Annotated in this window: 47 protein-coding genes, 4 pseudogenes and 1 riboswitch (2 of these 52 only partly in view); of the genes and pseudogenes, 16 read left to right on the top strand and 35 right to left on the bottom strand. The window is 73.0% G+C overall.

Features of this window, described 5'->3' with window-relative positions; translation table 11 throughout:
- Positions 1-488, top strand: partial view of a hypothetical protein gene (locus AC0VY3_RS16425; RefSeq protein WP_475549881.1) — the 3' portion only. 952 nt of this gene lie to the left of the window's left edge; only the last 488 of its 1,440 coding nucleotides appear in the window; its start codon lies beyond the left edge, outside the window; the stop codon is at positions 486-488.
- 47 nt (positions 489-535) lie between these two features.
- Here the strand turns inward: AC0VY3_RS16425 and AC0VY3_RS16420 are convergent, their stop codons facing one another.
- From AC0VY3_RS16420 to AC0VY3_RS16405, 4 genes are all read right to left on the bottom strand, one after another.
- Positions 536-748, bottom strand: a complete 213-nt coding sequence (locus AC0VY3_RS16420) for a hypothetical protein (RefSeq protein ID WP_475549880.1) — start codon at positions 746-748, stop codon at positions 536-538.
- Between the two features lie 106 nt (positions 749-854).
- Complete coding sequence (locus AC0VY3_RS16415) at positions 855-4,064, bottom strand: error-prone DNA polymerase (RefSeq protein WP_475549879.1); 3,210 nt, start codon at positions 4,062-4,064, stop codon at positions 855-857.
- Positions 4,057-5,607 carry a DNA polymerase Y family protein gene (locus AC0VY3_RS16410; RefSeq protein WP_475549878.1) on the bottom strand — a complete coding sequence of 517 codons (1,551 nt, stop codon included), beginning with the start codon at positions 5,605-5,607 and terminating at the stop codon, positions 4,057-4,059. The genes AC0VY3_RS16415 and AC0VY3_RS16410 overlap by 8 nt, the downstream gene beginning before the upstream one ends.
- Positions 5,604-6,272 carry a hypothetical protein gene (locus AC0VY3_RS16405; RefSeq protein ID WP_475549877.1) on the bottom strand — a complete coding sequence of 223 codons (669 nt, stop codon included), beginning with the start codon at positions 6,270-6,272 and terminating at the stop codon, positions 5,604-5,606. The genes AC0VY3_RS16410 and AC0VY3_RS16405 overlap by 4 nt, the downstream gene beginning before the upstream one ends.
- A gap of 124 nt (positions 6,273-6,396) precedes the next feature.
- Here AC0VY3_RS16405 and AC0VY3_RS16400 point away from each other — a divergent pair, with 124 nt between their 5' ends.
- Positions 6,397-6,735, top strand: coding sequence for a hypothetical protein (locus AC0VY3_RS16400; RefSeq protein WP_475549876.1), 339 nt, complete (start codon positions 6,397-6,399; stop codon positions 6,733-6,735).
- A gap of 34 nt (positions 6,736-6,769) precedes the next feature.
- Here the strand turns inward: AC0VY3_RS16400 and AC0VY3_RS16395 are convergent, their stop codons facing one another.
- The 4 genes from AC0VY3_RS16395 to AC0VY3_RS16380 form a co-directional block, all read right to left on the bottom strand.
- Positions 6,770-7,720: an arsenic resistance protein gene (locus AC0VY3_RS16395; RefSeq protein ID WP_103510348.1), complete on the bottom strand. Its 951-nt coding sequence runs from the start codon at positions 7,718-7,720 to the stop codon at positions 6,770-6,772.
- 172 nt (positions 7,721-7,892) lie between these two features.
- On the bottom strand, positions 7,893-8,375 hold the full coding sequence (locus tag AC0VY3_RS16390) for a DedA family protein (RefSeq protein ID WP_103510349.1): 483 nt from the start codon (positions 8,373-8,375) through the stop codon (positions 7,893-7,895).
- A gap of 315 nt (positions 8,376-8,690) precedes the next feature.
- Positions 8,691-11,609: an AfsR/SARP family transcriptional regulator gene (locus AC0VY3_RS16385; RefSeq protein ID WP_475549875.1), complete on the bottom strand. Its 2,919-nt coding sequence runs from the start codon at positions 11,607-11,609 to the stop codon at positions 8,691-8,693.
- Positions 11,610-12,183: 574 nt separating this feature from the next.
- Positions 12,184-13,065: an alpha/beta fold hydrolase gene (locus tag AC0VY3_RS16380; protein WP_103510350.1), complete on the bottom strand. Its 882-nt coding sequence runs from the start codon at positions 13,063-13,065 to the stop codon at positions 12,184-12,186.
- Between the two features lie 106 nt (positions 13,066-13,171).
- Between AC0VY3_RS16380 and AC0VY3_RS16375 the strand changes: the two genes are divergently transcribed.
- A complete protein-coding gene (locus AC0VY3_RS16375; protein WP_475549874.1) occupies positions 13,172-13,651 on the top strand; it encodes a CGNR zinc finger domain-containing protein in 480 nt (159 codons plus the stop codon).
- 297 nt (positions 13,652-13,948) lie between these two features.
- On the opposite strand, the gene AC0VY3_RS16370 is transcribed toward AC0VY3_RS16375, so the two are convergent.
- Positions 13,949-14,479 carry a DUF4396 domain-containing protein gene (locus AC0VY3_RS16370; RefSeq protein ID WP_103510352.1) on the bottom strand — a complete coding sequence of 177 codons (531 nt, stop codon included), beginning with the start codon at positions 14,477-14,479 and terminating at the stop codon, positions 13,949-13,951.
- 94 nt (positions 14,480-14,573) lie between these two features.
- Positions 14,574-14,699, bottom strand: a pseudogene (locus tag AC0VY3_RS16365) (TOBE domain-containing protein); the annotation flags it as partial.
- A 322-nt stretch (positions 14,700-15,021) separates the two neighbouring features.
- Here AC0VY3_RS16365 and dhaK point away from each other — a divergent pair.
- The 4 genes from dhaK to AC0VY3_RS16345 all read left to right on the top strand — a co-directional run bounded on the left by dhaK (position 15,022) and on the right by AC0VY3_RS16345 (position 17,694).
- Entirely contained in the window at positions 15,022-16,014 is a 993-nt protein-coding gene (gene dhaK / locus AC0VY3_RS16360) for a dihydroxyacetone kinase subunit DhaK (RefSeq protein WP_103510353.1), read from the top strand.
- 112 nt (positions 16,015-16,126) lie between these two features.
- Positions 16,127-16,738 (top strand): dihydroxyacetone kinase subunit DhaL, encoded by a 612-nt coding sequence (dhaL, locus tag AC0VY3_RS16355; RefSeq protein WP_103510354.1) that lies wholly within the window; start codon positions 16,127-16,129, stop codon positions 16,736-16,738.
- Entirely contained in the window at positions 16,735-17,145 is a 411-nt protein-coding gene (locus AC0VY3_RS16350; RefSeq protein WP_103510355.1) for a PTS-dependent dihydroxyacetone kinase phosphotransferase subunit DhaM, read from the top strand. The genes dhaL and AC0VY3_RS16350 overlap by 4 nt, the downstream gene beginning before the upstream one ends.
- Before the next feature lie 45 nt (positions 17,146-17,190).
- Positions 17,191-17,694, top strand: a complete 504-nt coding sequence (locus tag AC0VY3_RS16345) for an NUDIX hydrolase (protein WP_103510356.1) — start codon at positions 17,191-17,193, stop codon at positions 17,692-17,694.
- Here AC0VY3_RS16345 and abc-f read toward each other — a convergent pair.
- The 6 genes and pseudogenes from abc-f to AC0VY3_RS16315 form a co-directional block, all read right to left on the bottom strand.
- The gene (gene abc-f / locus AC0VY3_RS16340; RefSeq protein WP_103510357.1) at positions 17,658-19,406 is read right to left on the bottom strand and encodes a ribosomal protection-like ABC-F family protein; all 1,749 of its coding nucleotides are present in this window, start codon (positions 19,404-19,406) and stop codon (positions 17,658-17,660) included. The genes AC0VY3_RS16345 and abc-f overlap by 37 nt on opposite strands.
- A gap of 320 nt (positions 19,407-19,726) precedes the next feature.
- Entirely contained in the window at positions 19,727-20,767 is a 1,041-nt protein-coding gene (locus tag AC0VY3_RS16335) for an NAD(P)-dependent alcohol dehydrogenase (RefSeq protein ID WP_103510358.1), read from the bottom strand.
- Between the two features lie 120 nt (positions 20,768-20,887).
- Positions 20,888-21,700 carry an SDR family NAD(P)-dependent oxidoreductase gene (locus AC0VY3_RS16330; RefSeq protein WP_103510359.1) on the bottom strand — a complete coding sequence of 271 codons (813 nt, stop codon included), beginning with the start codon at positions 21,698-21,700 and terminating at the stop codon, positions 20,888-20,890.
- On the bottom strand, positions 21,697-22,404 hold the full coding sequence (locus tag AC0VY3_RS16325) for a TetR family transcriptional regulator (RefSeq protein WP_103510360.1): 708 nt from the start codon (positions 22,402-22,404) through the stop codon (positions 21,697-21,699). The genes AC0VY3_RS16330 and AC0VY3_RS16325 overlap by 4 nt, the downstream gene beginning before the upstream one ends.
- Positions 22,405-22,476: 72 nt before the next feature.
- Positions 22,477-23,700 carry a PP2C family protein-serine/threonine phosphatase gene (locus tag AC0VY3_RS16320; RefSeq protein WP_475549873.1) on the bottom strand — a complete coding sequence of 408 codons (1,224 nt, stop codon included), beginning with the start codon at positions 23,698-23,700 and terminating at the stop codon, positions 22,477-22,479.
- Between the two features lie 221 nt (positions 23,701-23,921).
- A pseudogene (locus tag AC0VY3_RS16315) lies at positions 23,922-24,575 on the bottom strand (GNAT family N-acetyltransferase); the annotation flags it as partial.
- 340 nt (positions 24,576-24,915) lie between these two features.
- On the opposite strand from AC0VY3_RS16315, the gene AC0VY3_RS16310 reads away from it, so the two are divergent.
- From AC0VY3_RS16310 to AC0VY3_RS16290, 5 genes are all read left to right on the top strand, one after another.
- On the top strand, positions 24,916-25,797 hold the full coding sequence (locus tag AC0VY3_RS16310) for an RNA polymerase sigma factor SigF (protein ID WP_475549872.1): 882 nt from the start codon (positions 24,916-24,918) through the stop codon (positions 25,795-25,797).
- A gap of 138 nt (positions 25,798-25,935) precedes the next feature.
- Positions 25,936-26,829 (top strand): TetR/AcrR family transcriptional regulator, encoded by an 894-nt coding sequence (locus AC0VY3_RS16305; protein WP_475549871.1) that lies wholly within the window; start codon positions 25,936-25,938, stop codon positions 26,827-26,829.
- Positions 26,830-26,900: 71 nt separating this feature from the next.
- Positions 26,901-27,794 carry a beta-keto acid cleavage family enzyme gene (locus AC0VY3_RS16300; RefSeq protein WP_030082469.1) on the top strand — a complete coding sequence of 298 codons (894 nt, stop codon included), beginning with the start codon at positions 26,901-26,903 and terminating at the stop codon, positions 27,792-27,794.
- A gap of 62 nt (positions 27,795-27,856) precedes the next feature.
- Complete coding sequence (locus AC0VY3_RS16295) at positions 27,857-28,864, top strand: 3-hydroxyacyl-CoA dehydrogenase NAD-binding domain-containing protein (RefSeq protein WP_103510365.1); 1,008 nt, start codon at positions 27,857-27,859, stop codon at positions 28,862-28,864.
- A complete protein-coding gene (locus tag AC0VY3_RS16290) occupies positions 28,861-29,424 on the top strand; it encodes a thioesterase family protein (protein ID WP_258047247.1) in 564 nt (187 codons plus the stop codon). The genes AC0VY3_RS16295 and AC0VY3_RS16290 overlap by 4 nt, the downstream gene beginning before the upstream one ends.
- Before the next feature lie 342 nt (positions 29,425-29,766).
- Here the strand turns inward: AC0VY3_RS16290 and AC0VY3_RS16285 are convergent.
- Positions 29,767-30,497 (bottom strand): annotated as a pseudogene (locus tag AC0VY3_RS16285) (adenosylcobinamide amidohydrolase).
- A gap of 228 nt (positions 30,498-30,725) precedes the next feature.
- Here AC0VY3_RS16285 and AC0VY3_RS16280 point away from each other — a divergent pair.
- A pseudogene (locus AC0VY3_RS16280) lies at positions 30,726-31,649 on the top strand (PRC and DUF2382 domain-containing protein); the annotation flags it as partial.
- 267 nt (positions 31,650-31,916) lie between these two features.
- Here AC0VY3_RS16280 and AC0VY3_RS16275 read toward each other — a convergent pair.
- The 12 genes from AC0VY3_RS16275 to AC0VY3_RS16220 all read right to left on the bottom strand — a co-directional run bounded on the left by AC0VY3_RS16275 (position 31,917) and on the right by AC0VY3_RS16220 (position 45,208).
- Positions 31,917-32,708, bottom strand: a complete 792-nt coding sequence (locus AC0VY3_RS16275; RefSeq protein WP_103510368.1) for an ABC transporter ATP-binding protein — start codon at positions 32,706-32,708, stop codon at positions 31,917-31,919.
- The gene (locus AC0VY3_RS16270) at positions 32,705-33,805 is read right to left on the bottom strand and encodes a FecCD family ABC transporter permease (RefSeq protein ID WP_103510369.1); all 1,101 of its coding nucleotides are present in this window, start codon (positions 33,803-33,805) and stop codon (positions 32,705-32,707) included. Before AC0VY3_RS16270 ends, AC0VY3_RS16275 begins: the two co-directional genes overlap by 4 nt.
- The gene (locus AC0VY3_RS16265; protein WP_475549870.1) at positions 33,802-34,848 is read right to left on the bottom strand and encodes an ABC transporter substrate-binding protein; all 1,047 of its coding nucleotides are present in this window, start codon (positions 34,846-34,848) and stop codon (positions 33,802-33,804) included. Before AC0VY3_RS16265 ends, AC0VY3_RS16270 begins: the two co-directional genes overlap by 4 nt.
- 60 nt (positions 34,849-34,908) lie before the next feature.
- Positions 34,909-35,095: riboswitch (cobalamin riboswitch) on the bottom strand.
- 98 nt (positions 35,096-35,193) lie between these two features.
- The gene (locus AC0VY3_RS16260) at positions 35,194-36,417 is read right to left on the bottom strand and encodes a beta-ketoacyl-[acyl-carrier-protein] synthase family protein (RefSeq protein ID WP_242740763.1); all 1,224 of its coding nucleotides are present in this window, start codon (positions 36,415-36,417) and stop codon (positions 35,194-35,196) included.
- Complete coding sequence (locus tag AC0VY3_RS16255) at positions 36,414-36,689, bottom strand: acyl carrier protein (RefSeq protein WP_030082444.1); 276 nt, start codon at positions 36,687-36,689, stop codon at positions 36,414-36,416. The genes AC0VY3_RS16260 and AC0VY3_RS16255 overlap by 4 nt, the downstream gene beginning before the upstream one ends.
- Before the next feature lie 115 nt (positions 36,690-36,804).
- Positions 36,805-38,817: an acyl-CoA dehydrogenase family protein gene (locus tag AC0VY3_RS16250; protein WP_475551687.1), complete on the bottom strand. Its 2,013-nt coding sequence runs from the start codon at positions 38,815-38,817 to the stop codon at positions 36,805-36,807.
- A 74-nt stretch (positions 38,818-38,891) separates the two neighbouring features.
- Positions 38,892-40,148: a beta-ketoacyl-[acyl-carrier-protein] synthase family protein gene (locus tag AC0VY3_RS16245; RefSeq protein WP_103510373.1), complete on the bottom strand. Its 1,257-nt coding sequence runs from the start codon at positions 40,146-40,148 to the stop codon at positions 38,892-38,894.
- Complete coding sequence (locus AC0VY3_RS16240) at positions 40,132-41,247, bottom strand: beta-ketoacyl-ACP synthase 3 (protein ID WP_475549869.1); 1,116 nt, start codon at positions 41,245-41,247, stop codon at positions 40,132-40,134. The genes AC0VY3_RS16245 and AC0VY3_RS16240 overlap by 17 nt, the downstream gene beginning before the upstream one ends.
- 100 nt (positions 41,248-41,347) lie before the next feature.
- Entirely contained in the window at positions 41,348-42,280 is a 933-nt protein-coding gene (locus AC0VY3_RS16235; RefSeq protein WP_103510375.1) for a carbohydrate kinase family protein, read from the bottom strand.
- Between the two features lie 235 nt (positions 42,281-42,515).
- Positions 42,516-43,886 carry an MFS transporter gene (locus tag AC0VY3_RS16230; RefSeq protein WP_475549868.1) on the bottom strand — a complete coding sequence of 457 codons (1,371 nt, stop codon included), beginning with the start codon at positions 43,884-43,886 and terminating at the stop codon, positions 42,516-42,518.
- Positions 43,883-44,560: a helix-turn-helix domain-containing protein gene (locus AC0VY3_RS16225; protein WP_475549867.1), complete on the bottom strand. Its 678-nt coding sequence runs from the start codon at positions 44,558-44,560 to the stop codon at positions 43,883-43,885. Before AC0VY3_RS16225 ends, AC0VY3_RS16230 begins: the two co-directional genes overlap by 4 nt.
- Before the next feature lie 78 nt (positions 44,561-44,638).
- A complete protein-coding gene (locus AC0VY3_RS16220; RefSeq protein WP_103510378.1) occupies positions 44,639-45,208 on the bottom strand; it encodes a PadR family transcriptional regulator in 570 nt (189 codons plus the stop codon).
- A gap of 154 nt (positions 45,209-45,362) precedes the next feature.
- Between AC0VY3_RS16220 and AC0VY3_RS16215 the strand changes: the two genes are divergently transcribed.
- Complete coding sequence (locus AC0VY3_RS16215; RefSeq protein WP_103510379.1) at positions 45,363-45,788, top strand: nuclear transport factor 2 family protein; 426 nt, start codon at positions 45,363-45,365, stop codon at positions 45,786-45,788.
- A 10-nt stretch (positions 45,789-45,798) separates the two neighbouring features.
- On the opposite strand, the gene AC0VY3_RS16210 is transcribed toward AC0VY3_RS16215, so the two are convergent.
- Positions 45,799-46,671 (bottom strand): substrate-binding domain-containing protein, encoded by an 873-nt coding sequence (locus tag AC0VY3_RS16210; RefSeq protein ID WP_475549866.1) that lies wholly within the window; start codon positions 46,669-46,671, stop codon positions 45,799-45,801.
- 225 nt (positions 46,672-46,896) lie between these two features.
- Between AC0VY3_RS16210 and AC0VY3_RS16205 the strand changes: the two genes are divergently transcribed.
- A complete protein-coding gene (locus AC0VY3_RS16205; RefSeq protein ID WP_475549865.1) occupies positions 46,897-47,745 on the top strand; it encodes a M12 family metallo-peptidase in 849 nt (282 codons plus the stop codon).
- Positions 47,746-47,790: 45 nt separating this feature from the next.
- On the opposite strand, the gene AC0VY3_RS16200 is transcribed toward AC0VY3_RS16205, so the two are convergent.
- Entirely contained in the window at positions 47,791-48,381 is a 591-nt protein-coding gene (locus AC0VY3_RS16200; RefSeq protein WP_103510382.1) for a TetR-like C-terminal domain-containing protein, read from the bottom strand.
- Positions 48,382-48,487: 106 nt separating this feature from the next.
- Between AC0VY3_RS16200 and AC0VY3_RS16195 the strand changes: the two genes are divergently transcribed.
- On the top strand, positions 48,488-49,498 hold the full coding sequence (locus AC0VY3_RS16195) for a zinc-binding dehydrogenase (protein ID WP_103510383.1): 1,011 nt from the start codon (positions 48,488-48,490) through the stop codon (positions 49,496-49,498).
- On the opposite strand, the gene AC0VY3_RS16190 is transcribed toward AC0VY3_RS16195, so the two are convergent.
- The 4 genes from AC0VY3_RS16190 to AC0VY3_RS16175 form a co-directional block, all read right to left on the bottom strand.
- The gene (locus tag AC0VY3_RS16190; RefSeq protein WP_258047249.1) at positions 49,476-50,507 is read right to left on the bottom strand and encodes a YihY/virulence factor BrkB family protein; all 1,032 of its coding nucleotides are present in this window, start codon (positions 50,505-50,507) and stop codon (positions 49,476-49,478) included. The genes AC0VY3_RS16195 and AC0VY3_RS16190 overlap by 23 nt on opposite strands.
- A 147-nt stretch (positions 50,508-50,654) precedes the next feature.
- Complete coding sequence (locus AC0VY3_RS16185) at positions 50,655-50,972, bottom strand: cupin domain-containing protein (protein WP_030082419.1); 318 nt, start codon at positions 50,970-50,972, stop codon at positions 50,655-50,657.
- Positions 50,973-51,018: 46 nt separating this feature from the next.
- Positions 51,019-52,026 (bottom strand): LacI family DNA-binding transcriptional regulator, encoded by a 1,008-nt coding sequence (locus AC0VY3_RS16180; RefSeq protein WP_103510384.1) that lies wholly within the window; start codon positions 52,024-52,026, stop codon positions 51,019-51,021.
- 135 nt (positions 52,027-52,161) lie between these two features.
- Positions 52,162-56,309: the 3' portion of a discoidin domain-containing protein gene (locus AC0VY3_RS16175; protein ID WP_475549864.1), read on the bottom strand. It continues 142 nt past the right edge of the window; the window shows 4,148 of its 4,290 coding nt (coding positions 143-4,290); the start codon falls outside the window, past its right edge; its stop codon occupies positions 52,162-52,164.

The following is a 56,309-nucleotide window of genomic DNA, read 5'->3' as shown; positions in this document are numbered from 1 at the left end:
TGCCGCTGTTCCTGCTCGGCACGCTGGTGGCCCCGGTGGCCTTCACCCTCGCCGGTTTCAACTGGTGGACCGCGTACCACCTGTTGGTCGAGCGCTACTACCAGGGTGCGGGCGGTGTCCGCCCGTACGGCTACTGGGTCTGGGCCAACCTGGCCTGCGCGACCCTCGCGGCCGGGCTCGCCGCCGTCGCCGGGCTGCGCCGGAGCGCGGTGGCCGCGCCCGGTGCCGTACGGGCGCTGCGGCGCGGCCCGGCGGCGGTCTCCCCGGAAGGAAGACTGGCGTTGCTCGTGCTCGCGGCGCTGGCGGCGCTGCTCGCCGCGGACCTCTCCGGGATGAGCAAGGCGGAGACCGAGCGCATCTGGCAGCCGTTCCTGCTGTGGCTGCTGCCCGCGGCGGCGCTGCTTCCCCGCCGGAGGGTGCGGTACTGGCTGGTCGCGTCGGCCGTTCCGGCGCTGCTGATCAACCACCTTCTGTGGACGGGCTGGTGAGCGACGGCCCTGGCCCTCGTGGTCGGCGCGGCGGATGCCGGTCTCCGTCAGCCCAGGTGGAAGTCCATGTGCACGGCGTCGTCGCCGGGCAGCCGGTCGGGGTGTCCCGCACCGACCTCCGCGACCCGGCGTTCCGGCGCGGCGCTGCGGCGGTTGTGCCGGCGGAGCGGTTCGTGCAGGCAGTAGCCGGGGCCGTCCTGACGCAGGAACAGCTGCGCGGCGGAGACCTCGGGGTGGTCGGCGAGCCGGCCGGCCTGCAACCGGTTGAGTGCGAGGGCCCGGACCGGAGCAGGGTGGGGTGGTCGAGGTGGTCGGCCTTCGTCTCATGCTGGCCACGCGCGGCGGGGGAAGCCCTCCGGACAGGCCCTAGCGTCGCCCGACGTGGCGCCGGGGTACGGGCGCGGCCACGGGGATCGTCTCCACCCGGTCGACGGCGACGTTGACCGTGCCGTCGCTGCGCTCGATCCGGCCGGTGAGGAGGACCGCGGGGGCGTCGAGGAGGGTCCGGTGGCAGCGGTCCCAGACGTGCGGGGCGAACACGAGGTTGATCATGCCGGTCTCGTCCTCGATCGCGCCGAAGGCCACGCCGTGGGCGGTCGGGGGGCGTTGGAGGTACTTCGGCAGCCCGCCGATCCTGACCTGGGCCCGGTCGGGGAGCGTACGGGCGGTGGCCGTGGGGAGCGTGCCGAGGCGGTCCAGGTGGGGGCGGATGTGCTGGACGAGGTGGGCGGTGGCGCTGGCGCCGGTGGCGACGATGTCGGCGGTGGTCTCCTCGGCGGTGGTCATGGAGGTGAGTTCGGGCGCGGTCACGGGGGTGGCGAGTCCGGGGAGCGGGGGCTGGCGCGTGCGGCCGGGTGCGGTACCGGCGCTCCACAGGGCGGTGCGACGGTGTCCGCCCAGTCCGTCGAGTGCGCCCGCGGTGGCCAACTGCTCCAGGATCCGGGCCGGCAGCCGGGTACGGGCGGCGAAGTCGTCCAGGTCGGTGAACGGCCGCTCCGTACGGAGGGCGATGATCTCCTCGGCGGCCTGTTCGCCGAGGCCGGTGACGCTGGTCAGACCGCGGCGGATCGCCGGGGGCCGCGCCCCGGACGCCGGGCCGGACATCGAAGCGGGCATCGGGCCGGACGCCGTGCCGGGCGTCGGACCGGGCGTCGGACCGGGGGCCGGGCCGGGTTCGAGGGTGGCGTGGACGCGGGAGGTCCGGACGGCGGGTCCGTGGACGGTGATGCCGTGGCGTTCCGCGTCGCCGATGAGGGTCTGGGTGTCGTAGAAGCCCATCGGCTGGTTCGCCATGATCGCCGCGATGAGCGCGGCCGGGTGGTGGTGCTTGATCCAGGCGCTGGCGTAGATGAGCCCGGCCATCGACTGGGCGTGGGACTGCGGGAACCCGTAGTCGGAGAAGGCTTCGATCATCGAGACGATCTTCTCGGCGGCGGCCTGCGGGATGCCGCGTCCGGCCATGCCGGTCAGCAGGCGGCCGCGCATCGCGGCGACCTTCTCCGGGGCGTGCTTGGCCGCCATCGCCTTCCTGAGCCGGTCGGCCTCGCCGGGGCTGAACCCCGCGCAGTCGATGGCGAGTTGCATGGCCTGCTCCTGCCAGAGGGCGACGCCGAGGGTCGGCTCCAGCGCGGCTTTCGCGAGCGGGTGGGGGTACGTCACCGCCTCCTCGCCGCGCCGTCGGCGGAGCAGCGGGTGCTTGCTGCCGGCCTGGATGGGGCCGGGGCGGATGATGGACGCGGCGACGGCCAGGTCCTCGAATCTCGTCGGCCGCAGCTGGGGCAGGGTGGAGATCTGGGCACGGGACTCGACCTGGAAGACGCCGATGGTGTCCCCTCTCGCGATCATCTCGTAGACGTCCGGATCGTCCTGGGGAATGGACGTGAGGTCGTAACGGACGCCGTGGTGCTCGTGGATGAGGTCGCAGGCGGTGTGGAGGGCGGACAGCATGCCGAGACCCAGCAGGTCGATCTTGACGAGCCGGGCGACGGCGATGTCGTCCTTGTCGCCCTGGAGGACGCTGCGGCCCTCGGCGGTCGCCCACTCCACGGGCATGATCTCGCCGATGGGCTGCCGGGTGAGGACCATGCCGCCCGAGTGCACCCCGAGGTGCCTCGGGAGGGTGTGGAGCTGGGCGGCGAGGTCGCGTACGTCGTCGGGGAGGGCGGTGTCGGGGCCGGGCGGGGTGTGGTGGATGTGCCGGGTCATCTCCCGGGTCTGCGCCTCCGGGTAGCCGAGGACGCGGGCGGCGTCGCGGACCGCGAGCCTCGGCTGATAGGTGATCACGTTGGCGACCTGGGCGGCGTGCCGGCGGCCGTAACGGGTGTAGACGTACTGGATGACCTCCTCGCGGCGCCCGGACTCCAGGTCGAGGTCGATGTCCGGCGGGCCCGCCTTCTCCAGGGACAGGAACCGCTCGAAGAGCAGACCGTGCCGGAGCGGGTCGACGGCGGTGATGCCGAGGACGTAACAGATCACGCTGCTGGCGGCGGAGCCCCGGCCCTGGCACCAGATCCCCTGGTCGGCGGCGTGCCGGACGATGTCGTCGACGATCAGGAAGTAGCCCGCGAGCCCGAGTCCGGCGACGAGTCCGAGTTCGTGGTCGAGCTGCCGCCAGGCCGCCTCTGCCCCCGGGTCGGTGCGGGGGCCGTAGCGGTCGGCGCAGGCGGCCTCGGCGCGGTCCCGCAGCCACGAGTCCTGCGTATGTCCTGCGGGTACCGCGAACTCCGGGAGTTCGGGGCGCAGTTCGCCGAGGTCGATCACGCAGGCGCGGCCCAGGGCGAGGGTGGTCCCCGCGACGCCGGGATACCGCGACAGGAAGGCCGCGCGCTCGGCCCGGGGGCGCAGATGGGCGGTCGGGGCGGCCATCAGATGCCCGGCGGCCCGGTCCAGGGTCTCGCGGCGGCGCAGCGCGGTGAGCGCCTGGGCCACGCGGGCCTGGCGGGGGGCCGCGTAGTGCACGGCGCCGGTGGCCACCACCGGGATCCCGACCCGGCGGGCGGCCACCCACATCGCGTCGGCGGCGACCGAGTCCTCCGGGAGCCGGTGGTCGACCAGCTCGGCGTGCGTACCGCTCGTGCCGAAGACGTCGGTCAGCCGGGCGAGCCGGTGGGCGACGGCGGTGACGTCGCACCGGTCGGCACCCGGCGGCGGGCAGCCGGGCAGAACGGCCCAGTGCCCCGCGGCGGCCGCCCGGGCCACCGCGTCCAGGTCGTAGACCGGGGAGTTCTTCGACCCGGCGAGCTGCGCGGCGGAGATCACCGCCGACAGCAGCCGGAACCCCTCCACGGTGCGGGCGAGCACCACCGGTGTTCCCAGGACGGGGTCGCCGAGGGTGAGTTCGGCGCCGTGGACGGTGCCGACCCCGTGCTCGCGGGCGGCGGCGTGCAGGCGGCGCGCGGCGTGGAGGCCGTCCACGTCCGTCACCGCCAGTACGCCGATGCCGAGCCGGGCGGCCTCGGCGACCAGGTCCTCCGGCCCGCTCGCCCCGCGGAGGAAGGAGAACGCGCTGTGCACGTGCAGTTCGGCCCAGCCGTCCTCCGGGCGGTCGGCGGTGGGGAGGCGGAGGAGGTCACCCATAGTGGGCCTCCACCCACCATCGGCCCCGGTCGACGAGGAGCAGCCACGCGTGCCCGTCGTCGGTGGTGACCTGCATCCGGGCGATCCGTCGGCCGCTGTCGCGCGTCCACCACTGCTCCAGCACCGGCCAGGGACCGGCCCACCCGTTCACCCCGGCCCGGCGGCGCCCGTCGACCGCGAGGAACGCGGGCTCGGCCGACAGTTCCAGCCGGCCGGCCACCCCGACCGGCGCGCCGTCGGTCCCGGTGAGCCGGGCCGGGCGCCGTACCGGGTAGACCGCGGCCGGGTGCGGGGCGGGCAGCCGTCCCGGCCAGGGACCGCCCTCGGCGCCCGCGCCGTCGTCGGGGACGTCGCCGACCGGGACGAGCCGGATCCGGTCGCCCGGCCCCCGGCCGCCGACCTCGATGATCCGGGTGACCGCCCGGTGTCCGAGCACCGCCTGCACCCGGGCGGCGGCCCGTTCCACCTCCACCGGGGTGTCCCGCTCGCCGTCGAACGCGCCCTGCGAGCCGGTGTCCGGGGAGATCCCGTCGGGGCGCAGGGCCAGGCGGCGGATGCCCGGTTCCGCGCCGCCTGCGTCCAGCAGGCCCTTCTCGGACCAGGCGGCCAGTACGCCGCGCACCCGCTCGGCCACCGCCCGGGAGGACAGCCGCCCCTCGTGCCGGAAGATCCGCGTCAGGGTCCGGCCGTCGGCCGTCCCGACCACGGCCTCCACCCGCGCGCACACCACCCCTGCCGCCGCCAGGCGTTCGTGCAGCTCGTCCGCGAGCGCGACGGCCACGAACACGACCGCGTCCGTCTGCTCCTCGGGGACCTCGAACAGCCGCCGCACCGTGTGGTCCTGGACGGCGGTCCGTACGGACACCGGCCGGGCCTGCCCTCCACGGGCGACGCGGTGGGCGCCGATGCCCTCCGTGCCGAGCCGCTCCGCGACCCGGCCCGCCGGCAGCCGTGCGAAGTCCCCGACGGTACGGATGCCGAGCTGCTTCAGCAGTTCGGCCAGACCGGGCACGCCCAGCACGCCCACCGGGTACGGGGCCAGGAACGCGGCGTTCCCGTCCGCCGGGACGATCGCCCCGTCGCCCCGGCGGGCCGCGAGCGCCGCCACGAAGGTGCTGTCGGCGATCCCGACCCGGGCGGGCAGCCCGAGTGCGGTGACGGCGCCGGCCAGCCATACGGACAGCTGCGGTTCGCCGCCCCAGTACCGCGCGGCTCCGCGCGCCGGGGCCGCGATCAGCCCGGGCCGGATCACCTCCAGCCGGGGCACCACCTCCGCCTCCACGCGGTGCACCACCTGTTCGAACATCCTCACCTCGGCGGCGAGGTCCCGTTCGACGACCCGCAGCCCGGGGCACCGGGCCTGCGCGGCCCGCAGTCGCATGCGCCGCCGGACCCCGGCCGCCCGCGCGGACGCGGAGCACGCCACCACCGCGCCCCGGTGCACCACGGCCACCGGCGCACCGTCCCGCGTACCGCAGGCCAGCACCGGGAAGTCGGGCACCCAGACCACGGCCACCCGTACGGAATCGGACGCCCCGGTCATCCGACGACGCGGAGGTCCGCCCGCGCCCCGTCCCGCACGGCCTCCGCCGCCCCCTGCTCCGCCATGCCCGCCATGCTCACCAGACCGTCCGGACCGGGCAGCCACAGCTCCACGCGGCGCGGCGCGGCGGCAGCGCCGCGGCCGCCCGCCGTCACCGTCACCCGGCGGCCGCGCAACAGCCCGTGCCCCCGGCCCACCCCGGTCCAGCCCACCGGCGCCACCCGGAGCTGCACATCCGCCCCGGGCCAGCGTCCCGCCGCCAGCAGCACCGCTCCGCTGCGCCGCATCACCGCCCGCAGCCGGCGCACCGCCCGCTCCGGCACCCGTACCGAGGCGCCGACGAGCACCACCGGCACCGACTCCAGCAGGACGGCGAGTACCTGGGCCGCGCGTGGCCCCGGGTCGCTCACCACCAGACCGGTGGCCAGATCCAGACCGGCCTGTGCCGCCGCCAGCCCGCCCAGCTCCGGAACTCCCACCGCCGCCCATGCCGCCGACTCCGCTGCCGCCCATGCGGCCAGTGCCAGCAGCAGCGGCAGGTCCCCGCCCGCACCCACTGCGGTACCAGGGCGAATGCCTCCTCCCGGCAGCAGGCCGGAGAGCGGCGACGCCACCGCACCGGCTTCCGCGCCACGCGCCTCGACTACCTGCTGAGCTGTCCACACTCTTCGATATTCGCTCGAACGTTCGAATAATTCAAGCCAGGTCATCCCGGGTCATTCGGTGCCTGGGTACGGTCCACCGTCGAAGGTGTTCCCCTTCCGGGAACGTGCGACGGGAGTGAACACGATGACCGGGCCTGCCTGGGCACCCCCGTCCTGCACCCTGCCCACCGAGGAACAGCCCCTGCGGGTCGCCGAGTGGGGCGGGCTGTTCGCCGAACGGCTGACCGCGCTGTCCCGCCCGTCCGTGCTGCGACTACGTCTCGACCTGGCGGGCGGCCCGGGGGTGGCGGAGCGGGTCCGTGAACTGGCGTCGCGCGAGAGCGCCTGCTGTTCGTTCTTCACCTTCGCCGTCTCCGCCTCCACCGGCGAGGGCCGGGTTCACCCGGACGTCTCGGTGGACCGGGCCCACGCGTCGGTTCTGGAGGCCCTCGCGGCGCGGGCGGGCACGGCGTCGCGGCGGTGAGCCAGGGCCTGCGCGGCGGGCACGGCGGTACGGATCAGCCCCGGAGCGGCAGCAGCCGGGGGACGGCCCGGACGTAGACCACCATGCCGATCACCTCGACCAGGGTCTGGGTGACCACGACCACCGCGGCGACGGCCAACGCGTCCGGCAGGGCCAGGGCGAGGGGCAGGACGACCAGGGAGTTACGGGTCGCGCCGGTGAACACGATGGCCCTGCCGGCCGGAGCGTCCAGGCGGAACAGGCGGGCGACGCCGAGCCCGGCGAACGCCATCACGACGAGGAACGCGACGTAGAACGGCACGACACGGCCCACGTCGCCCAGGCTGCCCGAGTCTCCGAGCTTCGGTACCTGGGAGGCGACCACGGTGAGCAGGACGGCGGCCATCAGCGGCACCATCGTCGTGCCCATCGTGTCGGCGACCCGCTGTCCGGCCGGGCGCCGTGCGGCCCACGCCTGGGTCAGCCAGGCCAGCGTGAGCGGGACGACGATCAGCACGACGAACGCCTCGACGAACGGTCCGGCCTCCACGACCTCGGCCAGATCCGGGCCCATGAACAGGAACAGACAGACCGGCAGCAGCACCATTTGGGCGAGGAGCAGCAACGGGGTGGCGGCGAGCAGGCGTTCACTGCTGCCACCGGCGAGCCCGCTGAAGACGATCACGTAATCGATGCACGGGGCCAGCAGGACCAGCAGCACACCCAGGCGGACCGCCCGGTCGTCCGGGAGGAAGGCGAACATCGCGGCGACCACCAGCGGCACCACGACGAAGTTCACCACCAGCGTCGCGGCCAGGAACCGCCCCGCCCGCACCGAACGCACCAGTTCAGCGGCGGGCACCTGCAGGAACGTCACGTACAGCAGCGCGGCCAGCACCGGGTTGATCGCGCGCTCCAGCCCCGGCCCCGCACCGGGCACGGCCCAGCCCACCAGGCCCCCGGCGGCCAGGGCCCCCACATAGACGGCGACCTGATGGCGCTCCATGCCTGCGACCGGGCCGGACGGTGACGACAACGTACGTGCTCCTCGCGGGGGAAAGCAGGCTCGGCGGCGGTATCGGAGCAGCAAAGCGGTGTCCGTCGTGCTCGTCAAACCGGCGGTGCGGCCGAGCGGCCGCCCGGCGCCGGGCACCGAGGTCGCTCGTCTCCCCGCGGGTTCACGCTTCGTCGGCGGCGGTGCCACCGGAGGACAGCGCCGCCCTTCTTCTGCGGTACACCACCACCCCGCACACCGTCAGCAGGGCCACTGCCACGGCGGACACCCCGAAGGCCGTCCGCTCGGCGAAAAGCCTTCCGAGCACTTCGAGCACGCCGAGGCCCGCGGTCGCGTAGATCAGCGCCCAGGCCGCTCCGCCCACGAGCAGGGCGGGGAGATAGCGGGACAACGGCATGCGCATGCTGCCCGCGAGGAAGTTGGCGGCGGTCTGGAAACCGACCGTCAGGAAGGAGACGGCCACCATCGGCGCGCCCCACCGCTGGATCGCCCGCTCGGCACGCCGGAACTTCGCCGAAGAGATCCGCTCGGCGAACCTGCTGCGTCGGGCACCGGCGCCGGCGAGCCATCCGACGGCGAAGGTCCCTCCGGCGCGGAGCAGGACGATGACGTACAGGGCTCCGGCCGCGAGCGCGATCTTATCCACGGTGCCTCGCCCCGGGCGCGGACCCGGAACCCGCGTTCCCCGTCACCCGCACGAGCGCTTCCGCCCCGTCGGACGCACGACGCGCACGAGCCCGGTCACCGTCTCTCACCTGAGCCCCGCCCCTGCCTGTTCCGTCCGCCGGATCCCGCACGGGACGCCGGAACCCGAACCCGCATGCCCGGGTCCTGTGCTGCCCGGGTCCTGTGCCCAGGCAAGGCCAGCCTAACCGAACGCGCTTACGGCGGATCGGCGAGCCTGGTCACCCGACGCCGGCCCCCGGGGCAGGGTGACCGTCGCCGGCGCCGACCGTGGCGGTCATGAGCAGGCCCGGAGACCCTGTGCGGCCTGGGTGTGTTCGAGCTCGTACGTGGAGGAGCGGGGCAGGGCGAGAGCGGCCCGGAACTCCCGGCGGGCCCGGTCCGGGCGTCCCGCTGTGAGGTGGGCCCGGCCGAGCCGGCAGCGGATGTCCATCTCCAGTCTGTCGCGGTGGGGCTCGTCCTCCGGCCGTAGGCGCTGCTGCACGGCGAGTGCCCGGTCGAGGTGTGCCAGGGCGGTGTTCGGGTCGCCCTCCTCATGGATCGCGGTGCCCAGGCGGGCCAGGGTCAGCGCCTGGAGCAGGAGGTCCTTGGCGTCCAGGGCCAGGACGGCGGCCTCACGGAGCAGAGGGGTCGCCTCGTGCGGTCGCCCCAGGGCGAGGTGGGCGTCGGCCATGCAGGTCAGGGTGCGGCTGAGCACCCGGGGCCGGCCGACCATGCGGGCTCGTGCGTGCGCGGCGCGGAAGCAGTCCAGCGCGTCCTCCTTCCGCTCCTGTGCGATCCGTACGAAGCCCAGGGAGGTGTGCACGGTGGACGCGCCCCAGTCGTCGGACGGCGGAATGACCTTCAGCGCCGCCGTGGTGTGGGCGTCGGCCGCGCCGATGTCTCCCGAATGCAGTGCGGCGGTGCCGAGCCCGGTGGTCGCCCGGGCCAGCTCGCGGTCGTCGCCGAGCCGGCGGCTGACCTCGACGGCCTCCTCGAACCAGGTGCGCGCCCGGCCGGTGCGGTAGGCGAAGAGTTCGGTGAGGCCCATGCAGTTGCGCAGCGTGGGCGCCATCCGCCGGTCGCCGCAGTCCCGTGAGCCTTCGAGGGCGACTTCGAGGATGGCGCGGGCGTCGTGGTAGCGGCCGCGGCTGGTGAGGTAGTCGGTCAGGGCCTCGGCGATCCAGCACAGCAGGTCGCTCTCGCCGAGCGCGAAGGCATGGCCGACCACGTCGACGACCTCTCCCCCGGTTTCGTCGAGCCAGTCCGCCGCGGACCGCCAGTCGGCGAAAGCGGAGCTTTCCGCGGAAGAGGTGGCCGGGAACGCCTGGGGGCCCCAGTCGCTGGCCATCCGGGCCGCGTCCAGGTGGAGTCGCAGGGCGGCCACGCCGACCGGCCTGGAGAGGTCGGGGGTGGCTGCGGCCAGGCGGCGTGCGTGGGCCCGGACCAGGTCGTGCAGCCGGTAGCGGCCGGGCCGCGGCTGCCGCAGGAGGCCCGCGTCGACCAGCTGCTCCAGGGCCCGGCCGGCCTCGGTGGCCGGCAGGTCCAGCATCGCCGCCGGAGTCAGCGGATCGAACTCGACGGTGGGCGCGAGGCCGAGGACACGGAACATCTGCCGCTGCTGTGGCGGGAGGTGTTCGTAGGAGAGCTGGAAGGCGGCCGCGACGCTCCGGTCGTCGGCGTTCAGCTCCTCCAGCCGGTCCCCGTCATCGGCCATCCGCGCCACCATGTGCGCCAGGGTCCACTCGGGCCGTGTCTGGAGCCGGGTACCCGCGATCCGCAGGGCGAGCGGCAACCCGTCGCAGAGCCGGACGAGTTCACGCGCGGCGTCCGGTTCGCGTTCCACCCGGTCCGTTCCGATGAAGCCGCTGAGCATATGTACGCCGTCGTCGTCGGGCAGGGGCTCCAGGGAGATCCGGCGGGTCGCGTCCAGGCCGGCCAGTCTCCGCCGGCTGCTCACGATGACCGTGCTGCCCGGTCCGGACGGCAGCAGGGGCCGGACCTGCCGGGCGTCCAGCGCGTCGTCCAGCACCAGCAGGAGACGCAGGCCGCTGGTCGCCGTGCGCCAGGCGGCGACCAGCTCCTCCTCGTCGTCGCCGATCCGGTCGCCGACCGTGCCCAGGGTGCGCAGCATGCGGGCCAGGGCCCTTCGCGGGGAGAGCGGCTGCCCCGTCGCGTGGGCGCGCAGATCCAGGAAGAGACAGCCGTCCGGGTGCCGGGGAACGAGGTGCCGGGCGGTCTGGACGATCAGCCGGGTCTTGCCCATGCCCGGTGTGCCGTCCACCGCCAGGACCGTGACGTTCCCGGCGGGTCCCGGCTCGGCGAGCAGCGCCAGCTCCTCCTGCCTGCCCACCAACGGTCCCACGTCACCGGGGAGTTCGTTCACCTGCGGCCGCGAGGGGTCCGGGACCGGGGCGACGGTGACGGCGGGCGGCAGAAGGACGGTGTCGTCCTGCCGCAGCACGGCTTCGTACAGGCTGCGCAACTCCTCGCCCGGCTCGGCGCCGTGCGCCTCGCGCAGACGACCGCGCAGCGCGTGGAAGGCGTCGAGTGCCTCCGCCTGGCGCCCGCTGCTGTACAACGCCCTTACGTGGATGGCCAGCAGCCCCTCGTCCAACGGGCAGGACGCGGTCAACTCGGCCAGTTCCTCGACGGCTTCGGACGAACGGCCGAGCAGGAAGAGGCAATCCAGCCGCCCCTTCCGCAGGGTGCGCCGCTGTTCCTCCAGGTGTCGGCGGACCGACCCGGCGTAGCGGCCGGGAAGGCCGGCCAGGGGCTCTCCTGCGTACAGCCCGAGCGCCTCGTCGAAGAGGGCCTGCGCGGCGGCCGGTCCGGCGGATGCCTTGACGCTCCGGGCGCGGCGTCCGAGGGCGGCCAGTTCGACGGTGTCGAGCCGGACGCCTTCGGCTTCGAAGCGGTACCAGCCCTTGCCGCTGCGGATGAGGGACGACCGTGCCGCCGTACCCGGCGCGTCCAGTGATCGGCGCAGGGAGTAGACGTGGCTGGGCAGCACCCGTACGCCGGTCGGCGGCGGGCTCTCGCCCCACACGTCGTCGAGCAACTCCTGGTGGCTCACCCGGCTGCCCGCGCGCAGCACCAGCGCGGCGAGGACCGCCTGCCTGCGTACGGGCCCCAGATCCAGCCGCCGTCCGCCGCGGTACGCCGACAGCGACCCGAGCAGGCCGAGCCGCAGCCGCCCGTCGTCACCGTCCGCCACTCGCCCCCCCTGTTCCTGCCGGCTTCAGCCGGCTTCACATCACTTCATCGGTGCTTCAACGGAATTGCAGCGCAGCGCGAGAGGCTGCCGCAAGCCCTAACCCGGGCGGGTTGACGACGGTTCCCGGCCATGTGGCCGCGTCTGTTCCGGCCGGTCCACGTCCCGGAAGCCTCAGCCCGTGGCAGCGGATCGCGCTGCCGGCCGGCTGCGACACGACGAAGCCCTCCGGACCGTCCAGGTCCCGGTCGAGGTACTCCGTGGCGCGGACGACGCGCTCGCGCTCGGCGCACGAGGCCAGTTGGTCGCGCACCGCGGAGCTGTCGCCGTGCCGTGCGCTCGTTGCGCACCCAGCTCCGCGGACTGCGCCGGATCGCCCGTCGTACGCCGGAAAGGCTGCCGCGCTCCACCGAGGAGCACGCGCTGATCCGCGGTGCATCGCCCACGGGGACGAGCGGCGCACCGCCGAGCTCACCGCCGCACACATCAACGACAGCCTGCGCAACATCCTTGGGGGCATGGCCGACAACGTGGGCCGGACGGATCCGACGGTGGCCCAGATGCATTGATCATGAGCTCACCGATCAGGGGTGGGCCGCAGCACGCGTCCGAGGAAGCCGCGCAGGTAGCCCGCGACGACGTCCAGGTGGCTCTCCAGCAGGAAGTGTCCGCCGTCGATCAGGTGTACCTCCACGTCCTTGGCGTCGCGGGCGAAGGCCAGCGCACCTTCCGGCGCGAAGATCTCGTCGTTGCGGCCCCACACGGCGAGCACCGGGACATCGCTGGTGCGCAGGAACTCGTGCAGGAGCGGGTAGAGCGGGCGGTTGTTCCGGTAGTCGCGGAAGAGCGCGAGCTGAATCTCGTCGTTGCCCTCGCGCGAGACGAGAGCGACGTCGTGCTCCCAGGTGTCCGGACTGATCAGGCTGGGGTCGGGCACGCCGTGGACGTACTGCCAGCGGATGGCGTCGGGGCTCAGCGCGGCACGGACGCCGGGTTCGGTGTCGGGGCCGGGGTTCGCCCCGTAGGCCCAGAGGCCGGCCCAGAAGGAGTCGACAAAGCCGTCCTCGTAGCCGTTGCCGTTCTGGGTGACGAGGGCGGAGATCCGTTCGGGGTGCTTGAGCGCGAGGCGCCATCCGATGGGGGCGCCGTAATCCTGGACGTAGAGCGCGTAGCGGTCCAGGCCCAGCTGATCCAGGAGGCCGGAGGTGAGTTCGGCGAGGGCGTCGAAGGTGTAGTCGAACTCCTCCACCGAGGGGGCGTCGGAGTGGCCGAAGCCGAGGTGGTCCGGCGCGATGACGTGGTAGCGGTCGGCGAGCAGCGGGATGAGTTCGCGGAACATGAACGAACTGGTCGGGTAGCCGTGCAGCAGGACGATCGCGGGGGCGTCGGAGTGGCCGGCCTCGCGGTAGTGGATCTCATGACCGTCGACGGTCGCGGTCCGATGGTGCACCGAATTCATCTCTAACCCCTTTAAGTATTTGATCCGGTTAGTCATTCGCCAGACAAGCACGGAATGGGCTAACCTGTCAAATGATTCGATCCGGTTAGAAAGAAGGTGGCACCCGATGGACGCCCTGCTGGACCTGCTCAACAGCAGGCCGCTGGTCGACGGCGAGGAGCAGGATGCGCTCGGCGACCCGGCCGAAGGCAGGCGCTGGGCGCGTGAGCACGGCGGCGACGGCAGCCACGCGGAACTGGCGCTGCTGCGCGAGGCCCGGGACGTCCTGCGGGACGTGGTGCACGGAAAGCGTTCACCCGCTGCGTTGGGTCCGCTGATGGAAGGGGTCCACCAGATACCCGAGGTCACTTCGCAGGGCCTCCGGTGGACGGTCGCGACTCCCCCGCACGCCCGGCTGGCCGTCGAGACAGTGCTCGCCTGGGCCGACATCGAGCACAGCATGCCCGGTCGGCTGCGCCCCTGCGCCAACGACATGTGCCGGCTGTTCCTGCTCGACCGCAGCCGCGCCAACCGCGCCCGCTGGTGCTCGATGGCCGTCTGCGGCAACCGCGAGAAGGCGCGTCGGCACTACGAACGCACCCGCTGAATCCGCCTGTACGCAGATGCGGCAGCCGAGGCAGGGCGCCGGCGAAGCAGTTCGCCCGGCCGATACGGGCCGGCGCGGCCGACTCGGGCGAGGTCAGCTCCGGGGCGCCGTCCGCGAGGTGGTCCATCAGCGGGCGCTGCTCCAGGAAGGCCAGTTGACCGGCGAGCCGGAAGGCCCGTCAGCCGTCGCTGACCGGCAGCCCACTCAGGCCGGGGGCGCCCCCAGGAGACGTGGGTCTCCCTGCGGTCGATCTCCACGGTCAGGCGGACGCCCGGCCGGGCCGTTGCGCCCGCGCGGTCAGTGGTAGGCGTGGACGACGGCGTGCCCCTTGCCGCGGCCGATCATCCACTTGTTGACCGGCGTCGTGATCACGAAGGCCACGGCGAAGCCGCCCAGCAGAGCCGCCCAGAACAGCGCGTCCGACAGGTGGGCGTCCATCGCCCCGGGGGTCAGGGCGATGATCGCGTTGTCGACGAGTTCCATCACCGCGATCGAGACGGTGTCCGCGGCGAGCGCCACCTTGAGCGCGGCCTTGAAGGTCAGCCCGGCCCGGCGGACGGCGAACAGCGTGAACGAGTAGCCGAAGACGAACGCCAGCGTGATCGCCAGGATCATCGTCTCGACATTGCCCCACATCAAGGCGGTGCCGATGACCATGCCGAGGATCTCGCCGATCGCACAGCCGGTCAGGCAGTGAAGGGTCGCCTTCACCGCGGCCCCCCACGTCACCGCTCCCGGCCGGCGCCCCGTGTGCCCCTCGTGCCCCGCGTGGGCTTGCTGCGCGGCCCGGTCGCCGGAGGCGCCGGCGTGGTGTGCGTTGTGGTCCATGACCCTCATCCCCAAACCGTCCGGTGTGACCGTACTCCTTGACCACCCCCGCAACCATATACCCCACGGGGGTACACGCAACCGCTGGATCCTCCTCGGCGGTGACGGCAGCGGTGATGTCCTGACCACCGGCCAGGCGCACCTTCACCGACGCCATGGCTTCGCCCGTGGTGACGGCGGTGACGGTGGCGGGCAGCTGGTGACGAATGGACAGGGCCATGGGCACACGCCTCGCAAAGCCGGAAACCGACAGGTGCCACTTCTGTGACCTGCATGTCCGCAGGGTCCAGCGCAGTCGCGCCTCGTCATGGGCCAGACGCTGCAGGGTGCGCAGCACGTGCGCAGGGACGAAAGCGTCGTCGGATGTCCGGACCGAACGCCGCAACTCGTTCCGCAGATGGCGTCGGACCCGGGTTGTCGGCAGGATCGTGGGGAGACGCACCGAGCCCGACCCCGATCACTCACCCGCTGCGCACATCGAGGCACCGGCGAGAACGCAGTTCGACAAGGCCTCTGCCACGTTCGTTCGTTAGGAGACAGACATGAAGATGCTGATCAACGTTCCCGAGACCGTCGTCGCCGATGCGCTGAGAGGTATCGCGGCCGCGCACCCCGAGCTGACCGTCGATGTGGAGAACCGGGTCGTCGCCCGGAGGGACGCGCCCGTGGCGGGGAAGGTGGGGCTCGTCTCCGGGGGCGGTTCCGGGCATGAGCCGCTGCATGCCGGGTTCGTCGGGCCCGGGATGTTGTCGGCCGCCTGTCCCGGTGAGGTGTTCACCTCGCCCGTGCCGGACCAGATGGTGCGTGCCGCGGCGGCCGTCGACAGTGGGGCGGGGGTGCTGTTCGTCGTCAAGAACTACACCGGTGACGTGCTCAACTTCGAGATGGCCGCCGAGCTGGCCGAGGACGAGGGGGTCCAGGTCGCCCAAGTGGTGGTGGACGACGACGTGGCCGTGAGCGACAGTACGTTCACCGCCGGGCGGCGCGGTACGGGAGCGACGCTGTTCGTCGAGAAGATCGCCGGAGCACTGGCGGACGAGGGCGCTCCGCTGGAGCGGGTGGCCGCCGTCGCGCGGCAGGTGAACGGGGCCTCGCGCAGCTTCGGGGTGGCGCTCGGCGCGGTCACCACGCCGGCCAAGGGCAGCCCCACCTTCGATCTGCCCTCCGGGGAGCTGGAGTTGGGCATCGGGATCCACGGGGAGCCGGGGCGTGAGCGGCGGCCGATGATGACGTCCGGGGAGATCGCCGACTTCGCCGTGAACGCCGTCCTGGAGGACCTGCGGCCCACCGGTCCGGTGCTGGCGCTGGTGAACGGCATGGGGGCGACACCGCTGCTGGAGCTGTACGGGTTCAATGCCGAAGTCCACCGGGTCCTGTCCGAGCGGGGCGTTCCGGTGGCTCGTACGCTCGTGGGGAACTATGTGACGTCGCTCGACATGGCAGGCTGCTCGGTGACGCTGTGCCAGGTCGACGAGGAGCTGCTGCGGCTGTGGGACGCCCCGGTGCGGACGGCCGCGCTCCGCTGGGGCTGCTGAGCCGCCGGCCGGATCCCGTGGCCGTGTACGCGGGGCCGGCCGGCCGTACTGCCCGCACTGTCCGTGCCGCCGGGACGATCCGTTCCGGCGGGACCGAGGAACAGGAGATCATGTGCTCGACACCGACTTCTTCCGCCGCTGGATGGCCGCTGCCGCGGCGTCCGTGGAGCGTGAGGCGAACCATCTGACGGAGCTGGACTCGGCGATCGGGGACGCCGATCACGGCAGCAATCTTCAGCGCGGCTTCACGGCGGTGACGGCGGTGCTGGAGAACGACGCGCCCGCCACCCCCGGCGCGGTGCTCGCCCTGGCCGGACGGCAGCTCATCTCCACGGTGGGCGGGGCGTCCGGACCGCTGTACGGGACGCTGCTGCGCCGTACGGGCAAGGCGCTCGGCGACGCCTGCGAGGTGACGCAGGAGCAGTTGGCGCAGGCGTTCGCGGCGGGGGTCGCCGCGGTGGGGCAGCTGGGCGGCGCCCAGGCCGGGGACAAGACGATGCTCGACGCGCTGCTGCCCGCGGCGGAGGCCCTCGCCACCTCGTTCGAGGGGGCGGCGAACGCGGCCCGGGCGGGTGCGGAGGCGACGGTGCCGTTGCAGGCGCGCAAGGGCCGGGCCAGCTATCTCGGCGAACGCAGCATCGGGCATCAGGACCCGGGAGCGACCTCGTCGGCGCTGCTGGTCGAGGCCCTCGCGGCGACCGCGGCGGACGGAGCGGGCGCATGAGCGGCGAGGCGCAGGTGGGCATCGTGCTGGTCTCCCACAGCGGTCCGGTCGCCGAGTCGGTCGCCGAGCTGGCCCGGGGGCTCGCCGCCGGAGGGGTGACCGCGCCGGTCGCCCCGGCCGGTGGGCTGCCGAACGGCGCGCTGGGGACGAGCGCGGAGCTGATCGGCCGGGCCGCCGCCTCGGTGGACCGGGGTGCGGGCGTGGCGGTCCTGGTGGATCTGGGAAGCGCGGTCCTCACGGTGAAGGCCATGCTCGCCGAGGGCGACGAGCTGCCCGAGAACACGCGGCTCGTGGACGCGCCGTTCGTGGAGGGCGCGGTGGCCGCCGTGGTGACCGCCTCGGCGGGCGGCGACCTCGCGGCGGTGGAGGCGGCGGCCTCGGAGGCGTACGGCTACCGCAAGACGTGACGCCTCACATGGCGCCCCGCACTCCGCCGCAGCAGACTTGACGACATGTCGACCGGCAGGCGCAGTGCGGGGCTTCTTCTCTTCCGGGTCACGGACACCGGGGGCGAGCGCGATGTCGAGGTGCTGATCGGGCACATGGGCGGGCCGTTCTGGGCGGGGCGGGAGGCGGCCGCCTGGTCGGTGCCGAAGGGCGAGTACGGGTCGGAGGAAGGCGCCGAGGCTGCTGCCCGCCGCGAGTTCACGGAGGAGCTCGGGGTGCCCGTCCCGCCGGGTGAGTGGATCGCGCTCGGCGATTCCCGGCAGCGCAGCGGCAAGACGGTGACCGTGTGGGCCCTGGAGGCGGAGCTGGACGTGGCGTCCGTCGTGCCGGGGACGTTCACGATGGAGTGGCCGCGCGGGTCCGGCGTGCAGCAGGAGTTCCCGGAGATGGACCGGTTCGCCTGGTGCACGCCGGAGCAGGCCGTCGAGCGGCTGGTCGCCGGCCAGCGGGTGTTCGTCGACCGGCTGCTCGCTCAGGTGCGCGGGACGGCCGCCTCCCCCGGCGCGTAGGCCGGAGCCGGGGCCGGAACCGTGCCCACCTGGCGGCCGGCCCGCAGTTCGAGCACGTCGCCGGTGAAGCGGGACCGGAAGCTGCGGTCGTGCGAGACGACGACGACCGCGCCCCGGTACTGGTCGAGGGCCTGCTCCAGCTCCTCGACCAGGCTCAGGGCGATGTGGTTCGTCGGCTCGTCCAGCACCAGCAGATCGGCCGGCCGGGTCACCAGACGGGCCAGGGCGAGCCTGCGCTGCTGGCCGACGGAGAGTGACGCGACGGGCACGTCGAGGTCCTCGGGGCGGAACAGTCCGAGGGCCAGGAGCTCGTCGGCGTACTCGTCGGGGAAGCCGGGGCGGCCCGCCGCGAAGGTCGCGAGCAGGGTGCGCCGGGTCGGCCGGGCGGGCAGTTCCTGCGGGAGGTAGCCGATGCGGGCGTGACGGGTGACCGTGCCGGTGTCGGGGGCCAGGTCGCCCGCGAGAACCCGCAGCAGGGTGGTCTTCCCGGCCCCGTTCTCCCCGGTCACCAGGAGGCGGGCTCCCGAGGCCACGCGCAGGGAGGGGAGGCGGAGGCGGTCCCCTACGGAGACGGCGTCCAGCTCCACGAGGGACCTCGTGCGGTCCGACCGGCCGGTGGCGTCGGTGGTCCCGGCGCTCTCCGCCCCGCCGGTCTCCGTGGTGACGGTCGGGCGGCCGGTGAAGGCGAGTGGGCGGGGCGGGGGTGGCACGGGGGACCTGCGCAGGGCGTCCAGCCGGGTCCGGGCGGACCTGACCTGGCCGGACAGTTTGGCCTCGTGCGAGCGGCGGTGCTTGCCGAAGCCCTGTTTCGGGTCGCCTCCGGTGGCCGCGAGCCGCGCTCCGGCCGCCTCGACCAGTTCCTCGGTGCGGGCCAGGTCCGCCACGTACTCCTCGTGCTCCTGGGCCCAGCGGCGGCGGGCGGCGGCCTTGGCGGTGCGGTAGCCGTCCCAGCCGTCCCCGTACCGGGTGACCGTGCGCAGATCGCGGTCGACCTCCAGGATCACCGAGGTGACCCGCTCCAGGAACGCCCGGTCGTGGGTGATCGCCACGACGGTGCCCCGGTGGGCGCGCAGGTGGTCCTCCAGCCAGCCGACGGCGCGGGCGTCGAGGTGGTTGGTCGGCTCGTCGAGCAGCAGCAGTTCGGGGGCGGCGGCCAGGACGCAGGCGAGGGCGAGCCGGGACTGCTCGCCGCCGGAGAGTGTGGCGAGGGCCCGGTCGCGGGTGAGGTGGGCGAGGCCGAGCCCGTGCAGAGCCGCTTCGGTGCGGCCGTCCGCCCGGTAGCCGTCGCGGTCCTCGTAAGCGGTGAGGAGGTCTCCGTACGCGGCGAGTTCCGCGTCGGTGGGCTCCGGGTCGCCGGGCTTCCGCTCGGAGAGGCCGGCCTCCGCCTCGCGGATGCGGTGTTCGAGGTCGCGCAGTTCGGCGAGGGCCGCGTCGACGGCGTCCTGCACGGTGTCGGACGGGTCGAGGTCGAGGGTCTGGGCGAGGTAGCCGGCGCCGCCGGGGAACCGGACGGTGATCTCTCCGGTGTCCGGCTGTTCCGCGCCGGCCAGCAGCCGGATCAGGGTGGACTTTCCGGAGCCGTTCTCGCCGATGACGGCGGTCTTCTCACCGGGCCGGACGGTGAGGGTCACCTGGTCGAGTACGGAGCGGTCCCCGTACGCCTTGGAGACGTCTTTCATGGCCAGTTGAGCGCGGTCGCGCTGGGGGTGCATGGGTGCCTTTTCCCTGGGTGACGGCCCGCGACGGGGCGCACGGGGGCGCGGTGGCGGGGCGTGGATGCCGGACGGCGGAGGGGACGGCGGCGGGCGCGCGGGGTGACGTCGACGTCACCGGGGCGTCTCAGCGGGACGCGTGGTGCGGCGCGCGGCGGCCGTCCGGGCCGGGAATCAGCGGAAGAAGTAGAAGCGGTACGAACCCATGCGGGCCAGTCTAACGAGGGCGGGCCGCCCACGCCGGGAATTTTCCGGCCCCTCCGGCCGCCCCCCGGCACACCGGGCGTGCGCCGGGAGGGGCCGGAAGGGGCCGGAAAGGGTCAGCCGCCGGGGAGGATGACGGCCCGGCCGTTGATCCTGCCGTCGTGGAGGCGTTCGTAGGCGAGCGGGGCCTCGTCGATGGAGTACGTCTCCACATGGACGTCCACCGCCCCGGCGTGGGCCAGGTCGAGGACCTCGGCGAGTTCCTTGCGCGAGCCCCAGTAGGGGGCGCTGACGTTGGTTCCGTACGGAAGTGTCCCGAAGCCGACCGGGAGCGCGCCGCCGCCGATGCCGACGATGGTGACGTCGCCGTCCACGCGGGCGACGGCCCCGGCGGTCCGCACGGTGGGCGGCGCTCCGACGAAGTCGAGCACCACGTGCGCGCCGAGCCCTCCGGTCAGTTCCATGACGCGGGCGGCCGCCTTCTCGTCGGAGAGAACGGCTTCGTGCGCGCCGACGGTCCTGGCCAGGGCGAGCTTGCCCTCGGTGACGTCCAGGGCGATGACCCGGGCGGCCGTCATGGCGCGCAGCAGCTGGATCGCGACGTGGCCGAGGCCGCCGGTGCCGATGACGACAGCGGTGGAACCGGGCACCAGCTTCGCCCGCGAGCGGACGATCGAGTGGTACGGGGTGAGTCCCGCGTCCGTGAGGGGCACGGTCTTCACCGGGTCGAGGCCGCCGATCGGGATCAGATGGCGGGGGTCGTCGACGATCATGTACTCGGCCATCGCGCCGGGTGCGCCGAGTCCGGGCGGCATGATGCCGAGCTCCTTGGCGCGCAGGCAGTAGTTCTCCTTGCCCTCGGCGCAGTTCACACAGGTGCCGCAGCCCCACGGCCCGTACACCGCGACGGAGTCGCCGACCGCGAAGCCGTCGACGCCGTCACCGAGGGCGGCGACCGTGCCGACGCCCTCGTGGCCCAGGGTGAGGGGCAGCGGGAAGGGGATCTGGTCGGCGGGCCAGCTCATCACGGCGATGTCGGAGTGGCAGACGCCGGCGGCGGTGACCTTCAGCAGGACCTGGCCGGGCCCGGGCTCGGGGTCCGGGACGGTGACCACCTCGGGGGCGGAGCCGGCGGCTCGGTACTGAACGGCTTTCATGGGGTCTCCTCGCCTCTTCTTCCTTGTTCTCTTCGTTCTCTTCGTTCTCTTCTTCGCCCCGTGTCCTCTTCGTTCTCTTTCTCGCCCCGGTATCCCCCGTCCGCCACTCGGGGCCCTCGGTCACGGGGCGGAGTAGCCGCCGTCCACCAGGTGGTAGCTGCCGTGGATGAAGGAGGCCTTGTCGGAGAGCAGGAAGGCGGCGAGTTCGGCGACCTCCTCGGCGGTGCCGAGGCGTCCGGCCGGGTGGAGGGAGATCAGGTGCTCGCGGGCTGCCGGGTCGGTGTTCCGCAGGAGCGGGGTGTCGATGAAGCCGGGGCCGACCGCGTTCACCCGGACGTTCTGTCCGGCGTATTCGAGCGCGGCGGTCTTGGTGAGGCCGACGACGCCGTGCTTGGCCGCGACGTAGGCGGGCGACCCCGCGAAGCCGTTGGTGCCGAGGATGGAGGACATGTTGACGATCGCGCCCCCGCCCGCCGCGACGATGGCGGGCAGTTCGTAGCGCATCGAGTGGAAGACGCCGCTGAGGTTGGTGGCGACGACGCGGTTCCAGTCCTCGACCGGGTACGCGCCGGTGGGGCTGCTGGGGCCGGCGATGCCGGCGTTGTTCACGGCCAGGTGGAGGGCGCCGAAGGTGTCCACCGCGAACCGCACGCCCGCTTCGACGGAGGCCGGGTCGGTGACGTCCATCGCGACGGCGGCGGCCCTGGCTCCGGTGCTCTCCAGCTCGGCCGCGGCCTTGCGCGCGTTCTCCTCGTCGTAGTCGGCGACGACGACCGCCGCGCCGCCTGCGGCGAGCCGCCGGGCCAGGGCGAGGCCGATGCCGGAGGCGCCGCCGGTGACGAGGGCGGTGCGGCCCGCGAACTCGTCCGAGGCCGGGGCCGAGGCGGAGACCGCGGCGGCGGGGGCGGAGCTGTGGTCGGTGGAGGTGCTCATGAGGTTGCCTCTGTTTCTGCTGCTGTTTCTTCAGCTGCTACTGCTTCTGCTGCTGTGGTGCGGTGCAGTTCCGGAGCGGTGCGCGGTACACCGAGCAGGTCGGCGGAGAGCGCGTCGAAGGCCTCGGTTACCAGGGCGGGCAGAGCGTCCGGGCGGCCTCCGCGCACCCAGGCGGCCTGGGCGGCGAGCAGGGCGCCCGCGCCCGCGGCGACGGTCACGGCGGGCCGGATGTCCTGCCGCGGATCGACGCCGAGCCGGTCCGCGACGATGGCCACCGAGTCCTCCTGGGCGTCCACCCGGATGTGGTGGAAGGCGGCGTAGAGCGTCGGCTCCTCCTCGGCGACGACCAGCAGGTCGAAGATCCGGGGGCGGCGGTGCCAGGGCTCCGCGCCGGGGTCGGCGAGCCAGTCGAGGACGGCCCGCCGGTAGGCGAGGAGCGGGGGTTCCGGGGCCGGACGGGCGCGCAGGGCCGCGTTGATGCGGTCGCCGTCGCCCCGCAGGGAGTCCAGCGCGGCGGCCTCCTTGCTCGTGAAGTACCGGCTGAACGTACGGCGGTCGACGTCCGCGGCTTCCGCGATCTCCTCGACCGTCACGTTCCGCAGCCCCCGGTCGAGCACCAGCTCGAACGCGGCCTGCGCGAGGGTGTCGCGGGTGCGGCGCGCCTTGCGGCTGCGCCGTTCCGGGATCTTCCGTTCCGGGGTCATACATGCACCGTACACCTGAAAATGTCCCCACGCGACAAAAGTCTCGTGGGGACATCAGAAGGGTTCGGGGTGTCAGACGGCCGCTACGCGCAGGGCCTCCTCGCCGGTGGTCTCGGACCGCCCGCCGCCGTCGACGGGGGCGTGGCTCAGGGCGAGCGCGGCGACGTCGTCGCGCCGGACGCCGCCGGAGAAGTCCTCCAGGTCGACTTGGAGCGCGTCGAGCAGTTCGCCCGGATCGCGTCCGGCCCAGGCGCCGACCCGCTCGTCCAGCGGGTAGAAGGCGCCGGCGGCGTCGCGGGCCTCGGTCACCCCGTCGGTGACGACGAGGAGTGTCGCGCCCGGCGGGAAGTCGAAGGAATCGGTCGCCCGGGCCTCCCGGCTGAGTCCGGCGAGGCCGAGCGGAACGTACGTCCGGTGGAGCGTGACGGCCGAGGCCCGTCCGTCGTGCAGCAGGCGGGGCGGCAGGTGACCGCAGTTCACGGCCTCCACCCGGCCGCTCCCGTCGAACCCGAGCACCAGCGCGGTCACGAAGCGTTCGGCCTCACCGGTCTGGGCGGAGAACACGTTGTGCCGGACGACGGCGTCCTCCAGCGCCTGCACCACCCCGGTGAGCGTGGGTTCGCGGATGGCCGCCTCGCGGAACGCGGCGATGGCCGCGAATCCGGCGCCGATGGCCGCGAGGCCCTTGCCCTGGACGTCACCGATGATCACGCGGGTCCCGTAGGGCGACTCGACGACCTCGTAGATGTCGCCGCCGACGAAGCGGTCCTCCTCGATCGGCTCGTAGAGGCCGTGCGCGAGGACGTGGCCGGTCACGACGGGCAGCGGCCGCAGGATCTGGCGTTGCAGGGTGACGGCGGCCGAGCGCAGCCGTGCCATCTCCGTGGCGTGCCGGATGCGCGCCGCGCAGGCGGCGACCCCGAGGGCGCAGGCCAGTACGGCGAAGCCGATGCCGAACACGAAGTCCCAGAAGGTGCCGTCCGCGCCGGCCCGGAAGCCGACCACGACCGCAGTGATCCATACCGCGACCCAGATGGTCTGGCGGAGGCTGCAGTAGACGGAGGCCAGCGCGGGGACGACCACCAGCAGCGGCACGACCCGCAGGTCGTTGCCCGTTCTGATGTCGAGGAACACGACCAGCACCGTCAGCAGCGTGAGACCGCCGACCAGCGTCCAGTTGCCGATCCGGCTCCGGGACACCGACGCGGTGCCCGCGTCCGGGCCGGGTACGGCACCGCTCCGGTGCCGTACCCCTCCCTGCTTCCGTGCCTGCTTCGACGCCCGCTTCTGTGCCATGTCCAGCAACCTCATGGGCACGGCCTGTCCTCCCGCTGATGTCTCGGCGCCGCCCGCAGTTTCGGCCGGTCCCTTCCAGTTGACCGGGGCGCGGGCGTTCGCACAGGAGGGCTTAGGGCCCTGAGCGGGTGCCGAAGGTCCCGTTCGGGACTTCCGGCCCGGGACCTCCGTCCTCCCGCCGGGATGCCGCAGGTCCCGTCGTACGGGTGCCGGCGGCCCGGTCAGCGCAGTGGGGGCCTACGGTTCCCATCGGCCGGCGGAAGCGTGGCGGGGACGAGGGCCGCGATGAATTCCGTACGCCGGCGGAGCCGGAACCCGAGGGACTCGTAGAGCCGTACGGCCCCGGTGTTCGAGGCGGACGCATGCAGGAACGGCGTCTCGCCGCGCTCTCGGATGCCGTGTGCGACCGCCAGGACCAGCCGGCTCGCCAGCCCCTGCCCCCGTACGGACTCGTCCGTGCAGACGCCGCTGATCTCGGTCCAGCCCGGCGGGTGCAGCCGCTCCCCCGCCATCGCCACCAGCGCGCCACCCCGGCGGATGCCCAGACAGGCGCCCAGCTCGACCGTGCGCGGCAGGAAGGGGCCGGGGCGGGTGCGGGCCACCAGGTCAAACATCCCCGGCACGTCCTGCGGGCCCAGCAGGACCGCCTCCGGGTCGGGCGCGGCCTCCACCGACGCGTCGACCAGCTGAACGCCCTCGGCCCGGAAGGTGATCTCCCACTCCTCCGGCGGCTGCGCCTGGAGCGCGGCCAGGGCGACGGAGCCGCCCGGCCCGGCGAGCGCCGCGACATCGACCCAGTCCTGGTCGTCCGGGTCGTCCGGGAGCCCGATCCAGGGGGTGACGTCGACGGGGTAGCGCAGGATCCGCCCGCGGCGCGCCCGCTCGGGCGAGGGTGCGCGCCCGCGTGGACGAGCGGCGAAATCGACTCATCCGTAGGCCAATACGCGCCTGTCCGGTCCCAACGACCGCCTGCCTGTGGCACTCTGGTGGCGACCGCCCCACCGGGCTCCCCCGTACCGGTGGGGCGGTTTCCGTGCCCGCCTGCGGCTCGCGCCTCTCCGTGACGGCGCCTCAGAGCCGAACCCCGCCTGTTTTCGGCCAACTCGCACCGTGTGGCCAGATCAACTCCCTCCGATGCGCATGCGAGCCGTACCCCTGGGAAGGCGAACAGGCCTCAGGGCCTACGAATCCAGGAACCAGGGAGCGTGAAGCGACATGACCGTGCACAGCGCGCAGACCGTACGGACGGCCGGTACGGAGCGGGCGGGCGCCACCGAGGAGCTTCCGTGGATCGAGGATGCCGGGAAGATCGCCCCGATGGACGCGCGCCGGCTCTCACGTCTCTTCTTCGACCGCCTGCAGGTCCTGGAGGAGGGCACGCACGAGTACCAGTACGCGCGCAACACCCTCATCGAGATGAACCTCTCCCTCGTCCGCTTCGCCGCCAACCGCTTCCGCAACCGGGGCAGCGGCGACATGGAGGACATCGTCCAGGTCGGCACCATCGGGCTGATCAAGGCGATCGACCGCTTCGACCTCTCGCGGGAGGTCGAGTTCACGTCGTTCGCCGTGCCGTACATCGTCGGGGAGATCAAGCGGTTCTTCCGTGACACGAGCTGGGCGGTGCATGTGCCGCGGCGCCTCCAGGAGCTGCGGGTCGATCTCGCGAAGGCGAAGGAGTCCCTGGCCGGCGACCTCGACCGGGATCCCACGGTGCAGGAGCTGGCGGAGGACCTGGGGATCGAGGAGTCGGAGGTCACGGAGGGAATCGTCGCCTCCAACGGCTACACGGCGGGCTCCCTGGACATGCCGACCGACACCGCGGAGGCCGGGCCCGGCCAGCACTCCGGGCGCACCTTCGCCGATGTGCTGGGCGAGCCGGACCCCGCCATGGAGACCGTGGAGAACCTCCACGCCCTCGCGCCCCTGCTGGGCGAACTGGACGAGCGGGAGCGCCGGATCATCGACATGCGCTTCGGGCAGGAGATGACCCAGGCGCAGATAGGCGCGGAGCTCGGGATCTCGCAGATGCATGTGTCCCGGCTGCTGAGCCGGATGCTGGGCAAGCTGCGGAGCGGGATGCTCACCCAGGAGTGACCTGGCCGGCGTCGGCCGGCGATGGGGCGTTGCGGTTCTGACTGATGCATCAGTCAGAACCGCAACGCCCTTTTTCCATAACGAGACCACTTCTACTGGTGTTGAGGTTTTCTCAACACATGGCTACGGTGGTCGACCATGCAGCAGGACGAGGTGGCCGCCCGGGTCCGACAGGTGATCGACGCGGCGGGTGTGAGCGCGCGCGAGTTCGCGCGGCGGATCGTCATCGATCCGTCGAAGCTGTCCCGTTCCCTGAACGGCACCCGTCGCTTCACCGCCGCCGAACTGGCCCGGATCGCGGACATCGGCGGCGTGGACGTCGGCCTGCTGATCGGTGCGGCGGGCTCGGCAGGCGGCACGGCGGCCGGTGCGGCATCAGCGGTGTCGCCCGCGCGTTCCCCGTCGGCCCATCGCCCGGCGTCGCCCTCGCCCGAGGGCGGCAGGCCGCTGCAGATCGTGCGCGAGACCGTCCGGCTGATCGCCGAGCGCGGGTTCCATGCCGTGCGGGTCGCGGACATCGCCGCGGCCTGCCACACCAGCACGGCCGCGATCCACTACCACTTCCCCGGCCGTGACGAGCTGCTCGAAGCGGCGGTCCGCTGGTGCATGGACGAGGACACCCGTCGCCGTGCCGACGCCACCGCCGGTACCCGGCACGCCGGGGACGAGCTGCGCCTGCTGATCGAGCTCCAGACGCCCCGCACCGAGCAGCAGCGGCGGCAGTGGTGCGTCTGGCTCGACCTCTGGGCCGAGGCCGCCCGGTCCACCACGGTCGGACGGCTCCATGGGGAGTACTACCGCCAGTGGCGCGGGACGGTCGCGGAGGTGATCCGACGCGGTGTCGAGCAGGGCGTGTTCCGTCCGGTCGACGTGGACGGCGCGGCCCTCGCCCTCACCGCACTGATCGACGGCCTGGCCTCCCAGGTCCTGGCCGCCGAGCCCGGCTCCCCGGGCACCGGCGCCCAGTCCATGCACGACGCGCTGACCGCCCACGTGGACGCCTGCCTGACCGCGCCCGACCCCGGCCGCTGACTCCACCTCGCACCCCTCGCAACCCCTAGTTCCCCGAACTCCCCGAACTCCCCGAGAGGAGACGTTTTCGTATGCCCGTGAACCAGGACGTCATCATCACCTGCGCCCTCACCGGAGCCGGCGACACCGTCGGCCGCAGCCCCCATGTCCCGGTGACGCCCGCGCAGATCGCCGCCTCCGCCGTCGAGGCCGCCGGCGCCGGGGCGGCCGTGGTCCACATCCACGTCCGCGAGCCGGAGACCGGCGCGCCCTCCCGCGATCCCCGCCTCTACCGGGAGGTCGTGGAGCGGATCCGGGAGACCGGCACCGATGTGGTCATCAACCTGACCGCCGGGATGGGCGGCGACCTCGTCATCGACCCGGAGGCCCCGCTCCGTCAGCTGCCGGGCACCGACCTGGTCGGCGGACTCGACCGGCTGCCCCACGTCGAGGATCTGCTGCCGGACATCTGCACCCTGGACTGCGGTTCGCTCAACTTCGGCGACGGCAGCAACCTCTACGTCTCCACGCCCGACATGCTGCGCACCGGCGCGAAGCGCATCCAGGAACTCGGGGTCCGGCCCGAGCTGGAGATCTTCGACACCGGGCAGCTGTGGTTCGCCAAGCAGCTCCTCGCCGAGGGGCTGCTCGACGACCCCACGGTCTTCCAGCTCTGCATGGGCATTCCGTGGGGCGCGCCCGCCGACCCGGGCGTCCTCCAGGCGATGGTCACCATGCTTCCGCAGGGCGCCCAGTGGGCGAGCTTCGCGCTCGGCCGGATGCAGATGCCCTGGGTCGCCCAGTCGATCCTGCTCGGCGGACACGTCCGGGTCGGTCTGGAGGACAACCTCTATCTGGGCAAGGGCGTCAAGGCCACCAACGGCCAGTTGGTGGAGCGCGCCGTGCGGATCACCGAATCACTGGGTTCCCGGGTCGCCACGCCCGACGAGGCACGCGAAAAGCTCGGCCTGCGCCCGCGCGCCTGATCACCCTCCCGTTCCACTCCCCTCTCTCTCCTCTCTCCCCCCGCCTTCCTGGAGTGCTGCCCGTGACTGTCACCCCCTCTGCCGCCCCCACCGACGGCCCCGCCGCCCCCTGCGCCCCGGAGGACGTACGCCGTGTGGCGTGCGTCGGGGCCGGGGTGATCGGCGGTGGCTGGGCGGCCCATTTCCTCGCCCGTGGTTACGACGTCACCGCCTGGGACCCGGCCCCCGACGCGGCCGACCGGCTGCGCCGGCTCGTCGCCGCCGCCTGGCCCGCGCTGGAACAGCTCGGCCTGGCCGACGGAGCGTCGCAGGACCGGCTGACCGTCACCGCCACCCTCGAAGAGGCCGTGGCCGAGGCCCAGTTCGTCCAGGAGAGCGCCCCGGAGAAGCTGGACCTGAAGCGTGATCTGCTGGCCCGGCTGGACGCCGCCGCGCCCGCCGGCACGGTGATCGCCTCGTCGACCTCCGGCTATCCGATGACCGACATGCAGACCGAGGCCGCCGACCCCGGGCGGCTCGTCGTGGGGCACCCCTTCAACCCGCCCTACCTCATCCCGCTGGTCGAGGTCGTCGGCGGTGACCGGACCGCGCCCGCCGCGGTCGACTGGGCCTCGCGCTTCTACGCCGTCGCGGGCAAGTCCGTGATCACCATGGACCGCGAGGTGCCCGGCTTCATAGCCAACCGGCTCCAGGAGGCCCTGTGGCGCGAGGCTCTGCACATGGTCGCCAACGGAGAGGCGACCGTACAGGAGATAGACGCGTCGATCACCGAGGGGCCGGGGCTCCGCTGGGCCGTGATGGGTCCGATGCTCACGTTCGCGCTCGCGGGCGGCGAGGGCGGGATGGCCCATATGCTCGACCACTTCGGCCCGTCGCTGAAGTCGCCCTGGACCCGGCTCGAAGCACCCGAACTGGACCGTGCCCTGTACGAGGCGGTGGTGGCCGGCTGCGAGGAGGCCGCGGACGGCCGGAGCATCGCCGATCTGGTGGCCGAGCGGGACCGCGGCGTCATCGACGTGCTGCGTGCCACGGGCCGACTGCCCCGGTCCGCCGAGGAGGCGACCCGATGAGCGAGCACACGCGTTCCGAGGACACCGACCACGTGGACACCCATCCCGAGGACGACACCGTGCAGGACACCACCAACGGCCTTCCCCTCTCCCGCAGCACCGTGCGGCCCGAGTGGATCGACTACAACGGCCATATGAGCGAGGCGTTCTACGTCCTCGTCTTCGGGTACGCCACCGACGCGATGATGATCGAGACCGGTCTGCACGCCGGGTACCGGGAGAGCACCGGCTGCTCGCTCTACACCGTCGAGTCGCATCTGCGCTATCTCCGCGACGTCGCCGAGGGCGCCCATCTCGTCGTCCGCACCCGCCTGTTGGGGGCCGACGCGAAGAAGGCGCGCTTCTGTCACGAGCTGTACGTGGTCGACGCGCCGGACGGCGTACCGGAGCCGGAGGCCGTCCCGGTGGCGACGAGCGAGCTGCTGGCGCTCCATGTGGACCAACGGGCCGGCCGCACCGCCCCGTTCCCGGACCCCGTACGCGAACGGCTGACCGCACTCGTCGAGCCGGCGCCCGAGTGGGCAGGCCGCTCGATCGCCGAGGTGTCGGCGGCCCGCTGAGCGGGCGGCGGTTCCGGGGCCCGGCCCCGTTGCCGCCGTGTTGCGTGGGGGGTGACGGGCCGTCGCGGGGTCGTGGCCAAGTCGGGCGACACGCTTCCGAGGGTGCGGAGCGCGTCCCACGGTCCGTATTCAGCCCGTCACCGCCCCCGTGCGAGGTACCGCATGAGCCAGCCCCTCGACTCCGTCACCGCAGGCCACACCCCCGAGGACCAGGAGCGGGGGCCTGCCGGCGCGGGCGGCGGACCGTTCGGGGCGCAGGCAGCCGATGGCCACCGCGCACACCACCCAGGGCTGTCCGTTCGACGCGGTGGTGCGGCACCCGGTGACGGTGGTCCGACCCGGTCACGCTGCCGGGCGGGCTCCCGCCAGTACGGCCGTGTGGACGGCGCGGGCGATCCGCGCGCCCCAGGTGGAGCGGGGTCCGGCGAAGGGTTCGCCACCGTCGGGCCCCGGTTCGGGGGCGGCGACGCACACGGCGTCGGTGGGGGTGCCCGAGCAGTCGAGTCCGGCGTCCAGGAGGGCCTGGACCTTGGCCTCGGTGGCGGTGGCGACGGCGTTGACGAGGGCGGCGTCGGAGAGCGCGGCAGGAAGGGTGACGACGATGTTGACCGTGCCGGGCCGGAACGAGGGGGCCCGGTCGTCGTCGGGGGCCGCCGCCCAGCCCCGTACACCGAGGCCCGCCGTGACGGTCGCCGTGACACCGCCGTCGTGGCCGGTCGCGTACGCGGCGACGTCGGCGGCGGTCATCAGCCCGGCGCCCGGGCCGGTGAGCCCCTCCGCTGCGGCGATCTCGGCGAGGTGGCGGTCCGGGTCGAGGCGCGGGTAGCCGCCGGGGACCTGGGCGTTGAGGATCCAGGCCCGGGGGCCGATGCCGCCGCCGAGCACCGCGCTGCTGCAGACCCGGACACCGGGCCCCAGCCGCCAGAGGAGGTGGTGGAGGCGGTGCCCGTCCTCGTGCCGGTCGCGCAGTTCGCCGCGTTGCGCGGGCAGCCGGACGCGTACGGAAGAGATGGCGCACCCCTGGAGGCTCGGCGGTTCGGCAGGTCGGCGGTGGTCCGTCGTACGGCCGCCACGGTCCGCCGATCATATGCGGGACCTGCGTCGTCACCCGTTCGGCCTAATAGGTTTCGGGGCGGCCCGGCACCGCCGCACGGGGCCAAGGCCCCGCACCGGGCCTTCGAGGACCTCGATCCGGGCAAGCGGCCGGTTGCAGCGTGCATGCGGGTGAGGCGCGATGGAATTCGGACGCGCCACCTCCGGTGGAGCCAACCACAGGGCGTGCCCGAGAGGAGGAATCGGTTATGGGAGCCGCTGACGGTTTCACGGATTCCGGAGAACTCGACGGTCTGACCGTGTACGACAACGACGGCGAGAAGGTCGGCAGTGTGGGCCGGGTGTACGTCGACGACGACACCGGCAAGCCCGACTGGGTCACGGTCAAGACCGGTCTGTTCGGCATGAAGGAGAGCTTCGTCCCGCTCGCCGGATCCCGTCGAGTGGGCTCCGACCTGCACCTAGCCCATCCGAAGGACAGCGTCAAGGACGCGCCGCGGGTGGACGCGGACGCGCACCTCTCCGTCGCGGAGGAGGAAGAGCTGTACCGGCACTACGGCCTGACCAGGAAGTCCGGCAACCTAGGTGACGACCGGTCGGCCGGCATGGACGCGCCGACCACCGCCGGGACCGGGGCGATGGGCGCGGCCGGTGCCGCGGGTGCGGCAGGTGCGGCCCGTGGGACCGGAACGGCCCCCGGAGCCAGGGCGACCGGGAAGGCGACCACGGCCGGGACGAGCGCCGGGACGGCCGGCGCGGGAACGACAGGAGCTGCGGGCATGGCAGGAGCAGGCAGCGGTACGGGCAGGCACCGCGACACGGACGCCTCCACCACGGCACGCCCGCTGGCGGGCGCCGGAGCGGGCACGTCCCGGGCGGCCGACATGAGCGGCAAGGAGGAGATGATCCGCTCCGAGGAGCAGCTGCACGTCGGCAAGGAGGAGTACGAGAGCGGCAGGGCGCGGCTGCACAAGTACGTGGTGACCGAGGAGGTCACCCGGACCGTGCCCGTGTCCCACGAAGAGGTCCGCGTGGTCCGCGAACCGTTGCAGCCCGGCGAGAAGACCGTCGGGACGACGGACCTCGGTGAGCAGGACGTCGAGGTCACCCTGCACGCGGAGCGCGCCACCGTGCGCAAGGAGGCCGTGCCGGTGGAGCGGGTCCGGCTGGAGACCAACCGGGTCACCGAGCAGAAGGAGGTCTCCGCCGAGATCCGCAAGGAGAAGATCGACTACGCGGACGGCAAGGACATGGGCACCGGCAAGGACACCGATGGCGAGTTCGGCCAGGGGCGACGCCGCTGACCAGCACCTCCTCAGGTGGCCACACGGCCGCTCCCACGTCCTCGGCCGCCGGGCGGACTCGTACACGGGTCCGCCCGGCGGGCTGTCCGGGGGCGCGACCGCGCTCAGCGGCGTACCGAGAGGACCGTACGGCGCTCAGCGGCGCGGCAGAAACCGTACCGAGGGGCGTCCGTCGGGGCCTTCCGGGGTGACGACAGCCCGGACCCCGTAGACGTCCTCGATGAGTTCGCCGGTGACGACCTCGGCCGGGGTGCCGCCCGCGACAACCCGGCCGGCCTTCATCACGGTGATCCGGTCGCAGAACATCGCGGCGAGGTTGAGGTCGTGCAGCGCGACGACGCTGGTGACGGGGAGTTCGGCGACCAGGGCGAGCAGGTCCAGCTGGTGCTGGATGTCGAGGTGGTTCGTCGGTTCGTCCAGGAGGAGTTCGCGGGGCTGCTGGGCCAGGGCGCGGGCGATCTGGACGCGTTGCCGTTCGCCTCCGGACAGGGTGTGCCAGGACTGGCCGGACCGGTCCGTGAGCCCGGTGCGCCGCAGCGCCTCGGCGACGGCGTCCTCGTCGGTGCGGTCGGGGGCGGACCAGGCGCGGCGGTGCGGGATACGTCCGAGGCGTACGACGTCCAGGACGCTGAGGTCGACCTGGGTGACCGCGTGCTGGTCGACGACGGCGATCCGGCGGGCGACGGTGCGGCGGCCGAGGCCGGCGAGGGGGTTCCCGTCCAGGGTGACGACACCGGTGGCCGGAGCGAGGAGGCCCGCGAGGATCCGCAGCAGGGTGGACTTTCCGGAGCCGTTGGGGCCGATGAGTCCGACGGTGGAGCCGGGCGGCGGGGCGATGTCCACGCCGTCGAGGATGAGCCGGCCGCCCGCCTCCCGGCCGACCCGCTCGGCGCGCAGGCCGACGGAACCGTGCGTGGTGCGGCTCATGACGTGCTCCGGGTGCGGTACAGGACGAGGACGAAGGCGGGGACGCCGATCAGCGCGGTGACGACGCCGACCGGTACCTCCTGCGGGTCCAGGACGGTCCGGGCGAGGGTGTCGGCCCACACCAGGAAGATCGCCCCGGCGAGTGCGGTGACCGGCAGAAGCCGCCGGTGCCCGGATCCGGTGACGGCGCGGGCCGCGTGCGGCAGGACCAGGCCGACGAAGCCGATCGCCCCGGCCGCGCTGACCAGGGCGGCGGTCAGCAGGGCCGTGGTGCAGAGCAGCACGATCCGGGTGCGGGCGACGTTCACGCCGAGCGCGGCGGCGGCGTCCTGCCCGAAGGCGAAGGCGTCGAGCGTACGGGCGTGGGCCAGGCAGACCACCAGGCAGACGGCGAGCACGGCGGAGCAGAGGACGACCTCGCTCCAGCCGACGCCGCTGAGCGAGCCGAGGAGCCAGAACAGCACCCCGCGGGTCTGCTCGGCGTCGGCGGAGGTCATCACGACGAAGGAGGTGAGGGCGGAGAAGAGCTGCATCGCGGCGACGCCGGAGAGGACGACCCGGTCGGTGGAGCCGCCGAGGGTGTGGCTGAGCAGCAGCACCAGGGCGAACGAGCAGATGGCCCCGACGAACGCCCCGGCCGACAGCGACACCGCTCCCCCGCCGACCCCGAGGACGACCACCACGACCGCCCCGGTCGAGGCTCCGGAGGAGACGCCGAGGACGAAGGGGTCGGCGAGCGGGTTGCGCAGCAGGGACTGCATCACCGTGCCGCACACCGCGAGCCCCGCGCCGCACACGGCGGCGAGAAGGGTGCGGGGCATGCGGAGGTTCCAGATGATGCCGTCCCGGATCGGGCTGAGGTCACTGGCGCCGAACCCGAGGTGCGCGGCGACGGCGGACCAGACGTCGGGCACGGAGATCCGGGCGGGCCCGATGGTGACGGCGACCGCGACGGAGGCCAGGAGGAGGAGCAGGCCGCCGCTCCAGAGCAGAACGGTGAACGGCGCACCGACCCGGGCGGGGCCGTCGGGGCGGACGGCGGCAGGCGGTGCGTCGGCCGGCTTCCCGACCGTACGGCTGTCCGTGCTCGCCCTCACCCCGCGAGCCCGAAGTCGCGCAGTCCGGCCGCGACGCGCTCCAGGCCCTCGACGGTCCGGATGGTGGGGTTCATGGCCTGGCCGCTGAGCAGCACGTAACGCCGGTTCTTGACGGCGTCCATCGTCTTGGTGACCGGGTTGGACTCCAGGAACTCGATCTTCTTGTCGGCGCTCTCGGCGGTCTGCGTCGTACGGCTCAGGTCGCCGATGACCAGGACGTCGGGGTTGCGGTCGGCGACGGTCTCCCAGCTGATCTGGGGCCATTCGTCGTGGGTGTCGTCGAAGACGTTCTTCGCGTCGAGCTCCTTGGTGATGACGCCGGGGGCGCCGCAACAGCCCGCGAGGTAGGGGGCCTTGGAGTCGGAGAACCAGTAGAGAAGGGAGGCGTCGGAGGCGTCGACGCCCTCGGTGGCCCGGTCCACGCGGGCCCGGAGCTTCTTCACCAGGGCGTCACCGCGCTCGGGGACGCCGAACACCTGGGCCAGTTCGCGGACTTCCGTGTAGACGCTGTCCATCGTCAGCGGTGCGGTACGGGCTCCGTCGCCGCCGCCGCTGTTGTCCTTGCCGGTGCAGTCGGCGGGCGAGATGTACGTGGGAACGCCGAGCTTCTCGAACTGTTCGCGGGGGGCGACGCCGCCCTTGGCGAGGGTCGAGGCGAAGGAGGCGCTGAGGAAGTCGGGCTCCTTGTCGAGGACCTTCTCCGAGGAGGGCCGGTTCTCCGATATCCGCTCGACCCCGGCGTTGGCCTTCTCCAGGCCCTTCATGACCGGGTCGCTCCAGGTGGCGGTCCCGGCGAGCCGGTCCGCGAGCCCGAGCGAGAGCAGGATCTCGGTCGACCCCTGGTCGACGGAGACGGCCCGCCGGGGCGGGGCCTCCACGGTGACGGTGCGCCCGCAGTTCTCGAGGGTGAGCGGGAAGCCCTCGGTCTTCTTCCCGTCGGCGGCCCCGGTGCTCTCACCCCCGCCGCAGGCGGTCAGCAGGAGGAGCCCCGCCGCGAGCAGGGCGGCGGTACGTATCGGGGCGAGGGTGGCCGTGGACAGCACGAAGGACCTCTGTGTCTCTGGGCCCAGCCGCGGAGCCCGTCGTACGGTTCCCGTGCCCCGGTGCGGGCGCGGGTGCCAGCAGGTCTTCGGACTCGGGTTCGTCCGGGCGGGACGCCTTCCCGGAGCAGGTGGGTGCTCCAGTGGCCGTGGCCCCGCCCGTCCCCCTCACCGCTGCGCGTCAGTTCCGGTCTCGCACCGGATTCCCTGACCCCGTCGCTGGGGTTCGACTGGCCCCGGCAAGCTATCACGCGGCTCCGCGGACCAGGCGCGGTGCGGCGGGCCGCTGGGCGCGGGCCGGTGCGGCGCGGGATCGGCCTGCCGCACCGGCCCGGGCGGACTGCGTCGTTACGGAGCCTGGAGGGCGATCACCGCGTTCTGGCCGCCGAAGCCGAAGGAGTGGCTGACGGCCCGCCGTACCGGCACCTCGCGCGGGGCCTTGGTGACGCAGTCGATGTCGAACCCGGGCGCGGGGGCGTCCAGGTTCGCGATCGGCGGGATCATCCCGTGCTGGAGCGTGAGGATCGTCAGGCCCGCCTCGATGGCGCCGGCCGCGCCCATGCAGTGGCCCAGTACGCCCTTGGGGGCGGTGACGGGCGGCCGGTGCGGATAGGCCCGGCCGATGAGGGCGGCTTCGGTGGCGTCGTTGAGGGGGGTCGACGTCCCGTGCGCGTTGACGTGGTCGACGTCCTCTGGCCGCCAGCCCGCGTCGCGCAGCGCGCCGTCGACGGCCGCCCGCGCCACGTCCCCGGAGGGGTGGGGGCTGGTGGGGTGGTGGGCGTCGGTGGTGGCGCCGGTACCCGCGATCAGGGCCCGGGGGGAGGCGCCTCTGGCCCGGGCGTCCTCGGCCCGCTCCAGGACCATGACGGCCGCGCCCTCGCCCATGACGATCCCGGCCCGGTCCGCGGCGAAGGGCCGGCAGAGGCGGGCGGGGTCGCCGTCCCGCGGTGCCGCCGCGCCGGAGCGGGCGAAGCCGGTCATCGCGACCGGGAACACGATGGACTCGGTGGCCCCGGCGATGGCGATGTCGCAGTGGCCCAGCGTCAGCATGTCCCGGGCCACGGACAGGGCGGTCACCCCGGACGAGCAGGCCGTGCACGGGGCGAGGCTGGGTCCGGTGGCCTTCATCCGGATGGCGATCTCGGCCGCGGGCATGTTCGGGATGGTCAGCAGGATGCCCGAGGGCGAGGTGGCCTCGGGGCCGCGTCGCTCCAGGGCGACGGCCTGTTCGGTGAGTCCGGCGGATCCTCCGCTGCTGGTGCCGACCACGACGGCGACCCGGGCGCCGTCCCACCGCTCGGGGTCGAGCCCGGCGTCGGCGACCGCCTCCCTGGCGGCCAGGACGGCGAACTTGACGTACCGGCCCATCCGGAACGCGGTCCGGCCGCCGACCGCGTCGTCGAGGTCGATGCCGGAGACCGTGCAGGCGAAGTCGACGGCGCAGCCGTGCAGTTCGGGGACGGTGCGGGCGGGCGACTCCCCGGCGCAGACTCCGTCCCAGGTGGTGTCGGTGGTGTGGCCGACCGGGGTGATCATGCCCAGCCCCGTGACGGCGATGGCGGGTCGCTTCATCGGGTGTTGCTCACCGGCACCGTGGCATCGGCCGCCGCGCTGCCGACGGCCGCGTCGATGTACGCGGAGATGTCGGCCAGCGTGGCGTCCTTGTACAGCTTCTCCGAGTCCGCGTCGACGCCCAGCGTCTCCTTGATGATGACGGCGAACTCGGCGACCGCGAGCGAGTCCATCTCCAGGCTGTCCATCGTGGACTCCGGCAGGATCTCGGCGGCGGGCACCTTGAACGTCCCGGTGAGTACCTCGGTGATCTTGGGGTGGATGGTCTTCATGGCGATTCCTCTCATCGGCGTTCCATCGGCATCTGGCCGGCTCGGGTTTTCCCGTACGGCGGATAGCTGAACGCAGCGACCCACCGTCCGAAGTAACTGGATGACTATCTTCCGGTTACGCCTTGGGGCGAACCGATTCGTCTACGCTCACCTGCGGCTTCTCGAACCATCGGGAGAGCATCGAGGTGGTTCCCCAGTACGCCAGTAGGACCCCGCGGGTGCCGAGCGCGGCCACCTTCTCGCGCAGTGGGCGCCTCCTGCTGCCGCAGTTGGGCCGCTTGAATTCCGCCGCGCGGCCCCGGATTCCCGCCCTGCGGCCCCGGTGCCAGGGCCCCTCGGGGTCGTCGTAGACGTCCGCGTAACCGGGTCCGGCGATCGGCCAGTCCGACATCAGGCGCTCGGGAAGGGCGAAGGACCCGACCAGGGCGGGGGTGTGCGCGGCCACGGCGGCGATCGCCCGCTCCACCAGGTCGGGCAGAAAGGTGACCTGATCGGCGGTCAGCCGTCCGGAGGCGAGCAGGTCGCCGCTGTTGCGGGCGATCCACTGGAGTGCGAAGAGCCTGCGCAGCTCGGTCAGCCGCTCGCGCGCCTCACCCTCGGGCAGCGCGGCGACGGCCTCGGCGTACGCTTCGTCCGCCTGCCGGTAGGCGTACGCCTCGACGCCGCGCAGCGCGGCCGGGGAGGCGGCGTTCCAGCGGCCGAGCGGGTCGCCGGGCGGGGCGGCGCTCATCCGCTCCCGGGCACGGGCGAACCAGAGGTTCTCCAGGGCCGCGACGAGCCGGCCGAGGAGGGCCGGGTCGTCGAACTCGCCGGGGCCGCCGTCGGCGTCCGCCTCCCCGGCGGTGGCACTGAACAGCATCTCGGCGGCGGCCTTGGCGTGCACGGCGAGGTTGTCGCCCTCGGCGGTGATCGCGCCCTCGATGCCGGTGAACAGTTCGGTCATGCCGTTGTTCTCCAGGAGCCCCTGGGCGCCGCACCGTTCACGGCATTCGACGATGACGCCGCGCGCCTGCCAGGTGATCCACCCCTTGGCGACGGCCACCAGGCGCTCCGCCTCGTCCCGGTCGGCCTCCGGGGCCGACTCCCAGCGGTCCAGGGCCCTGCGGTGCAGCAGACTCATCGCGTAGACGGTGGCCATCGCCCCGGCCAGCGGCCCGTGATGGGTGCGGTGCGCGTACACCGGCACCTGTTGCGCGGCGCGCGATCCGGAGATCATCCGGTGACCGGCGTAGCGAACGGCGATGGCCAGGGTGACCCGGGCCGAGCCGACCGCGCAGGCGCTCATGGAGAGCTTGCCGGGGGTGACCCGGCCGATGGAGGTGAGGAACCGCCTTCTGCGGTTGGGGATTTCGCTGTGGAAACGTCCGTCGTCGCCGATCCGCCCCTGCTGTCCGGCGAGCATCGCGCCGCGCGGGACGAAGCAGTGGTCGAAGGAGGTCAGACAGTGGTCGACCGGGGAGCCCATCCGGGCGGGCAGCCGCCGCACCCGCACGCCGGGCAGGGCGCGATGGGCGTCGGTGAGCGGGGTGAGGAAGAGGAAGACCCCGCGGTCGGCGCCCTCGGCGAGCAACCGGGCGGCCACCACACCGGACTTGGGGCCTCCGGCGGGACTGGTGTTGGGCATGAACTTCTGCGCCCCGGCATGCGGGGTGTGCAGGACGAAGCCGTCGCGTGCGGGGTCGTACGTCGCGGTCGTCTCGACGGCCGCCGCGTCGTTGCCGTGCGCCACCTCCGTACAGAGGAAGGTGCCGACGCGCCGCAGGGCGAGGAAGTCCGACAAGTCGCGCAGGGTGTCCGCGTCGTGGTCGAGGAGGCTGCCGAGGAAGAGGTTGTAGTGGATGCCCGCCACGGTGGTCAGCGCCGGGTCGACCGGGCCGAGCCATTCGTGCAGGGCGGCCAGCGCCCGGGGGTCGGCCGCCAGTCTCGCGCCGCTGTCGAGCGCGTTGTTGAGGATGCGCATCCGGTGGTAGGAGAGGGCGAGTCGTTCGTCGGGGGTGCCGCCACCGGGGCGGCGAAACGGTTCTGTTGTGAGCAGCCGCCGCCAGAAACCGTGTTCCTGACGGAAGTTCGGTCCGAAGAGCACTGCGGTGAGCAGTTCGTTCGTGGACGGCGGGGCCGCGTCGTTCATCATGACGGTCACAACACAGTAACGATCAAGGAACGGCGAGGACACCCCCCGCCGTCCCGAAATGCCCTCGTTTATCAAGCGCGTTGGAAGGCGAGGGCGACGTTGTGGCCGCCGAAGCCGAAGGAGTGGCTCAGCGCCCGCTCGACCCGCTGGTGACGGGGCTCCTTGGTCACGCAGTCGAGCGGGAAGGCGTCGGGGAGCGCGTCCAGGTTGGCGATCGGCGGAATTGCGGAACGTTCCAGCGTCAGGACGGTCGCCACCGCCTCGATCGCGCCCGCCGCCGCCAGGGTGTGCCCGACGACGCCCTTGGGCGCGGTCACCGGCGGCCGGTGCGGGAAGAGCCGGGAGATGAGAGTGGTCTCCATGGCGTCGTTGAGGGGTGTGGAGGTGCCGTGGGCGTTGATGTGGTCGACATCGCGCGGCGTCCAGCCCGCCTGGTCGAGCGCCGCCTGGACCGCCCGCTGGGCGCCGTGACCGTCGGGAGCCGGGGCGGTGGGGTGGTGGGCGTCCGTGCTGGAACCGGCCCCGGTGAGCAGGGCGCGTGGACGGCCGCCCCGGGCACGGGCCCCGGCCTCGCGCTCCAGGACGAGCATGGCCGCGCCCTCACCGATGACGAAGCCGTCGCGGTCGGCGGCGAACGGGCGGGACGCGGCCGCCGGGTCGCCGGTGCGGGTGGACAGCGCGCCCATCCGGGCGAAGGCGGTGACCACCAGCGGGGTCAGCACCGATTCCGCGCCGCCCGCCACCACCACGTCGCAGCTGCCGCCGAGCAGCAGATCGCGGGCGACGGCGACGGCGGTGGCCCCGGAGGCGCAGGCGGTGGCGGGGGCGAGGCTCGGGCCGCCCGCCTTGAGCGCGATGGCGACCTCGCCCGCCGCCGCGTTGGGGATCATCATCGGGACCAGCAGCGGGGAGACCGCGTCGGGGCCCGAGGCCGCCAGCCTGGCCGCGTTGTCGACGAGCACGGAAACACCACCGACGCCCACGCCGAGCACCACACCGACCCGGCCGCCGTCCCACCGTGCCGGGTCGAGGCCGGCGTCGGCGACGGCCTGCCGGGCTGCCACCAGGGCCAGCTTCACGAACCGGGCCATCCGCCACACCGAGCGGCCGCCCACCGCCGCGTCCAGGTCGATGCCGTCCACCGGACAGGCGAAGTCGACCGGCAGACCGGCCAGCTCCTCGCACCGCCGGGCGGTGGAGTGCCCGGAGCACAGCCCCTCCCAGAAGCTGTGCTCGTCCGCCCCTGCGGGTGTCACCAGACCGACCCCCGTCACCGCGATGGCGGTGCCGGTAGCGGCCTCGGTGCCCTGATCAGCGGGGAGCGACATGCTGTGTTCCTTCCGTAGTTTCCGTGGAAATGGTCTGTGGGGTCCCCGGCCAGCGAAGCGCCGCCGAACCCCAGGTCAGTCCGCCCCCGAAGGCGGTGAGCAGCACCCGGTCGCCGGCGCGGAGGAGGCCCCCGTCCGCCGCGTCGGCCAGGGCCAGCGGGATGGAGGCGGCGCCGGTGTTGCCGACCCGCTCCAGATGGGTGACGCAGCGCTGCGGCGCGATCCCGACCCGGTCGGCGACGGCCCGCAGGATCCGGGCGTTGGCCTGGTGCGGCACGAAGCGGTCGACCTCGGCCGGGTCCCAGCCGACCCGGTCCAGAAGTGTCCGGCAGGAGCCGGTCATCCGCTCGACGGCGTGCTGGTAGACGGTGCCGCCCTGCATCCGGAAGAACCCGTCGCCCGGGCCCGGCGGCTTTCCGCTCGCGCGTGCGCGGGCCCCGCCGCCGGGGACGGTGATCAGCTCGTAGCCGGTGCCGTCGCTGCCCAGGTCGAACGCGAGCAGTTCCCCGGGGTCGCCGGAGCGCCCGGCCGCCACCAGGGCGGCGCCCGCCCCGTCGCCGAAGACGACGCCCGCCGAGCGGTCGGCCGGGTCGAGCCAGGCCGAGTAGACGTCGGCGCCGACCAGCAGGACCCGCCCGTAGAGGCCCGAGGTGACCAGCCCGTGGCAGACGGCCAGTCCGTAGACGAAGCCGCTGCACACGGCGGCGAGGTCGAGGGCCGGTACGGTGCCGAGCCCGAGCCGGGCCGCGAGCGCGGGGGCGGTGCCCGGACAGAGGTGGTCGGGGGTGGCGGTGGCGAGGACCACCGCGTCCACCCCGCCCGCCGCCGGGGCGCGCGCCAGCAGCCGGGCGGCCGCCTCGTAGGCGAGGTCCCCGGTGGCGACGCCCTCGCCGACGCGGTGCCGGCTGCCGATGCCGGTGCGGCGGCGGACCCAGGCGTCGTCCACGTCCCAGTCGGCGGGCAGCCGGTCGTTGCCGACCGGTTCCCCCGGTACCCAGCCCGCCACGCCCTCCAGCACCGCCGTGCGCGTCCCGGCCGCTAAGACGCCCGCCCGCGTCCCCGGCTCCGTACCGCTGTCGGCCGTCCGTCTCCTCGCCACCCGTTGCCCCGATCCCGTTGTCGTGCTGCATCGGGTTGACGAACGGCGGAACGCCTCACGAGGGTGCGTTCGACTGCGCCGAACGGGTCATGACGAGGCGTCAGTTGTGCGCCAGGGCTTCCCGGAGCTCGTCCGGGCCGGGCGGGTTGGCCCCGGCCCGCGAGACGGTCACGGCGGCGGAGGCCACCGCGTGACGCAGGACGTCGGCCACGGTGTCCCGGTCCACGGCGCGCAGCCGCTCGCGCGCGTCCGGGCCGAGGAGATGGTGCGCGGCCAGCGCGTGGAGCGTCCCGGACATGAACGCGTCGCCCGCGCCCACGGTGTCGGCGACGGTGACGGGCAGCGCTTCGACGGCGGCCCGGCCGCCGTCGAACAGGGCGAACGCACCCGCCCCGCCCCGGGTGACGAGGACGAGCGCGGGACCGGCGGCGAGCCATCGCTCGGCGACCCGCTCCGCCTCCTCGTCCGGGTGCAGCCACCGCAGATCCTCGTCGCTGGCCTTCACCACGTCGCTGAGCGCGACGCAACGCTCGACGCGGGCCACGGCCGAGGCGTGCTCGCCCATCAACTCGGGCCGCACATTGGGGTCGTAGCTGACGGTGGCGCCGGCCCGCAGCGACTCCACGGCAGCCAGGACCGTCGCGGCCCCGGGCTCGACGACGGCCGCGATCGAGCCGGTGTGTACGTGGAACGGCGCCCGGTCGAGCGCCACCGGGCCCAGGGTCCAGTCGACTTCGAAGGTGTACGTGGCGCGCCCCTGGTCGTCCAGGGCGACTGCCGCCGACGGGGTGGGGCCGGTGGCGTCGTCGGTACGGACCTCGACACCGGCGGCGGTGAGATGGTCCCGGACGAGCCGCCCGTAGCCGTCCTGCCCCAACTGGGTGAGCAGGGTGGTGTCGTGGCCCAGGCGGGCCAGTCCGTACGCGACGTTCGCGGGGCTGCCGCCGGGGTGTACCCGGTCGGCCTCGCCAGGCAGCCGGACGATGTCGGCGACGCATTCGCCGATGACCAGCGAATCAAGTCGGTCGAGCATGGAGGGGATCTCCTGGGGTGCCGTTGTGCGCGGTGGTGTTCGGGGCGACTGCGCTCCGAGGTTCAGGGACGGTCGCTCCCCGAAGAACCGCCATGCCCGTGCGGTCGAAGTCATCACTCCTGTCCGCACTCTGCCCGCGTTGTGCGATTTCCGCAAAGAACGTCGCCCGCTCGACGGTGTGGACCGTGTGCCGTGGACGCGCGTCGATCTGCTCACCCAGCCGCCCGCCCGGTCCTCAGGGCGCATCGCCCGTCATGACGGCTCCGACATCCGCCCGCCCGGCCGCGGCGCCCGGGAGCGGCTTCGCGGGCGCGGCGCGGCGGACCCAGAGCAGGGCTCCGGCCAGTACGACAGCGGCGGCCAGCAGCCAGGGCAGCGGGCCCGTGGGCAGGGTGCCGGCGGCCAGTCCGGCGCCGGCGGCGACCAGTTGCAGGGAGAGCGACTGGACGGAGAGGGCGGTGGCGCGGCCCGAGGCGTCGACCCGGCGGTGCAGCAGATCGTTCTCGTTGGGGCCCGCGGCACCGAGGCCCAGGTACACCAGCGCGTATCCGGTGACGGCGACCGCGGTGGCCGGCGGGCTCATCGAGTGCGCGGTGAGGCCGAGCAGGGCCAGCCCCAGCGACACCAGCCCGAGGCTCGCGAGCACCGCGCGCTCACTGCCGCCGGTCAACCGTGCGACGAGCGGAGCGAGTTGGCTGCCGAGGGCGGAGCACAGGAATCCGGCGCAGGCGAGCCCGGCGAAGACCAGGGCCCCGGATTCGGCCGTCCCCATGAGGGCGGCGGCCCGGCCCGGGGTGAGCAGTTCCACGGCGGCGAACGCGGCCCCGGCGGCGCTCGCGGTCAGCAGAACGCGCCGGATCAGGGCGTCCCGGGCGCCGAGCCGGAGACCGGCGGCGATGGCTGCGGGCACGCCTCCCACGACCCGGCGCAGCGTGGTCCGGGGCCGGGGAGGTTCGGGCAGGGCGCCCAGCACGTAGAGCACGAAGACGACCTCGATCAGCGCGCCGAGCAGGGCGGGCACGGAGAGCGGGATGACCAGGCCACCGGTCGTGTCGGCCAGCCACTCCCCCGTGCCGGGGGCGAGGCCGAGCAGCCAGGGCAGCCCGCCGCCGAGCAGGGTGCCGAGCGCGAGGGCGGCCGAGGTGGCGGAGCTGCCGCGCGCCAGGCCCGTACGCAGCTCGACGTCGGGGCCCGCGTGGGCGTGGACGGTGTCGACGTACCAGGCCTCGGCGGGCCCGCTGGACAGGGCGCGGGCGAGACCCATCAGCCCCATGCCGAGAACGATGGCCCAGGCCGCCGCGCCGAGGCCGATGAGGGTGAAGGCGGTGAGGTTGAGCAGCCCGGCGACGGCCAGGACGGGGCGCCGGCCGATGACGTCGGACAGTCCGCCGGTGGGCAGTTCCATCGCGGCGGCCGTGAGGGAGTGGACGGCGTAGCAGGCGGCGACGGCGGCGAGACCCATGCCCCGTTCCGTGAAGAGAAGGACTCCCGTCGCGATGGACATGCCGATGGGGAGCCAGAAGAGGAAGGAGACCGTGACGAACCGGCGGCGCGCGGTCGCGCTGTCCAGGCCGTGACCGGTGTCGGCGGCGGGCCCGCCGGTCATGAGGCGTCTCCGGCAGCGGCGGCGTCCGGGCCCGCGGCGTCCGTCGGCCCGGGTTCGGCAGGGGTGTCCGCGCTGCCCTGACCGGTCACCGGGTCCGGGGCCAGCGGGAGTCCGGCGGTGAACAGCACGACCTGCTCGGCGCGGGGGTCTTCGGCATCGCGGGCGGTCAGCTCGTCCGTCTTCGCCTGGAGCACCTCCCACAGCTCGGCGAGCGATTCGGGGGTCAGCCGGGGCATGAAATCGTTGACGCCCGACGGCTCCTGCCATTCCCGGCCCAGCCGGCCGCTCTCCAGGTCCGCCTCGTGGCGGTCCAGCGACCGCTGGAGGTGCTCGATCTGACGGCGGTGCAGGACGCTGAGGAGCGTGCTGCCGCCGGGGCTGCGGCGCATCGCCTCGTTGCTCCACGAGGTCATGTCGTGCACGGACTTCCAGCGCCGTTCCCTGCTGTCGCGGTGGTCGGCCTCGACGACGAACGCGTACTTGGCGAGCACCCGCAGGTGGTAGCTGGTGGAGGCCGAGGACTCCCCCGTCCTGACCGCGAGCTCGCTGGCGGTGGCCGGGCCGTGCTGCCGCAGCAGCCCGAGCAACGTGAGGCGCAGGGGGTGGGTGAGGGCCTTGAGGGCGGCCCCGTCCTGTGCCGGATCGAGTACGCGACGACCGTCTTCACTGTCCATGACCGCAGCGTAAGGCGGAAGGAGCGCTTTCCCAAAGTATTTTTGCAGAATATTTTTGGGAAACTTGGGCGGTGGCGGTCAGGAGTCGGCGGGAACCTCCCGCCGCGCCCGGAGGACCCGCATCACATCCCGGCACCAGTCACGGTTGGCGCGTTCGAAGTCCCGCCCCCGGCGGCAGGTGAGATACGGGCCGACGCGTGCACCGCGGAGCAGGAACTCCGCCTCGTCCAGGCCGCCGCGCATCCTGCGCAACTGCTCCTCGAACAGCGCGGCCTTGGCCTCGGCGAACGCGTAGCGCTCGGTGAGCCGCTCGATCAGCACGTCGGCGTCGAGATGGTCGGCCGCCTGCACCTGGACCAGCAGATCCTCCCGCAGGAACGCGGGCTTGGCGGCGGCGGACGCGAAGCTCTCCAGTTCGGCCAGCCCCTCACCGGTGACGCGGAAAAGCCGCTTGTTGGGACGCGCCTCCTGGACGACCTCGCGCCCCGCGACCAGGTCCTCCTTCTCCAGCCTGGCCAGCTCCGCGTAGACCTGCTGCGGCAGCGCGTGCCAGAAGTTCGCGACGCCCGCCGCGAACGCCTTCGTGACCTGATAGCCGCTCAGCTCCTCGTCGAGCAGCGCCGCCAGCACCGCGTGGCGCAACGCCATCGGACCGCCTCCCTCTCCACCGTGTCCGGGCGATCCCCGCCCACGTCCACCCCTGTCCGGAACACCGAACCTCATGATAGTCATGAAAGTGACTAGTCAGTTTCATGACTATGGAACGCGCCCCGGCAAGGGCGCGCCTCATCGAGGAGGATCTATGACCACCGCAGTGGACCGTTTCCGTGCCGCCGTGGACAACCGCGACCTCGGCGCTCTGGACGATCTGTTCACCGAGGACATCCGGCTCTACAGCCCGGTGAAGTTCACCCCGTTCGAGGGCCTGCCGGAGGTGCTGGGACTGTTCGGCGTCCTGCTGCGCACCTTCGAGGACTTCCGTTACGTCGGCGAGTTCGCGGGCGCCTCGCAGACGAGCGCCGACGGGTCCGAGGCCCCGTCGGCGGTCCTGCTCTTCCGGGCGACGGTCGGCGGCAAGGAGATCCACGGCATCGACCTCCTGCACCTGGCCGAGGACGGACGCATCAAGGAGTTCACCGTGATGGTCCGTCCGGCCTCCGCCGTCCAGGCGCTGGGCGAGGCGGTGCTCGCCGGACTGGTCGCCGACGGCCTCGTCCCGGCCCCGTAGAACCGGGGACTCAGCTCGCCCGCGCCGCCTCCAGGGCGTCCGCGACCAGGACCAGGAACCGGGCGTGGTCGCGGGGCCCGTAGAGGGGCTCGGGGTTCCACGGAACGACGGGCGTCGGCACCCCCTCGCTCCCCCGCAGCTCCTCCAGCGGGGCGGCGTGGGCGCGGATGTCGGTCAGGATCACCTCGGGACGCAGCGCGAAGGTGTCGGAGCGGCTCAGCGTGGACCAGTTGGCCCCAGGGCCATCGGCCGGCTCCACGACCTGGACGCCCAGTTCGGCGAGCACGCGCAGCTCGGGCCACATCCTGGGGCGTGCGACATGCGCCTGGTCCGGGCCGGCCGGGGAGAGCGCGAGCACCCGGGGCGCGTCGCCGGACGTGGCGGCGACGACGGAGCGCAGCCGCTCCCGGGCGGCGGCCGGCTCCCGGTCCGCGCCCGGCCGTTGCGTCGCGCCCAGCGAGCGGGCCAGCGCGGCGAACCGGTCGCCGATCTCACGGAACGTACGGGCCTGGCTGACGTCGAGGACGACCACCGGCACCCGCTCCTCCAGCGGCTTGGCCGCCTCGGGGGCCAGCCCGTAGACATGACCGCCGCCGTAGCTGACGGCCACCACGAGCTCCGGTCCGGTGCTCAGCAGCCGCTCGACGTCGAGAGCGGCCCCCGCACCGACGTACTCGACCTCGTCCAGCGGCAGGGTCCCGGCCTTCGCCGTGTCGGGGTCCGGTCCGTCGTGGTCGGAGCCGAATATGCCCACCGGCCGGATCCCGAGGTCCCACAGGGTGGCCCCGGCCTGAACATAGGCCAGCACCCGCACCGGCGGCCGGGGTGCCGTCGACTGCTGCCCCCGGTCGTCGGAGAACCGCCATTCGCCCTGTTCCGTCACGTCACGCACGCCCCTCTGCCGCCGACTGCCGTTCCATTCCTGCGAGTTCGTACACGTGTACCTGCCCACCTCTTCGCCCCCACACCCCTCTGGCCAGGGAACGAACGGCCGTCGACCGGTTTCCGCCACGACGGGCGGCCCACGTCACCGAATGTTAGAAATGAGGCACCCTCAGTCATCGGGCAGCGCCCTGGGCCGGCCCCCTCCGGACGGAGTCAACTCCCCATGCGCGCGACCTTCTTGAAGGCAGCACTGGCCGTCGGCGTCGGCGCGTCGCTCTGTGCGGCCTCGGCGGACACGCCGGCCATGGCCGGGGTCACGGCACGTGCGGCGGCAGGAGCGGCCAGGGCGGCGCAGTGTCCGGTGGTCGATGTGCTGGCCCTCTACACACCGAAGGCCGCGAAGCGGATCGGCGGCGAGCACCGGGTGCCCGCCTCGGCCCAGCGGATCGCGACGCGGATGAACCGGTCCCTGGCGGCGGGCGGGCTCTGCGGCATCATCCGGGTCGTCCGCCCGTACACGGCGACCGACTACGAGGGCTCGGAGGAGTTCCGTACCGCGCACGCCACCCTCAAGGACCACACGGCGGGGTTCGGACGCCAGGTGCACGAACAGCGCGCGCGGTACGGCGCGGACCTGGTCACGCTCGTCGTGGACCGGCCGCAGCGAGGCGGCGGCACGGCGGACTACACACCGGCGCTCGACGCCTCGACGGACGAGTTCGCCTACGCGGTCGTCGACGTCGACGGGATCGATCTGGATTCGGCGAGCCACGAGATCGGCCACAATCTGGGCCTCGCCCACGACCGTACGACGCTGGCGGGCAAGGCGGACGGCTCGATGAGCGTGAGCCGGAACCGCCCGTACAACACCGGCTGGATCACCGAGGACGGCAAGCGCTACACGATCATGGCGTACCGCTCCGCTTGCGGGGACCACTGCCGGCGGATCAGCCGGTTCTCCAGTGCGACGCAGACCTGGAGGGGCAACCGGCTGGGAGACGCGGACAACGACGGTGTACGGGCGCTGCGCGAGACGATGCCGATCGTCGCCGGATACCGCGACAAGGGCTGACCCGGCCGCAGCGCTTCACCCGGTGGCGCGTCACCCGTCGGCCTGTCACCCGTTACGGGGGCGCGCGCCGTCCAGCGTCAGGTCCACGATCCGGCGCGCGAGCCCCTGGTCCAGTGGCGCCCCGGTCAGCAGGACCCGCGCGAACAGCGGCCCGGCCAGGGTCTCCGCCACCAGCCGGGGGTCGGTGTCCGGGGCCAGCTCGCCGCGCTCGACCCCGCGCCGCACGATGTCCTCGCCGCGCTCCAGCCGGGCGTCCCAGTACGGCAGGCGCTCCGACTCGACGGGCCCCGCGTCGGGCGACGCGCCGAGGTGGAGCAGGGCCGCGCCCTGCGGCGAGGCGAGATAGTCCGAGACCGCCGACATCAGCTGGGTCAGGTCCTGGCGCACGTCCCCCGTGTCGGGCGCGGGCAGCGCGTCGTCGGCGTGCGAGCCGAGGGCGTCGAGCAGCAGGTTCTCACGGGTCCTCCACCGCCGGTACACGGAGGTCTCGTGCACCCCCGCCGCCCGGGCGACCGCCGCGACCGTGGTGCCGGTGAGCCCTTCCGACGTGAGCAGGTCGACGGTCGCCGCCAGTACGGCCTGTCGCATGCGTTCGCCCCGGCGGCGCAGCGGCGCGGGGCTCTTCTCGGTGGTCACCCGTGAACCGTATCGCAGGTCTACTTGCTTTACGGGCAGGCCGGGCTTACGTTTCAAAGCAAGGCGACTTGCGATAGGCCGCCGATCCGAACCGTAAGGACCCGTCATGGAACGCATGCGCGCCGCGCGTCTCCACCTCCCCAGCCGCACCCTCACCGTGGAGGAGGTGGACAGGCCGGCGCCCGGCCCCGGCGAGGTGCTGGTGAAGGTCGGGGCCGCGGGGGTGTGTCTCTCCGATGTGCATCTCATCGACGGCACCCTGAGCCCGATGTATCCGGAGGGGGACGCGGTCACCCTGGGCCATGAGGTGGCCGGGACCGTGGCGGAGACCGGGCCCGGTGTCGAGGGCTGGACCGTCGGCGACCGCGTGGTCCTCCAGGCCGGTGAGGAGCGCCGGGGCCGGACGTACACCCGGGGCGTCGACTACGACGGCGGCTGGGCCGAGTACGCCCTCGCCACCGCGTCCACGCTCGTCGCCCTGCCCGACTCGCTGCCCTTCGAGCAGGCGGCGATCATCCCGGACGCGGTCTCGACGCCGTGGGCGGCGGTGACCGCCACCGGTGACGTACGGGCGGCGGAGGCCGTGGGCGTCTGGGGGGTGGGCGGTCTCGGCGCGCACGCCGTGCAGCTGCTGCGGGCGGTGGGCGCGCATCCGGTCGTCGCGGTGGACCCCGCCCCGGCGGCCCGGCGGCGGGCCCTGGAGTTCGGGGCCGATCTGGCGCTGGACCCGGCCGATCCGCAGTTCCGCGAGAAGGTGCTCGGGGCGACGGGCGGCGCGGGCCTGGCGGCGGCGTTCGACTTCGCCGGGGTGCCTCCGGTCCGCGAGCAGGCGCTGACCGCGCTGGCACCGAAGGGGCGGCTGGTGCTGGTGGGGCTGACCGACCAGCCGCTGACCGTGCCCGACGGCACGCTGTTCAGCTACCTCCAGCACCGGGTCCTGGGCCACTACGGCTCGGAGGGCCACCATGTGCCGCAGCTCGTCCGGCTCGCCGAGGGCGGTCGGCTGGACTTCTCCCGGTCGATCACCGATGTGCTGCCGCTGGAGGACGTGGCGGCGGCGGTGCGGCGGGTGGAGACCAAGGAGGGCGACCCGGTCAGGATCGTTCTGCGGCCGTGACGGACCCGTCCGAGCCGGCCTTGACGGACCCGTCCGAGCCGGCCGCGACCGGCGGCCCCTCCGAAGCGTCCGGGACCACCGTGGCGGGCTCGTCCGCGGTGGCGCCGGGTTCCTCTTCCGGCTCCGCCTCTCGCCGCTCCAGCTCGACGTTGAACTGGGCGCCGGCCAGCAGCGAGAGGTTGGCGAACCAGACCCAGATGAGGAAGACGACGAGCCCGGCGAGCGATCCGTACAGCCTGCTGTAGCTGCCGATCCGGGTCGCGTACAGCGCGAATCCCGCCGAGGAGGCCAGCCACAGGAAGGCGGCCAGGACCCCGCCGGGCAGGCCCCTGCGGGTGCCGCGCGCGGGGCGCGGGCCGGTGCGGAAGAGCACCAGGATCAGACAGGCGACGAGGCAGAGCAGCACCGGCCACTTCAGGACCGCCCACAGGGTCTCGCCCCCGTGCGGCAGGCCGATGCGGCGGCCGAGCCACCGGGCCAGCGGGCCGGTCAGGACCAGCGCGAGGGCGCTGGTCATCAGCAGGACGAGCAGACCGATCGCCGAGACGACGATGATGTGGGCCTTGCGCAGCGCCGGGCGGGTGTCCCGCACCTGGTGCATCGCGTGCATCGCCCGCCGGAACACCGCCAGATAGCTGCACGCGGACCACACGGCGCTCACGCTGCCGGTCGCCACGAGCACCCAGACGGCGGTGCGCTGCTCGGTCGCCGCCTCCAGCGGACGGCGCAGCGCCTCGCCGGACTCGGCCGGGGCGAAGGCGGTGATGTCGGCGATCAGGGCGCTGGTCGCGTCCGGGTTGGCCAGGCCGATCACGGACACGGTGACCAGGAGCGCCGGGAGCAGGGCGAGGATGGCGTAGTACGTCAGGGCCGCGGCCCAGTCGGTGACGTCGTCGTTCCACAGCGAGACCGGGGTGCGGCGCAGGGCGGTGGGCCAGCGGCGGGACGGTGCGGCGCGTCCGGCGGTGGGGACGGCGCCTTCCACGGCGGACGCGGTCTGGGTGGGCAAGCTGGCACTCCGGGGACGTGGGCGGACGCTGTGGGCGGCGTGGCCGGTCCGTTCCCGGACCCGCCGACTCCGCTCGATCCTCTCCTGCCACGTCGCGGCCGAAGCACACCACCTCCCCCGCCGGGGAGCCTCCCGCGCTCCGGAGGGTCAGTCGTTGACGGCCGTGAGCAGGACCACGGCGTCCTGGAGTGCCAGCAGCCCGTGCCGTTCCTGCGGGATCGGGTGCAGGGTTCCGGCGGGCAGTTCGGCGTCGCCGGACGCTGCGGTGAGGCGGACGCTGCCGCGCAGCACGAGGAGCGAGGCGGCGGGCGGCGCGTTGTGCTCGTCGAGCGCCGTGCCCTCGGTGAGAGCGATCACCGTCTGCCGCAAGGGGGGCTGCTGGAGCAGCAGGTGGGCACTGCGGCCGTGCGCCGAGGCGCGGGCCGCGGTCAGGTGTTCCTCGGCGAGTGCGTTGAGGTCGTCCATGTGCCCACTGTGCCGCAGCCTTGGCGGTGCCGCGATCCGCGTCGTTTCAGCGGGGCGCCTTCGCGGTGGAGCCCCGGACCACCAGCTCCGGCTCGAAGAGCAGCTCGTCGGGCGGGACCGAGCCGCCCTGGATGCCCGCGCAGAGCAGTTCGACGGCGGCCCGGCCCATGGCCTCGATGGGCTGGCGGATCGTGGTGAGCGGGGGTTCGGTGCAGTTCATGAACGCCGAGTCGTCGTAGCCGACGACCGAGATGTCGGACGGCACCCCGAGGCCGCGCCTGCGGGCCGCCCGTACGGCGCCGAGCGCCAGGGGGTCGCTGGCGCAGATGATGCCGGTGACGCCCCGCTCCAGCAGCCGGGAAGCCGCCGCCTGGCCGCCCTCCAGGGAGAACATCGAACGCTCGACATGCGCCTCGGCCAGCTCCCCGCCGGTGGCCGAGGCGACGGACCGGGCCGCGGCGAGCTTGCGGCGGGAGGGCACATGGTCGGAGGGGCCCATGACCACGCCGATGCGCTCGTGGCCGAGGGAGGCGAGGTGGCGCCAGGCACGTTCGATCGCGACCGCGTCGTCGCAGGAGACACAGGGGAAGTCCAGTCCTTCTATGGGGGCGTTGATCAGGACGACGGGGATGCGGCGCTCGGCGAGCCGGTGGTAGTGCTCATGGGCCTCGTCGGCCTGGGCGAACAGACCGCCGGCGAAGACCACCCCGGAGACCTGCTGCTGGAGCAGGAGGTCCACGTAGTCCGCTTCGGAGACGCCGCCCTTGGTCTGGGTGCACAGCACGGGGGTGAGGCCCTGCTGGGCGAGGGCGCCGCCGATCACCTCGGCGAAGGCGGGGAAGATCGGGTTCTGCAGTTCGGGCAGGACGAGACCGACGAGCCGGGCGCGCTCGCCCCGCAGCTGGGTGGGCCGCTCGTAGCCGAGGACGTCCAGGGCCGTCAGCACGGACTGCCGGGTGGTCCGCGACACCCCGGGCTTGCCGTTGAGCACCCGGCTCACCGTGGCCTCGCTGACCCCAACCTTCTTGGCAACCTGAGCAAGTCGTCGCGTCATGCCGCAAGGTTAGCGCAAGAAGCGCAAAGATTTGACTTATCGACGCAAGGATTGCACGCATAAGGGGCACTTCCCAGCCATCGGGAAGCACCCCCTTGCGATCACTCGTTCGCGGTCACGTGGACACCCTCCGGACTACGGGTTGATATTGATCGTGAAGCCGGGTGTGGTGTTCTTGATGTCCTGCGCGTTGTCGCTGAGCTTAAGACCGTTGAAGGTGACCTCGCCGACGGCGGGCCCCTGCCCGGCCTCCGGCATCTCGTTGGCCCACAGCCCGAAGCCGGACTTGGCGTCGAAGGCGTCACCGCTCTTGCGGGCCCCGGAGATCGAGACGTCGGTGAGCACGGTGTCCTTGATCGGGAACTGCGGCTGTCCGCCGACGTAGTTCGTCTGGAACATGATCCCGCTGTAGGTGGGATCGACGATGTCGACGTTGTTGATGCGAATGCCCTGGAACACCTTGGACGCCGAGAACAGCCAGATGCCGGGGAAGGTCTGCGTGCCCCAGAAATGACCGCCCGCGCGCACGATCGAGATGTTCTCCAGCGTCGTCGGTTCGGTCCCGAAGCCGTTCATCGGGTAGCCGAAGTCCAGCGAGCTGACGGTGATCCCGGAGTACACCAGGGTGTCGGCGATATGGATGTTGCGGAAGGTGTTGTCGTAGCCGCCGTAGACGGCGACACCGGCCGCGCGCCAGGTGAGGATCGAGGTCAGGTTCTCGTAGACGTTGTTCTTCATGTCCGCTCCCCCGGCGTCGATCGCCGAGAAGAGCGCGAAGCTGTCGTCACCGGTGGCCCGCGCCTCGTTGTTGGTCACGAGGTTGTCGGTGGACCCGTTGGTCATGTTGACGCCGTCGGCGAACATGTTGCGGATCCGGGAGTTCTTGATGGTGATGTCGTCGGTGTTGGCGCCCCAGTAGAGGCACACCATGTGCTCGTTCCAGATGTTGTCGATCACGATGTCCGACACATTGGAGAAGTCGAACACCTTGCCCGGCCCGTCGATCCGGGACGTGTAGTTGCCGAAGTACGCGAAGTTCGCGAACGACGACCCCTTGGCACTGGCCTCGGCCCGGAAGCCGATGTCAGTGTTGTCCTGGGTGGCCGGGGCGTTGAAGCGGGTGTACCAGGGCCCGGCGCCGACCACCTGGACGGCCTTGCCGTACACCTGGAACTTGCTCGCCGTGCTGTACTCCCCCGCCGGGAGGTAGACGCCCACCAGCGTGCCGGTGGTGTCCATGCGGACCTTGTCCAGGGCGTTCTGCACGTCCTGGTGGGTGAAGCCGGCCGGCACGGTGTACGTGGCGGGGTCCGGGTTGGCGACCGGTGCGACCTGCTCCAGGTTGACGAAGTCGATCGCGTACGTGGAGGTGTTGGCGCTGTCCTTCTGGAGACGGATCGTGGACCCGGCCGGGACGGTCCTGCCCAGCATCACGTTCGCCTCGTCATAGATGTGACGGGGCGCCCCGGATCCCGGGGAGTTGCCGGGAGCGGTCTCGTTCCCGTACAGCCAGGCGTACTTGGAGGTGAGGTCGATCGCCTTGAGGAAGACGCCGCCCACATAGACGTTCAGCGTGGAGTCGATGCCGTCGCCACCCGGGGCGTCGGGGATGGAGAACCGGGTGACCAGGGTGTTGGTCGAGGCCCTGGTGGTGAACTCCACATAGTTTCCGGTGTTGTTGAGCGTGACGGCCTTGCGGCCCGAGGCCTCGCCCGCGATGTCGCCCACGGTCCGGTTCGGGCCGACGACCTGGGCGCCGCCGCCGGTCGTGCCGTCCTCCGCCTCGTACATGTCGTACGGCATGTTGGCGCCGCGTCCGACGAAGAGCGCCTGGGTGGAGGTGTTGTTCTCGCGCTTGACCGGCAGTTCGTTGGCGTCGTCCGCGATCACGGTCCGTACGGTGTACGAGCCGTTGGCCGCGGTCCAGGTGCCCAGCGATACCGGCGCGGTGGTGGCGCCCGCCGCGATGGCCCCGTTGTGGGCGCCGGTGAGGGTCTTCACCGTGGCGCCCTCGCTGTCGACGAGGGTCAGTGCGATGCCGTGGCTGCCGCCCGCCGAGGCCACCGTGCCCTGGTTCTTGAGCGCGACGGAGAAGGTGACCGTGTCGCCCTCGGAGGCGGCCGAGGGTGAGGTGGTGACCGCGGCGGCGACCAGGTCGGAGCTGGAGACCGGCTTCACGACCAGTGGGGAGGCGCTGGTGTAGGTGTTGTTGGTCTCGTTCTGCTCGATGACCTCGTCCGCCGGGTCGGCGACCGCGCTCAGTTCGTAACTGCCCGCGTTCCGGTCCCCGATGGAGGCGCTGACCTCGGTGGACGCGCCCGACGCGAGTGCTCCGACGGCGGCCGTGGCGACCTTGGTGGAGCCGAGGCGGAGCTCGACCTCGCTCGCCGGGGCGGCGAGCGCTCCGGCGTTGCGGACGGTCGCGGTCAGGGTGATCTCGTCCGTCTCGACCGGTGCGGCGGGTTCGGCGGTGATGCCGGTGACCTGGAGGTCCGGGTTGGCCGCCGGAGCGCCCAGCACCTGGAACTCCGCCACCTGGCCGGCCCCGGAGCCGCTGTTGGCGGTGAACTTCACCTGGACGTCGGCGACGCGGGCGGCGGCCGGGATGGTCACCGTGTTGCCGGAGGCGGGGCTGAAGTCGTAGTCCTTCGCGGCGGAAAGGGAGGTGAAGGACGAGGAGTTCTGTTCGCGGCCGAGGACCTCGATGCGCTGGGTGCGCGGACCCCAGCTGCTGTCGGGGTTGAGCTTGACGACGATGTTCTCGGTGTCGGCGTTGGAGCCGAGCTTCACGGTGAGGGTGTTCGGGTAACTGCCGCCCGCGCCCTCCCAGTAGGTGGTGGTGCTGTTGTCGTTGGCGTTCTCCGCGACGAAGGTGTGGACCACGGAGGAGGCGCTGATCGGCTTGTTCACGGCGAGGTTGGACACGGAGCCGCTCTGCCCGTTGCGGGTGACGGTGTTGCTGTCGCCGGAGACGTTGCCCGCCGCGTCCTTGGCCCGCACGACGTAGCTGACCGTGGTGGACGCCGACTGGGTGTCGGTGTACGTCAGCACATCGCCCGCGACGCTGCCGCGCAGGACGTTGTCGGCGTAGACGTCGTAGCCGGTCACGCCCTTGTTGTCGGTGGACGCCTGCCAGGTCAGCTTGACCGAGCCGCTCGACGGTGCGGTGAACGCCAGCGCGGAGGGGGCCGTGGGGGCTTGGGTGTCGCCGGTGTCGCCGCCGCGGGTGACGGTGTTGCTGTCGCCCGACACGTTGCCCGCCGCGTCCTTGGCGCGGACGAAGTAGCTGACGTCCTGCCCGGCCGGGCGGGTGTCGGTGTACGTGGTGACGTCGCCCGCGACGCTGGTGAGGAGGGTGCCGTCGGCGTAGACGTCGTAGCCGGTGACGGCCTTGTCGTCCGTCGAGGCCTTCCAGGTCAGCCGGATCTGCCCGGTGGCGGGCTCGGTGAAGGCGAGGTTCGTCGGCGCGGTCGGGGCCTCGGTGTCGCCGGTGGTCGGCCCGTAGATCTCCAGTTCGGCCAACTGGGCGGCTTCCGCACCGGTGTTGGCGGTGATCAGAACACGTACATAGCGTGTCGTCGTGGCGTCGAAGGTGATCGTCGCCGACTGTCCGCCCGCCGCGTCGAAGCGGCGGTCCTTGGACGCGGTGAGGTCGGTGAAGTCCGTGCCGTTGGCGCTGCCCTGGAGCTTCAGGGTCTGGCTGCGGGCCGCCCAGCCGTCGGGCAGCCGCAGGACCACCCGGTCCACGCCGAGCGACGCGCCCAGGTCTGCCTGGATCCACTGCGGGAACTGGCCGGCGCGGCTCGCCCAGTAGCTGTCGCGGTTGCCGTCGTTGGCGTTGGCCGGGGTCTGCGCGCCGTTGCCGCTACTGGCGGTCAGGGTCTTGCCGGCGGCGAGGTCGGCCGAGGAATCACCGGCGCCCCGGACCTCCAGTTCGGAGAGCTGGGCTGCCGACCAGCCCGTGTTGGCGGTGATGTTGACGCGGACGAACCGGGTCAGGGTCGCCGGGAACGCGATGGTGACCTCGTTCGCGGCGCCCGGGGCGAAGGTGTACGTCGCGGAGTTCTTCAGGGTCGCGAAGCTGGTGCCGTCCGCGCTGCCCTGGAGGGACAGCGTCTGGGTGCGGGTCTCCCAGCCCGCCGGAAGGGTCAGCTTCACCTCGTCGACGCGGGAGCCCGCGCCCAGGTCGGCCTGGACCCACTGGGGCAGTCCGCCCCCGGCGCTCTCCCAGTACGTCGACCGGTTGCCGTCGGTGATGTTGGACGCGCCGTACTCCGCGTGGG

Source organism: Streptomyces sp. iso_384 (assembly GCF_056172905.1).
The sequence above is the reverse complement of the archived record's forward strand: the minus strand, read 5'-3'. Positions and strand labels throughout refer to the sequence as shown.

Coding starts and splice junctions, on each gene's coding strand:
- AC0VY3_RS16395 (WP_103510348.1), bottom strand. CDS start 7,720: ATGGAGCGCCATCAGGTCGCCGTCTATGTGGGGGCCCTGGCCGCCGGG.
- AC0VY3_RS16325 (WP_103510360.1), bottom strand. CDS start 22,404: ATGACCCCGGAACGGAAGATCCCGGAACGGCGCAGCCGCAAGGCGCGC.
- AC0VY3_RS16180 (WP_103510384.1), bottom strand. CDS start 52,026: ATGACGCGACGACTTGCTCAGGTTGCCAAGAAGGTTGGGGTCAGCGAG.
- AC0VY3_RS16410 (WP_475549878.1), bottom strand. CDS start 5,607: ATGACCGGGGCGTCCGATTCCGTACGGGTGGCCGTGGTCTGGGTGCCC.
- dhaK (WP_103510353.1), top strand. CDS start 15,022: ATGAAGATGCTGATCAACGTTCCCGAGACCGTCGTCGCCGATGCGCTG.
- AC0VY3_RS16320 (WP_475549873.1), bottom strand. CDS start 23,700: ATGGCACAGAAGCGGGCGTCGAAGCAGGCACGGAAGCAGGGAGGGGTA.
- AC0VY3_RS16215 (WP_103510379.1), top strand. CDS start 45,363: ATGACCACCGCAGTGGACCGTTTCCGTGCCGCCGTGGACAACCGCGAC.
- AC0VY3_RS16225 (WP_475549867.1), bottom strand. CDS start 44,560: ATGGACAGTGAAGACGGTCGTCGCGTACTCGATCCGGCACAGGACGGG.
- AC0VY3_RS16305 (WP_475549871.1), top strand. CDS start 25,936: ATGCAGCAGGACGAGGTGGCCGCCCGGGTCCGACAGGTGATCGACGCG.
- AC0VY3_RS16220 (WP_103510378.1), bottom strand. CDS start 45,208: ATGGCGTTGCGCCACGCGGTGCTGGCGGCGCTGCTCGACGAGGAGCTG.
- AC0VY3_RS16300 (WP_030082469.1), top strand. CDS start 26,901: ATGCCCGTGAACCAGGACGTCATCATCACCTGCGCCCTCACCGGAGCC.
- AC0VY3_RS16400 (WP_475549876.1), top strand. CDS start 6,397: ATGACCGGGCCTGCCTGGGCACCCCCGTCCTGCACCCTGCCCACCGAG.
- AC0VY3_RS16415 (WP_475549879.1), bottom strand. CDS start 4,064: ATGGGTGACCTCCTCCGCCTCCCCACCGCCGACCGCCCGGAGGACGGC.
- AC0VY3_RS16350 (WP_103510355.1), top strand. CDS start 16,735: ATGAGCGGCGAGGCGCAGGTGGGCATCGTGCTGGTCTCCCACAGCGGT.
- AC0VY3_RS16250 (WP_475551687.1), bottom strand. CDS start 38,817: ATGAACGACGCGGCCCCGCCGTCCACGAACGAACTGCTCACCGCAGTG.
- AC0VY3_RS16380 (WP_103510350.1), bottom strand. CDS start 13,065: ATGAATTCGGTGCACCATCGGACCGCGACCGTCGACGGTCATGAGATC.
- AC0VY3_RS16230 (WP_475549868.1), bottom strand. CDS start 43,886: ATGACCGGCGGGCCCGCCGCCGACACCGGTCACGGCCTGGACAGCGCG.
- abc-f (WP_103510357.1), bottom strand. CDS start 19,406: ATGCACCCCCAGCGCGACCGCGCTCAACTGGCCATGAAAGACGTCTCC.
- AC0VY3_RS16260 (WP_242740763.1), bottom strand. CDS start 36,417: ATGAAGCGACCCGCCATCGCCGTCACGGGGCTGGGCATGATCACCCCG.
- AC0VY3_RS16205 (WP_475549865.1), top strand. CDS start 46,897: ATGCGCGCGACCTTCTTGAAGGCAGCACTGGCCGTCGGCGTCGGCGCG.
- AC0VY3_RS16345 (WP_103510356.1), top strand. CDS start 17,191: ATGTCGACCGGCAGGCGCAGTGCGGGGCTTCTTCTCTTCCGGGTCACG.
- AC0VY3_RS16275 (WP_103510368.1), bottom strand. CDS start 32,708: ATGAGCCGCACCACGCACGGTTCCGTCGGCCTGCGCGCCGAGCGGGTC.
- AC0VY3_RS16310 (WP_475549872.1), top strand. CDS start 24,916: ATGACCGTGCACAGCGCGCAGACCGTACGGACGGCCGGTACGGAGCGG.
- AC0VY3_RS16330 (WP_103510359.1), bottom strand. CDS start 21,700: ATGAGCACCTCCACCGACCACAGCTCCGCCCCCGCCGCCGCGGTCTCC.
- AC0VY3_RS16335 (WP_103510358.1), bottom strand. CDS start 20,767: ATGAAAGCCGTTCAGTACCGAGCCGCCGGCTCCGCCCCCGAGGTGGTC.
- AC0VY3_RS16235 (WP_103510375.1), bottom strand. CDS start 42,280: ATGCTCGACCGACTTGATTCGCTGGTCATCGGCGAATGCGTCGCCGAC.
- AC0VY3_RS16255 (WP_030082444.1), bottom strand. CDS start 36,689: ATGAAGACCATCCACCCCAAGATCACCGAGGTACTCACCGGGACGTTC.
- AC0VY3_RS16185 (WP_030082419.1), bottom strand. CDS start 50,972: ATGGACGACCTCAACGCACTCGCCGAGGAACACCTGACCGCGGCCCGC.
- AC0VY3_RS16370 (WP_103510352.1), bottom strand. CDS start 14,479: ATGGACCACAACGCACACCACGCCGGCGCCTCCGGCGACCGGGCCGCG.
- AC0VY3_RS16195 (WP_103510383.1), top strand. CDS start 48,488: ATGGAACGCATGCGCGCCGCGCGTCTCCACCTCCCCAGCCGCACCCTC.
- AC0VY3_RS16375 (WP_475549874.1), top strand. CDS start 13,172: ATGGACGCCCTGCTGGACCTGCTCAACAGCAGGCCGCTGGTCGACGGC.
- AC0VY3_RS16290 (WP_258047247.1), top strand. CDS start 28,861: ATGAGCGAGCACACGCGTTCCGAGGACACCGACCACGTGGACACCCAT.
- AC0VY3_RS16245 (WP_103510373.1), bottom strand. CDS start 40,148: ATGTCGCTCCCCGCTGATCAGGGCACCGAGGCCGCTACCGGCACCGCC.